Below are 57,357 nucleotides of genomic sequence, written 5' to 3'. Positions count from 1 at the left end.
TGTACGACCTGAGCGTTATGCACGGTAATCTCCACCGCACCGAAACGCAGATCGCGCAAGGCGCTCTGAATCTCACGCAGAATGGTGGCTTCGTCCTGACCGTCGATGCTACGCAGAGATGCACTCATGCTCGTTCTCCTGTGAGTGAAGTGCCGGGCAGAGGTTTGAAGGGGATTTGCGCCTGGCTTGAGGCTCATAGTAGTGAGGCGCGGATATTCTTAAAAATACTGTTTAAGAATGTTTATATAACCAATCTGAAGATGGGTGATTGCGTGGGAGCGGGCTTGCCCCGCGATAGCTTGGGTGAGACTACCGTCGCTATCGCGGGGCCAGCCCGCTCCCACGAGACCTAGGGGTTCTCAGGGGTGCTCTGCGGCTCACGGATCTTGTACCAGGCCACATACAGCGCCGGCAGGAACAACAGCGTCAGCAGCGTTGCACTGATGATGCCGCCGATCATGGCGTAGGCCATCGGCCCCCAGAACACTTCCCGGGCAATCGGGATCATGCCCAGGCTGGCGGCTGCCGCCGTGAGCAAAATCGGCCGCCGACGGTGGTTGGTCGCCTCCATTACCGCATCCCATGGCGAATAACCTTGAGCCTCGAACTCATCGATCTGGGTCACCAGGATCACCGAGTTACGAATGATGATCCCGGCCAGCGCCAAGATCCCGAGAATCGCCACGAAGCCCATGGGCGTCCCTGTCGGCACCAGCGCCAGCACCACGCCGATCAAGCCCAGCGGCGCCACACTGACCACCAGGAACAGCTTCTGCACGCTGTGCAGCTGGATCATCAGGAAAGTCGCCATCAAGAACAGCATCAACGGAATGACCTTGGCGATCGGTCCTTGCGCCTTGCCGCTCTCCTCTACCGTACCGCCGGTGGCCACCTCATAACCGGGGGGCAGCTGGCTGGCGAACTCGTCGATCTTCGGCTTGAGCTGGGCCACCAGGTCGGTGGGCTGGATCTCGCCGCTGACCGACGCCTTGATGGTGATGGTCGGCTTGCGATCACGCCGCCATACCAACGGCTGCTCCAGCTCATAGCGCACGGTGGCGAACGATAGCAGAGGGATGGAAGTGCCGTTAGGGGTGAGGATCTGCAGGTTCTGCAAGGTGTCGGGCGAGCCGCGCTCGCTGTCCTCGGCGCGGGCGATCACATCGACCAGGTAGATGTTGTCGTTGACCTGGGTGACCGGCACGCCGCTGACGATACTGTTCATCACGTTGGCCACGTCCTCGGACGAGAGGCCCAATTGACGCGCCTTGTCCTGGGCGATTTCGACCCGCAGCACCTTACCCGGCTCGTTCCAGTCGTAGATCATCTCGCCAATATGCGGGTTGGCATCGAGCAAGGTGGCCAGTTCGATCGCGTGCTTGCGCACCTGGTCGATGTCCTTGCCACTGACCCGATACTGGATCGGTCGCCCTACCGGTGGGCCCATTTCCAGCGACTGGACGTTGGTGCCGATCCCAACGAAGTCTTCACGCAGGATCTTCTGCAGACGCTCGATCAGGCCCTGGCGCTCTTCCAGGCCTTTGCTGACGATCACCAACTGGGCGTAATACGGGTTCTGCAGTTGCTGGTCGAGCGGCAGGTAGAAGCGGATCGCACCCTGGCCGATGTAGGTGCTCCAGCGCACCAGGTCCGGGTCGTCCTTGATCTTCGCTTCCAGGCGATCGACCACCTTGCGCGTCTCTTCGATCGAGGCGTTTTGCGGCAAGTTCAGGTCAACCAGAATTTCCGGTCGGTCCGATGCCGGAAAGAACTGGTTCTGCACGAAGCGCATGCTGAAGATCGCCAGGGCGAACAGCAGCACCGTGCCGATGATGGTCAGCCAACGGTGACGCATGCACCACAGCAACCCACCCTCGAATGCCCGCCCAACCCGACCCGGCTCGGCGTCATGCGCCTTGAGCTTGTCGCTCTTGAGAATATGCACGCCCAGCACCGGAGCGAAGAACACCGCCACTACCCAGGACACGATCAGCGCCACCGCGATCACCGCAAACAGGGTGTAGGTGTACTCGCCCGCAGAGCTGGCGTTGAGGCCGATGGGCACGAAGCCCGCCACCGTCACCAGGGTGCCGGTGAGCATTGGGAAAGCCGTCGAGGTATAGGCGAAGGTTGCCGCCTGCTCCTTGCTCTCACCCATCTCCAAGCGTGTGACCATCACCTCCACGGTGATCATCGCATCGTCCACCAGCAGGCCCAGGGCGATGATCAGCGCGCCCAACGAGATGCGCTGCATGGTAATGCCGCTGTACTCCATGAACACGAAGACCATGGCCAGCACCAGCGGAATCGAGCAGGCCACCACCAGCCCGGCGCGCACGCCAAGGCTGACGAAACTGACTGCCAGGACGATCACTACCGCTTCGAACAGGGCACTGGTGAAGCCACCGACCGCTTCCTCGACCACCACCGACTGGTCGGACACCGTATGCACACCGACCCCTACCGGCAATTGGGTGACGATGCGGTCCATCTTCTCCTTGAGCGCCTCGCCGAACACCTGGATGTTGCCGCCGGCCTTCATGCCAATGGCCAGGCCGATGGCGGTCTGGCCGTTGTAGCGGAACATCGGCGCAGGCGGATCGGTGTAGCCGCGCTCGATATTGGCGATATCCGCCAGGCGGAAGAAGCGATCGTTGATCCGCAGGTTGACGGTTTCCAGGTCTTTTTCCGAGGCGAACTGGCCAGTGGTGCGCACCGAAATACGCTCCGGGCCAGCCTCGATCACCCCGGCCGGGGTCACCGCGTTCTGCGATTGCAGGGCCTGCATGACCTGGCGCTGGTCAATACCCAGCGAGGCCAGCTTGCGGGTCGAGAAATTCAGGTAGAGCACTTCGTCCTGGGTGCCGACCAGTTCGATCTTGCCGATATTGGGCACTTCGCGGACTTCGGCGCGCGCCTGCTCGACATAGTCGCGTAGCTGTCGCAGGGTCAGGCCGTCGGCGGTAAAGGCGTAGATCGAACCGAACACATCGCCGAATTCATCGTTGAAACCCGGCCCTTGGATGCCTTGGGGGAACTGCCCGCGAATGTCATCGATCTTCTTGCGCACCTGGTACCAGATCTGCGGGATGTCCGCCGCTTTGGTGGTGTCGCGCAGGTAGACATAGACAGTCGACTCGCCTGGGCGGGTATAGCTTTTCACATAGTCGAGCGAATCGAGCTCCTCCAGCTTCTTCTCGATGCGGTCGGTGACCTGGTAGAGCGTCTCGTCCTGGGTCGCGCCGGGCCAGCGGGTCTGGATCACCATGGTCTTGATGGTGAACGACGGGTCCTCCTCACGGCCGAGATTGAAGTAGGAAAAAATCCCCATCAGCAGGCCAACGAACATCAGGTACCAGACGAAGGATTGGTGCTTGAGCGCCCATTCCGAGAGGTTGAAGCTTCCTTTCATCGTTCTTCCTCATCGAAGGTGACCTGCTGGCCTGGCTTGAGGGTATTGACCCCGGCCGTGACCACGCGCTCGCCAGGCTGCACCCCGGAAGCGAGGATGATGCTGTTGGCGGTGCGTGCGATCAGGGTGACGTCACGGGTGCTGACGGTCTTTTGTTGTGGGTCGACCACCCACACCTGGGTTTTGCCATCGCGCTCGAGCAGCGCAGTGCGCGGCAGCTCGCTACGCGGGGTCACCGCCGTGGTCAGGGTGACACTGATCGCCGTGCCCAGATGGAATGCAGCGGGGGTGTCAGCCAGGGTCAGGCGGGCACGGCGCGTGCGGGTGGTGGCGTCGGCCTGCGGCTCCAGCTCGCGCAGGGTGGCAGTGGTGTGGATGCTCGGATCGAGCTGCGAGGCAACGGTGAAGGTGAGGTCTTTGTTCAACTGCTCGGCGAGTTGGATGGGCAGGTCGATGACTGCCTCCTTGACGTCAGGCCGGGCCAGGGTGACCACTTCTTGACCTGCGCTGACGGTTTGCCCGGCCTCGGCTTTCCAGGCGGTGACCACGGCGGCGTGATCGCTGCGCAGCGTGCTGTAATCGAGTTGATCGCGGGCTTGGCTTACCGCCGAGCGCGCTTGTTCCAACGACGCGCCGGTGGTTTTCAGGTCGGTCTGGGCAATGTCCAGCTGAGCCTGGGCGCCGACACCGCGATCGTACAACTGCTGCTGGCGGCGGGCGTTGGCCTGGGCGTTGATCCACTGCGCCTCGACCCTGGCCAGATCGCCCTCGGCGGCGCGCAACTGGTTTTGCTGATCGGTCGGGTCGAGGGTCGCCAGGGTATCGCCAGGGTTGACCCGCGCGCCCACGTCCAGCCAGCGCCGAGCAATGCGCCCGGAAACACGAAAGCCCAGGGTGCTCTCGAAGCGCGCCTGGATGCTGCCAGCAAAGCGCCCCAGCTGCGATTGCACCTGCGGCTCTACCAACATCGACAGCACCGGGCGGATCGGCTCGGGTTTTTCTTCATCGCTGCCACAAGCGCTGAGCAACAGGCCGGCAGACAGTATCAGCAGCAGGCGCTTCATGGCGCGGCCCCTCCGTCCTTGGCACTGACCTTCTCTACCTGCATGCCTGGGTGCAATAACTGGCCGCCACTGACGACCACGGTCTCACCGCCCTTGACCCCGTCGGCGACAACGATCTTGCCGGTGAGGTAACGGCCCACCTGGACTTTGCGCAGCTCGACCTTGTCGCCCTCGCCCACCACCCACACGGCGGGCTCCTTGAGCCCCTTGGTCAGTGCCGACCAGGGCAATTCGATACTCGGCCGGCCCTGGCTGCGCCCGGTGGCGGTGACGGGCGACCCCAGTTGCATCCCAGCCGGCACATTACGCAGGGCCACCTTGACCTGCACCGTGCCGCTCTCGGCAGACACCGTTGGCGTGATCTCACGCACCCGGCCCTCGGCCTGAATCTTGGGATCATCCAACAGGCTGACGATCACCCCCTCATCGCTTGGCGGGGCAATCAACAGTGACTCATAGACGTTGAATACCGCATCGCGGTCGCCATCCACCGCCAGGCTGAAAATCGGCATGGTCGCCTGCACCACTTGGCCGACCTCGGCCTGCCGCGCAGTGATCACGCCATCGGCTTCAGAAACCAGCGCGGTGTAGCCCAGTTGTTCCTTGGCATTGGCCAGCTGCGCCTGGGCCGCCTTGAGCGCGCTCTGGCTGCTGCGCAGGGCGGCTTGGGCGGAGTCGTATTCACTCTGGCTGGTGTAGCCCTTGGGTAGCAGTTTCTGCTGGCGAACGAACGCCGCGCTGGTCTGGGTGACCCGCGCCTGTTCGGCGAATACCTCGGCCTTGGCCGATTCGACGTTGTTCTGCAGGTCTTTCGGATCGAGCCGGGCGAGCACCTGGTTGGCCTTGACGTGATCGCCCACATCGACGCTGCGCGAGATGATCTTGCCACCCACGCGGAATGACAGGTCGGTCTGCACACGCGCTTGTACATCACCGGTCAGGGTGACCTTGGCGGCGAAATCAGTGGGTTGGACTTGCAGTACACCTACCCTGGGCAGTTCCGGACTCGAGACTTCCTTCTCGCACCCCGACAGCATGAACAGCAACCCCAGGCAAACGACCGACAGTAGACGCCTCAACGTCATGCAGGCTCCTTGCTTGCGCGCAAATGGTTCGAGGGATGCGACTGTTAGCGTAGATCAGGGTTCCGAAAAGGACACTGATGGGGGTCAGTTAAGGGAAATTGTCGTCTGTTCTGGCCTCTTCGCGGGCAAGCCCGCTCCCACAGGTATTGCCTTGGCATCTGGAACAGTGGTGTGCCAATTTCATTTTCAGAAACCATCAAGCCCAGCAAACACCCCGCTATCTCGAGCCCCCCACAATACCTGTGGGAGCGGGCTTGCCCGCGAAGAGGCCGGCACAACCACAGCCAACCCTTGCCACATCCAGAAACCATCTAGCCCAACAGACACCCCGCTATCTCGAGACACCCGCAATACCTGTGGGAGCGGGCTTGCCCGCGAAGAGGCCAGCACAACCACAGCCAACCCTTGCCCATCCAGAAACCATCAAGCCCAACAGACACCCCGCTATCTCGAGACACCCGCAATACCTGTGGGAGCGGGCTTGCCCGCGAAGAGGCCGGCACAGCCACAGCCAACCCTTGCCACATCCAGAAACCATCAAGCCCAACAGACACCCCGCTATCTCGAGACACCCGCAATACCTGTGGGAGCGGGCTTGCCCGCGAAGAGGCCGGCACAGCCACAGCCAACCCTTGCCACATCCAGAAACCATCAAGCCCAACAGACACCCCGCTATCTCGAGACACCCGCAATACCTGTGGGAGCGGGCTTGCCCGCGAAGAGGCCGGCACAGCCACAGCCAACCCTTGCCACATCCAGAAACCATCAAGCCCAACAGACACCCCGCTATCTCGAGACACCCGCAATACCTGTGGGAGCGGGCTTGCCCGCGAAGAGGCCGGCACAGCCACAGCCAACCCTTGCCACATCCAGAAACCAACAACCACCCGCGACCTGCATTTGAGCCGCTACTTTCCAGAAGGTATTCACTTTCAAGGAAGATCCAAATGTCCCTCGCCGAGTCCTACCTACTTCGCCGTGGTCGCTTTTCCGAGCCAGGCAGACGCTATCTGTTGACCACAGTCACCTCCCAGCGCAATCCGCTTTTTCGTGACTTTCACAGAGCTCGGCTGGTGGTCCAGCAAATTCGCCAGGCCGATCTTGAGCATGCCTGCCAGTCTCTAGCCTGGGTGGTTATGCCGGACCATGTGCACTGGTTGTTCGAATTGAAGGCAGTGACGCTGGGCACACTGATGCGCAGGTTCAAGTCACGCTCAGCTATGGCCTTGCGCAAGACGGGTATTGCGTGCCAACCGATATGGCAGCCTGGGTATCAGGACCGTGCGCTGCGCAAGGAGGAAAGCGTGCGCGCGGTGGCCGAATACATTGCACATAATCCTGTACGTGCCGAGCTGGTCGACCACATTGGTGATTATCCGCATTGGGACAGTGCTTGGCTGTGAAGTGGCGGTGCGGCTTTCGCGGGCAAGCCCGCTCCCACAGGGTCCAATATCACTGATGAAAATGAATGGTGTCAGGCTTAGACAAGGTCCAGCACAACTGATGAGAAATGAATGGTGTCAGGCTTAGACAAGGTCCAGCACAACTGATGAGAAATGAGTGGTGTCAGGCTTAGACAAGGTCCAGCACAACTGATGAGAAATGAGTGGTGTCAGGCTGGGGTAAGGTCCAGCACAACTGATGAGCATGATCACTTTTGACGTTGCGCCGGAGCAAAGAACGCCGAACCGCCGCTTAGGGCCGCAGTGCGGCCCTAAGCGGGTGGGTCAAGCCGACGCGGCAGCCGGAGACGGGCGCTTGACCTGTGGCTGCGAGAAGTTCGCCGCAGCGCCTTCCTCGATAGCCTGCTGGATCGCCTTGCGACGATGCTCTTCAGCGCGGCGGCTGAAGTACCAGACCATGAAGGTCACCAGCGACACCGACAGCAGAATCAAGCTGGCCACGGCGTTGATCTCAGGCTTCACGCCCAGACGCACCGCCGAGAACACTTCCATCGGCAAGGTGGTCGAACCTGGCCCCGAGACGAAGCTGGCCAACACCAGGTCGTCCAGCGACAGGGCGAACGACATCATGCCGCCCGCCGCCAGCGATGGCGCGATCATCGGGATGGTAATCAGGAAGAACACCTTCCACGGCTTGGCACCCAGGTCCATTGCCGCTTCTTCGATCGACAGGTCCAGCTCGCGCAAGCGCGCCGACACCACCACCGCCACATACGCCGCACAGAACGTAGTGTGGGCAATCCAGATGGTGACGATGCCGCGCTCCTGCGGCCAGCCGATCATCTGCGCCATGGCCACGAACAGCAGCAACAGCGACAGACCGGTGATCACCTCAGGCATGACCAGCGGTGCGGTCACCAAACCACCGAACAGGGTGCGGCCCTTGAAGCGGGTCACGCGGGTCAGCACGAAGGCCGCCAGGGTGCCCAGCGCCACAGCGGCGATCGCCGTGTAGCAGGCGATCTCCAGCGAGCGCATCACCGAGCCCATCAGCTGCGAGTTGTCGAGCAGGCCGACGTACCACTTGATCGACCAGCCGCCCCACACCGTTACCAGCTTGGAGGCGTTGAACGAGTAGATCACCAGGATCAGCATCGGCAGGTAGATGAACAGCAAGCCGAGCACCAGCATCAGCTTGGAGAAACTGAAGCGCTTCATGCCCTGCCCTCCATCTCTTTGGCCTGGCTGCGGTTGAACAGCAGGATGGGCACGATCAGGATCGCCAGCATCACTACCGCCAGCGCGGACGCTACCGGCCAGTCACGGTTGTTGAAGAATTCCTGCCACAGCACTTTACCGATCATCAGGGTTTCCGGGCCGCCGAGCAGCTCAGGAATGACGAACTCGCCCACCACCGGGATGAACACCAGCATGCAGCCGGCAATGATGCCGTTTTTCGACAGCGGCACGGTGATCTTCCAGAAGCTGTTGAAGGTGCTCGAACCCAGGTCAGAGGCGGCTTCCAACAGGCTCTGGTCATGTTTGACCAGGTTGGCGTAGAGCGGCAGGATCATGAACGGCAGGTACGAATAGACCACGCCGATGTACACCGCCAGGTTGGTGTTGAGGATCTGCAGCGGCTGGTCGATCAGGCCGATCCACAACAGGAAGCTGTTGAGCAGCCCGTTGTTGCTGAGAATGCCCATCCAGGCATATACGCGGATCAGGATCGCGGTCCAGGTCGGCATCATGATCAGCAGCAACAGCACGGTCTGGCTTTCTTTGCGCGCGTTGGCAATGGCGTAGGCCATCGGGTAGCCGATCAACAGGCACAACAGGGTGCTGAAGAAGGCCATCTTCAACGAGCCCAGGTAGGCCGAGATGTACAGTTCATCCTCGGTCAACAGGCCATAGTTGGCCAGGTTGAGGACCAGCTGGACCTTGTCTTCGACGTAGCTGTAGATCTCGGTGTACGGCGGGATGGCCACGTCGGCTTCGGCGAAGCTGATCTTCAGGACGATGAAGAACGGCAGCATGAAGAACAGGAACAGCCAGATGAACGGCACGCCGATCACCAGGTGCCGTCCCTCCGGGACCAGGCGCTGGAAGGCTCGCTTGAGCTTGCGGATTTTCATGAGCGCAGTACCACGCCGCTGTCATCTTCCCACCACACGTACACTTCATCGCCCCAGGTTGGGCGGGTGCCCTGGCGCTCGGCGTTGGCCACGAACGACTGCACGACCTTTCCGCTCGGCAGCTCGACGTAGAACACCGAGTGACCACCCAGGTAGGCGATGTCGTGCACCTTGCCGCGCGACCAGTTGTGCTCGCAGGTCGGCTGTTGGGTGGTGACCAGCATCTTCTCCGGACGCAGTGCGTAGAGGATGTGCTTGTCCTCGACCGAGGTGGTCACGCCGTGGCCGACGTAGATCTTGCGCTCAAGCTCAGGGCTGGCGATCACCGCGTGGCCTTCGGCGTCGTCGACCACTTCACCTTCGAACAGGTTGACGTTGCCGATGAACTCGCAGACCAGGCGGCTGGTCGGGGTCTCGTAGATGTCGATCGGCGAGCCGATCTGGGCGATCCACCCCAGGTGCATGATGGCGATGCGCTGGGCCATGGTCATGGCCTCTTCCTGGTCGTGGGTCACCATCACGCAGGTTACACCCACGCGCTCGATGATCTCGACCAGCTCCAGCTGCATCTGCGAGCGCAGCTTCTTGTCCAGCGCGCCCATCGGCTCGTCGAGCAGCAGCAGCTTGGGGCGCTTGGCCAGCGAGCGAGCCAGGGCTACCCGCTGACGCTGGCCACCGGAAAGCTGGTGCGGCTTGCGCTTGGCGTACTGGGTCATGTGGACCAGCTTGAGCATCTCGGCCACACGGGCTTCGATCTCGGCCTTGGGCATCTTGTCCTGCTGCAGGCCGAAGGCGATGTTCTGCGCCACGGTCATGTGCGGGAACAGCGCGTAAGACTGGAACATCATGTTGATCGGCCGCTCGTAGGGCGGCATGTCGGTGATGTCGACGCCATCGAGGAAGATCCGCCCTTCGGTCGGACGCTCGAAGCCTGCCAGCATCCGCAGCAAGGTCGACTTACCGGAGCCGGAGCCACCGAGCAGAGCGAAGATCTCGCCTTTGCGGATTTCCAGGGACACATCGTCCACGGCAATTGTTTCGTCGAATTTCTTCGTGACCCGGTCGATCTTGACCAGCACCTGCTTGGGTTGCTGGCCACCCTCGAGGGCTTTCTTATAGGCACCGGAGGCAACTGCCATGAGTGAAACTCCCAACAAGATTTTTAAGCCCGCCCTTGGCGTGGCGGGTCTGGATGATTATTTGCCCGACTTGACCTTGGTCCAGCTGCGGGTCATCAAACGTTGCACCTTGGGCGGCAACTCACTGTTGACGAACATCTTGTCCAGCACTTCCTGCGGTGGGTAAACCGCGGCGTCAGTCCTCACGGCCTGGTCCATCAGGTCGCCAGCCTTGGGGTTCGGGTTGGCGTAACCGACGTAATCACTGACCTGGGCGATAACCTCAGGTTTCAGCAAATAGTTGATGAAGGCGTGCGCCTCTTTGAGGTTCTTGGCGTCCTTCGGAATCGCCAGGACATCGAACCAGAGGTTGCCGCCTTCCTTGGGAATCGCGTAGGCCAGGTTAACGCCCTTCTTGGCTTCTTCAGCACGGGCCTTGGCCTGGAAGATATCGCCGGAGAAACCGGCAGCGACGCAGATGTCGCCATTGGCCAGATCGGTGATGTACTTCGAGGAATGGAAGTAGGTCACGTAGGGACGCACGGCCAGCAGCTTCTGCTCGGCCTTTTCATAGTCCTTGGCATTGGTGCTGTTCGGGTCCAGGCCCATGTAGTTGAGCACCGCCGGCAGCATTTCGTCCGCCGAGTCGAGGAAGGCCACGCCGCAGGTGGAGAGCTTTTTCATATTCTCCGGCTCGAACAGCACCGCCCACGAATCAATAGTGTCTACGCCCAGCACCGCCTTGACCTTGTCGACGTTGTAGCCGATGCCATTGGTGCCCCACAGATAAGGCACGGCGTACTGGTTGCCCGGATCGTTCTTTTCCAGACGCTTCATCAGCGCAGGATCCAGGTTGGAATAATTGGGCAGCAGATTCTTGTCGAGCTTCTGGAACGCGCCCGCCTTGATCTGCTTGCCGAGGAAATGGTTGGACGGCACCACCACGTCATAACCGGTGCGACCGGCCAGCAGCTTGCCTTCCAGGGTCTCGTTGGAATCGAAGACGTCTTGCACCGGTTTGATCCCGGTTTCTTTCTCGAAATCGGCGAGGGTGGTCGGCCCGATATAGTCCGACCAGTTATAGAAATGCACCGTTGGCGCCGCTTGGACGCTGCATGCCAGCGTCAGGCCCGCTCCAGCCATCAAGGCTTTGCGAAATACAGAAATAGACAAGTGGATGCTCCTCACAATCAGTGCATTCAGTGACGGTGTGCCGTAGTAGTAAGCCGCGCCGTACACGCGAAACCGGCGCGCAACTTACCGTTGCAGCCTCGATGCCGCAAACTTATTTGCCTTACAGCCACCCTGAGCCGGAGAACCCCGGCGCAGAGGGCTTGAGCACAGGCTTACTTGCCCGACTTGATCTTGGTCCAGCTACGGGTGATCAGGCGCTGGGCTGCAGCTTCTGGAGCGGCAATGGCGTACAGCTGCTTTTTCACGTCGGCTGGTGGATAGATGCTGGGGTCGCTGGTGATGTCTTTGTCGACGAACTGGGTCGCGGCCTTGTTGCCGTTCGGGAAGCGCACGGCATTGGTGATCTCGGCCATGACTTCAGGCTGCAACAGGAAGTCCATGAACTTGTAGGCGGCTTCCTTATGCTCGGCATCCTTGGGAATGGCGACCATGTCATAGAAGGTGCCGGCACCTTCTTTAGGAATGATGTAGTCCAGCTTGACCTTGTCACCGGCCTCGTGGGCACGGGCCTTGGACTGCTCCAGGTCACCCGAGTAGCCGACCGCTACGCAGATGTTGCCGTTGGCCAGGTCACCGATGTACTTGGACGAGTGGAAATAGGTGATCGAAGGACGGATGCTCAGGAACAGGTCTTCAGCAGCCTTCAAGTCTTCCTTGTTCATGCTGTTGCTCGGCTTGCCCAGGTAGTGCAGCGCAGCCGGAAGCATTTCGGTCGGCGCATCCAGGAAGCTCACGCCGCAGCTCTTGAGCTTGGCGATGTTCTCTGGCTTGAACACGGCGTCCCACGAGTCGATCTTGTCCACGCCCAGCGCGGCCTTGACCTTCTCTGGGTTGTAGCCAATGCCGATCGAGCCCCACATGTAGGGGAAGGCGTATTTGTTGCCCGGGTCGCTGGCGTCACCGACGGCCTTGAGCAGGTCTTCGTCGAGGTTCTTCCAGTTCGGCAGCTTGGAACGGTCCAGTTCTTCGTAGACGCCAGCCTTGATCTGCTTGGCCAGGAAGTTGTTGGACGGCACGACCACGTCGTAGCCCGACTTGCCCGCCAGCAGCTTGGCTTCGAGGGTCTCGTTGCTGTCGAAGACGTCGTACTTGACCTTGATACCAGACTGTTTCTCGAACTTGGCGATGGTGTCCGGCGCGATGTAGTCCGACCAGTTGTAGACGTTCAACACCTTGTCTTCAGCCTGAACAGCAGTGGCCATGGCACCCATCAGGGCTGCGGCCAGCAACGTCTTGCCCATTTTCTTCATGCGTCATGCTCCAGATTTTTTTAATTAGCCATCCGTTCAGCTGCCAGGTCCCGCAGTACACGCGTTGGGCGACTGAAACAGTCGCTAGTCTGGCAAGTTACAAGGCGCTGTTTCAAGGAAAGCAGGGCCTTGTAACCGCTTAATGTCACAACGCTAGCGTAGCAGGTGGTCATTTCACCGCTTGAAGGGTCAAGTCCAGGCATTTACGTGCCTTTTCCACCAGCTCGTCGATCTCGGCATGGCTGATCACCAGCGGCGGCGCAATGATCATGGTGTCGCCTACCGCGCGCATCACCAGGCCGTTCTCGAAGCAGAAGTTTCGGCAGATCATGCCCACGCCCTTGCCCTCGTAACGGCTGCGAGTCGCCTTGTCCTTGACCAGCTCGATCGCGCCGAGCAGACCCAGGCCGCGCACTTCGCCCACCAGTGGGTGGTCCTGTAGCTCACGCAGACGTTTCTGCAAATACGGTGCCGCTTCTGTCTTGGCTTTCTCGACGATTTTCTCGTCACGTAGAATGCGCAGGTTTTCCAGGCCTACCGCCGCCGCCACCGGGTGGCCGGAATAGGTGAAGCCGTGGTTGAAATCGCCGCCTTCGCTGAGCACCTTGGCCACAGTGTCACGCACGATCACACCGCCCATGGGGATGTAACCGGAGGTCAGGCCCTTGGCGATGGTCATCAGGTCGGGCTTGAGGTCGTAGTAATCGGAGCCGAACCACTCGCCGGTACGGCCGAAGCCGCAGATCACTTCGTCAGCGACGAACAGGATGTCGTACTTGGCGAGGATCTCTTTCACCTTCGGCCAGTAGGTTTGTGGCGGAATGATCACCCCGCCAGCGCCCTGGATCGGCTCGGCAATGAAGGCGGCGACGTTGTCTTCGCCGACCTCGAGAATCTTTTTCTCCAACTGCTCGGCAGCCCACACGCCGAAATCGTCCGGGCTCATCTCGCCGCCTTCACCGAACCAGTACGGCTGCGGGATATGCACGATGCCCGGGATCGGCAAGCCGCCCTGCTCATGCATGCCGCTCATGCCGCCAAGGCTTGCGCCAGCAACGGTGGAGCCGTGGTAGCCGTTGATGCGGCCGATGATGGTCTGCTTGTGCGGCTTGCCCTTGAGTGCCCAGTAATGGCGGACCATGCGTAGCACGGTGTCATTGCCTTCGGAGCCGGAGCCGGTGAAGAACACATGGGTCATGCCCTTGGGGGCCACGTCGGTGATCGCCTTGGCCAGCTCCAGCGCGGGCGGGTGGGCGGTCTGGAAGAACAGGTTGTAGTACGGCAGCTCGCGCATCTGCTTCTCGGCCGCTTGCACCAGTTCTTCTCGGCCATAACCGACCGCCACGCACCACAGCCCAGCCATGCCGTCGAGGATCTTGTGCCCCTCGCTGTCCCACAAATGCACGCCCTGGGCCTTGGTGATGATGCGCGGACCTTTCTCTTTCAGCTGCTTGTAGTCGCTGAAAGGTGCCAGGTGGTGCTCACTGCTCAGGGTTTGCCAATCACGGGTTTGCGGGTTGTTGACGCTCATGTGCTTCTCCGTTTTGCGACAGCCGCGCTCCTGCGGCCCCAGGGTTGATCAGACGGCAAACAGCAGGAACTCACGTTCCCAGGAGCTGATTACCCGTTTGAAATTTTCATGCTCGGCGCGCTTGGTCGCGACGTAGCCGGTAATGAATTTCTTGCCCAGGTATTTCTCCAGGTCCTGGCAGTTCTCCATTCGCTCAAGGGCATCTTCGAGGGTCAGCGGCAGGCGCAGGTTGCGCCGCTCGTAACCCCGGCCCTGGACCGGCGCGCTCGGGTTGATGCCTTCGACCATGCCGATGTAGCCGCACAGCAGGCTGGCGGCAATCGCCAGGTAGGGGTTGGCATCGGCGCCCGGCAGGCGGTTTTCCACCCGGCGATTCTGCGGACCGGCATCGGGCACGCGCAGCCCCACAGTGCGGTTCTCTTCGCCCCACTCGACGTTGACCGGTGCCGAGGTGTCGGGCAGGAAGCGACGGAACGAGTTGACGTTGGGGGCGAACAGCGGCAGCACGTAGGGGATGAACTTCTGCAGGCCGCCAATGTGGTTGAGGAACAGCTCACTCATGCTGCCATCTTCATTGGAGAAGATATTCTTGCCGGTGTGCGCATCGACCACGCTCTGGTGCAGGTGCATGGCGCTGCCGGGCTCGCCGGTCATGGGCTTGGCCATGAAGGTGGCGGCGACGTTGTGCTTGAGCGCGGCCTCGCGCATGGTGCGCTTGAACACCAGGATCTGGTCAGCCAGGTGCAGGGCGTTACCGTGACGGAAGTTGATCTCCATCTGCGCCGTGCCGTCTTCGTGGATCAACGTGTCGAGGTCCAGCTGCTGCAGTTCGCACCAGTCGTAGACGTCTTCGAACAGCGGGTCGAATTCGTTGGCAGCCTCGATCGAGAACGACTGGCGGCCGGTTTCCGGGCGGCCCGAACGGCCGACTGGCGGTTGCAGCGGGAAGTCCGGGTCTTCGCTGCGCTTGGTCAGGTAGAACTCCATCTCTGGTGCGACAATCGGCTGCCAGCCCTTGTCAGCGTAGAGCTTGAGCACTTTCTTCAATACGTTGCGCGGCGACAGCTCGACCGGATTGCCCTTCTTGTCGTAGGTGTCGTGGATCACCTGGGCGGTCGGTTCGATGGCCCATGGCACGAGAAACACCGCGTTCTCGTCGGGACGGCAGATCATGTCGATATCGGCAGGATCCAGCAGCTCGTAATAGATGTCATCGTCGACGTAGTCGCCGGTCACGGTCTGCAGCAATACGCTCTCGGGCAGGCGCATGCCTTTTTCGGCGATGAACTTGTTGGTCGGCGAGATCTTGCCGCGGGTGATGCCGGTCAGGTCACTGATCAGGCATTCCACTTCGGTGATCTTGTGCTCTTTCAACCAATCGGTGAGCTGGTCGAGGTTGTTACTCATAAATACCTCAGGAGGTAAGGTGGCCCGGCTGGAGTATGTCGGGCGCTACTGACGCCTGGCGTCGATCAAGGTGGACGCTGCTCGGCTGCAATGGCCGCAGCAGACCCACGCATTGATTCTGGATGCACTGCCGTGGCAAAGCAAAGCGGCGCGCGCAGGACGTCACTGGATACCCGCGCAAGGCGTGTATCCATGAAGCATTCGAAGGGCAGGAAAAACGAAAGGCGTGCAGTAAACTGCTACTTAAGGTGAATGGACCGTGCCGACCGTCAATTATTGCGGCCAGGGCATCGACGTCTACGGCGCTGTGCGCGAAGACCTTGCGGCGAGCGGAACGGGTACCTGAAAGCGCTGCGCAGGCAGCACGTGCAGGTCGCGGCAAGCGGACCATGTGACCCTCGTATTATTGTGTTTTGGGTTGAGGCCGAGCTTAGCCTTGTTCATTTTTTTACACAACATCTCCGTAAAAAATAAAACACGGCCCGCGTGAGATAACCCTTCCGAGGGAAAATAGCGGATAATGGCACGCCCCGATATGCAGCAAATCGGCCGTCGATGTGCCATTTCAGGGCATCATGGGGTTGGCTTGACTTCAGTAGGTCTTTCCGATTGACTGGGGTTGCAAGCCCCCCTTGATTGATATTTTTAACAACAAAGGTGTTGCATCATGTCGGTACCCCCGCGTGCCGTTCAGCTTAACGAAGCGAACGCGTTCCTTAAGGAACATCCTGAGGTTCTCTACGTTGACCTTCTGATTGCAGATATGAATGGTGTGGTGCGCGGCAAGCGCATTGAGCGCACCAGCCTCCACAAGGTTTACGAGAAAGGCATTAACCTGCCGGCCTCCCTTTTTGCCCTCGACATCAACGGCTCTACCGTTGAAAGCACGGGCCTGGGTCTGGACATCGGCGATGCGGACCGCATCTGCTATCCGATCCCTGACACGCTGTCCAACGAGCCCTGGCAAAAACGCCCGACCGCTCAGCTGCTTATGACCATGCACGAGATCGAAGGCGAGCCGTTCTTCGCCGATCCACGTGAAGTGCTGCGTCAGGTAGTGAGCAAGTTCGATGAATTGGGCCTGACCATCTGCGCCGCCTTCGAGCTGGAGTTCTACCTGATCGACCAGGAGAACGTGAATGGCCGCCCACAACCGCCGCGCTCGCCGATTTCCGGCAAACGCCCACAGTCGACCCAGGTTTACCTGATCGACGACCTCGACGAATACGCCGACTGCCTGCAGGACATCCTCGAAGGGGCCAAAGAGCAGGGGATTCCGGCCGACGCCATCGTCAAGGAAAGCGCCCCGGCGCAGTTCGAAGTCAACCTGCACCACGTCGCCGACCCGCTCAAGGCCTGTGACTACGCGGTGCTGCTCAAGCGCTTGATCAAGAACATCGCCTACGACCATGAAATGGACACCACCTTCATGGCCAAGCCCTACCCGGGCCAGGCAGGCAACGGCCTGCATGTACACATTTCCGTGCTGGACAAAGATGGCAACAACATCTTCACCAGCGAGGATCCCGAGCAGAACGCCGCGCTACGTCACGCTGTCGGCGGTGTGCTCGAGACCCTGCCCGCGTCGATGGCGTTCCTCTGCCCGAACGTCAACTCGTACCGCCGTTTCGGCGCTCAGTTCTACGTGCCCAACGCGCCGAGCTGGGGCCTGGACAACCGCACCGTGGCCCTACGCGTACCCACCGGCTCGCCGGATGCCGTGCGTCTTGAGCACCGTGTAGCCGGTGCCGACGCCAACCCGTACCTGATGATGGCGGCCGTGCTGGCAGGCGTGCACCATGGCCTGACCAACAAGATCGAGCCTGGCGCGCCAATCGAAGGCAACTCGTACGAGCAGCTGGAGCAAAGCCTGCCGAACAACCTGCGCGATGCGCTGCGCGAGTTGGACGACAGCGAGATCCTCAACAAGTACATCGATCCGAAGTACATCGACATCTTTGTCGCGTGCAAGGAGAGCGAGCTGGAGGAGTTCGAGCACTCGATCTCTGACCTCGAGTACAACTGGTATCTGCATACCGTGTAAATGAAAACGCCGTCTTCTCAGACGGCGTTTTTCGTAGTGCGCTTTGTGTCGTGTGTACTGGGGCTGCTGTGCAGCCCCAGTACAGGCAGCGCTGAGATAATGCCTAGCACTGCCCCCGCTTAGATCGACTTCTCGAAAATCTTCGAATTACGCTGGAAGTTGTACAGCGACGCCCGCGCCGCCGGCAGCCGTTCGACGCCGCTTGGCTCAAAGCCGCGCTCGCGGAACCAGTGCGCCGTGCGCGTAGTCAGCACGAAAAGGGTTTTCAACCCCAACGCCCGCGCCCGCGTCTCGATCCGCTCGAGCAAATCATCGCCGCGCCCGCCATGACGGTACTCCGGGTTCACCGCCAGACACGCCAGCTCCCCCGCTTCGGAATCAGCAATTGGATACAGCGCCGCACACGCGATGATCATGCCGTCGCGCTCGACCACGCTGAACTGCTCGATCTCACGCTCAAGCACCTCACGCGAGCGGCGCACCAGAATGCCCTGCTCTTCCAGCGGGCTGATCAGTTCCAGCAGGCCGCCGACATCCTCGATGGTCGCCTCACGGACAATCTCGAACTGCTCCTGGGCTACCAGGGTGCCGCCGCCGTCGCGGGTGAACAGCTCGGTGAGCAGCGCACCGTCATCGGCATAACTGACGATATGACTGCGCGCCACGCCGCCTTTGCAGGCCTCGGCGGCGGCATCGAGCAATTCACCCTGATAGTCAGTACCCAGGCGGAGCAGATGCGGCGCGACCTGCTGTGGCCGCAACTCACGCACCAGCCGGCCATTCTCATCGAGCAAGCCCGGCTCGGCGCCAAACAGCAGCAGCTTGTCCGCGCCCAGCTCGATCGCAGCGCGGGTGGCCACGTCTTCGCAGGCCAAGTTGAAAATCTCGCCGGTCGGCGAATAGCCCAATGGCGACAACAGCACAATGGAGCGCTCATCGAGTAAGCGGCTGATGCCTTTGCGGTCGATCCGCCGGACTTCACCGGTATGGTGATAATCCACCCCTTCCAACACGCCGATTGGGCGGGCGGTGACCAGGTTGCCGGAGGCCACGCGTAGGCGCGAGCCCTGCATCGGCGAAGCGGCCATGTCCATCGACAGACGCGCCTCGATGGCCACCCGCAGGGCGCCGACCGCATCGATCACGCAGTCCAGGGTGGCGGCATCGGTGATACGCATGCCGCGGTGATAGTGCGGGGTCAGGCCGCGGGCCGACAGACGGCTCTCGATCTGCGGACGCGAGCCATGGACCAGCACCAGGCGCACGCCAAGGCTGTGGAGCAGTACCAGGTCGTGGACGATGTTGCCGAAATTCGGGTGTTCGACGCCATCGCCAGGAAGCATGACCACGAAGGTGCAGTCGCGATGGGCATTGATGTACGGGGACGCATGGCGTAGCCAGTTGACGTATTCGGGCATGACAGAGCCTGTGGATAAGTGGACGGAGAACGGTCAAGGCGCACAACGTTCGAAAGTCATCGTCGGAACAGGCTTGCGGTCACGCGTACTCTCCTCTAGGCAGGAACGAATCAGGTCAATGGACGTTTAGCTCAGGCAATAGTGCCTGATCAGATCACGCAATAGACGCACGGTAGGCTCGATACGTGACATTTCCAGGTACTCGCCCGGCTGATGGGCACAGGCAATGTCGCCAGGGCCCAGCACAATGGTCTGGCAACCCAGCTGCTGCAGGTACGGCGCTTCGGTGCCAAAGGCCACCGCTTCGGCGCGATGGCCAGTCAGGCGCTCGGCCACTTGCACCAGTTCGGCGTCGGCCGCTTGCTCGAACGGCGGCACCTCCGGGAACAGCGGTTTGTAGTCGATACGCACATCGAGCTGCTCGGCTAGCGGCACCAGTTTCTCGCGGATGGCCGCGCGCAGTTGCTCTGGGTCCATGCCCGGCAGCGGGCGCAGGTCGAACTCCAGCGCGCACTGGCCACAAATGCGGTTGGGGTTGTCGCCGCCATGGATACAGCCGAAATTCAGGGTCGGTGTCGGCACGCTGAACTGCGGATTACGATAGGTCTGCTGCCATTGCTGGCGCAGGGCGATCATCTCGCCCATCACCGCGTGCATGGCTTCCATGGCACTGCGGCCCAGGCTTGGATCCGACGAATGGCCACTGCGGCCGAGAATCTCGATGCGCTCCATGAGGATGCCCTTGTGCATGCGGATCGGCTTGAGCCCGGTGGGCTCGCCGATCACCGCCGCGCGGCCAAGTGGCTGGCCCGCTTCGGCCAGGGCGCGCGCGCCGGACATGGAGCTTTCTTCGTCACAGGTCGCGAGGATCAGCAGCGGCTGTTTGAAGTCATGCTCCAGCAGCGGCAGCACCGCCTCGATGACCAGGGCAAAGAAACCCTTCATGTCGCAGCTGCCCAGGCCGACCCAGCGATCACCGACCTCGGTCAGCTTCAGCGGGTCGGTTTTCCACAGCTGGGCATCGTACGGCACAGTGTCGCTGTGGCCAGCCAGTACCAAGCCGCCAGGACCCGTGCCCCGGCTGGCCAGCAGGTTGAATTTGCCGGGGGTGACCTGCTGGATATCGCACTTGAAGCCCAGATCGCCCAGCCAGCCGGCCAACAGCTCGATGACCTGACGGTTGGATTGATCCAGCGCAGGCTGGGTACAACTGACCGAAGGCGCAGCGATCAGGGCGGCGAACTGGTCTTTCAGCGACGGCAACGGCATGCGCGTACTCCTCAAAAGCGTGGGTTCATCATAACCCTGCATGCCGCTGGCCGAGCAAGCACTGTCGGGGCCGCTGCGCGCCCAGTTATGTCGTGAACCATCCACCACCTCAAATGAACCCTTGTGGGTGTACTGCTGTAGACTGCACACCACGATGCCCCCTCCTTCGAGCCCGCGATGCACAAAGAAACCGAACTCAAACTCCGCGCCAGCCGCGAGACCCTCGCCGCCCTGCGCGAGCACCCTTTGCTGAAGAAGCGCAACAAGTCCGGCTGGCAGACCCGCGAACTGCTCAACCAGTACTTCGACACCCCCGCGCGTGAACTGTCCGCCGCCCGTGTCGCGCTGCGCCTGCGCCGTGATGGCGATGTCGTCATCCAGACCCTCAAGTGCCGCGGCCAGAGCGTCGCCGGGCTGTCCGAGCGCAATGAGTACGAGTGGCAGCTGGACAAAGCCAAGCTCGACCTGAAGAAACTCGACGCCAGCTGCTGGCCCGAGCAACTGGCCGAGCTCGACAAGAAAACCATCAAGCCACTGTTCACCACCGACTTCACCCGCGAGTTCGCCGAAATCTCCTGGGGCCGTGGCAAGGCCAAGGTCGTCATCGAGGCCGCGCTGGATCAGGGCTTCGTCATCGCCGGCAAGCGCAAGGAAGAAATCTGCGAGCTGGAGCTGGAGCTGCGTGAAGGCGCCCCTGAAGCGCTGCTGGAACTGGCCGCCGAACTGTCCGCCACCCTGGCCCTGATGCCCTGCGACATCAGCAAGGCCGAGCGCGGCTACCGCCTGCTGGAGCCAGACAGCTACGAGCTGGGCCTGCCGGGCACCGAGCTGGATGCCGAAATGGCAGTGGACGACGCCTTTGCCGCGCTCGCCTGGCAACTGTTGGGCAGCAGCCAGCGTTTGGCCGAGCAGTATCGCCACAACGGCCATTGGAGCCTGCTCAAGGACTGGGTACGCTGCCTGGCAGAGCTGCGCGCCCTGGTCGGTAGCCTGGGCCAGGCGGCGCCGCGGCCAACCACCCGCGAGCTGCGCGCCAGCCTCGATGCACTGCTGGAAGACTGGCGCCCGCTGGTAATGGCCGGCAACGATGATGAAGACATTCGTCGCGCCGCCCCTGAGCAGTTCGCCGAAGAACTGGAAGACCCGCGCTGGGGCCAGTTCTCCCTGCAAACCTCGCGCTGGCTCACTGCCCGAGCCTGGACCGTCGAACGTAAAGGCCGTGGTGAACGCCAGGGCAAGGCGCAGCTGTCGAGCTGGCTGCAACACTTGCTCGGCGAAGAAGCCCGCGCCCTGAAGCTGCCACTGTATGTCCAGCGTCCGGAAGACCTGGCCGAGCAGCTACCGCGCATCGAGACCCTGCAAGCCTGGCTGCACCACGCCCGGCAAGTGCTGGACGTGCCTCAGCTGGACCGCCTCTACGGCGAGCTGAACAAGCTGCACCAGCTGGCTGAGCAGCCGCTGTCCGAGGACGACGAGCAGTCTCTGGCGCTGCAGGACGCGCGCATCGAGCAAGCCCGCGCAATCGAGCAGAACCGCGCTTGGAAGCACCTGCTCAAGTCGCCTTCAACGCGTTAACGGCAAGCTGGTCGTGGACTTGATCTCGGATAAGGCCACGATCGAATTGACCTCCTGGATCCCCGGTACATTCGACAGCTTTTCGAAGAAAAATCGTTCGTAAGCTTCAATGTCCGGGGTGACGATGCGCAGCAGGAAGTCCACTGAACCCATCAGCACGTAGCACTCCAACACCTCTGGAAATTCGCGGATCGCTTCGGTGAAGCCAGCGAAGTTCGAACGCCCGTGGGCGTTTAGCTTCACTTCGGCGAAGATTTGCGTGTTCAGGCCGACCTTCTTGCGGTCGAGCAGCGTAACCTGGCCACGAATAACCCCCTCCTCTTTCAATCGCTGAATCCGCCGCCAACACGGCGACTGCGAGAGGCCGACCCGCTCGGCGATCTGCGCGCTGGACAGCGACGCATCCTCTTGGAGCAGCTCAAGAATTCGCCGGTCGTAAGCATCCAGCTCGGCTTGCATTGATAATTCTCCGAATTGCCAAATCACGAATCATTCAATCTGCCAACATGGCAAATTGATCGAATCATAGCGAAAAAATGCCGCTGCAAGCGTGCCAGAATTCTCCCATCCTGGTGGAGAACAGCAATGAACGCACTCGAACGGCCCGACACCCTACCCCGCACCGACGCCTGGGCCGCCAGCGCCGCGCACAGCAATGTGCGCTATCAGCTGCAGGCTGAGGCCGAGCCAGACAGCCTGTGCCGGGTGCTGAACCTGTTTGCCTTGCAGTTTCTTACACCCACCAGCGTGCAGATGAGCCAGCAGGGGGATTGGCTGGATATCCAAATCGGCATTGGTGGCTTGAGCTGGCACCGCGCCGAGGTGATCGCGCAAAAGTTGCGTAACCTGGTGTGTGTGGCGGATGTGGAGCTGGTCAACCAACCGCAGCTTCACGAGCTGGCAGCCTGCTGATCAGCTCCAGGAGCTACTGCCTGCTGAACAGCTAGCCACTGGCGGCCTACCGATCATCGTGGGAGTGGGCTCGCCCCGCGATAGGGCCGGCACTGCCTCGGTAAAATCCGGCAACTGTTCACCGACACTGTGCAACCACCGCCCGACTAGCCTTTCCAGGACTCCTCTCCTCGGCAAGGACGCCGCCAGCATGCACACCGCCAACAACCACGACCTCGACCTGAACCGCCTGCTCGACACCCTGCTGGCCGAGCAACGCCTGCAACCCAACGACGCCCTTCAGGTACTCGAACACCCCGCCCCAGCTGCCGACCATCCCCTGGAAACCATCGCTCGACTGGCCCTGGAAGACCGTCAGCACCCCGGCCAGCGGCTTGATCTGGACACCCTCTGCCAATGGCTTGCCGATAAGGTCGAGCAACCCTTCCTGCGCATCGACCCGTTGCAGCTCGACCTGTCGCGCATCAGCGCAGTGATGTCGCGCGCCTTCGCTAACCGCCACGGCATTCTCGCGGTAGCGGTGGACGATCACAGCGTCACTGTCGCCAGCGCCCAACCCTATCAACGCGAATGGGAGGCCGATCTTGCGCGCAGCCTGGGCAAGTCCATCCAGCGCGTGCTGGCCAGCCCGCTGCAAATTCGCCAACTCGGTCAAACCCTGTTTCGCCTGGCGCACTCGGTACAAGGCGCAGGCTTGCAACAAGACCCTGGGCTAGGCGAGCTGGAGCAACTGCTGGAACTGGGCAGGCGCCAGGCTGAAGCCAGCGCGGACGACGCCCATATCGTGCACATCGTCGATTGGCTGCTGCAGTACGCCATCGAACAGCGCGCCAGCGATATCCACCTTGAGCCGCGCCGCGAGCAGGGCCAGCTGCGCTACCGGATCGATGGTCTGCTGCATACCGTGTACGCCTTTCCCGCCAGCGTGACATTGGCCCTGGTTAGCCGGATCAAGCACCTGGGACGAATGGACGTGGCCGAAAAGCGCCGCCCGCAAGATGGCCGCTTGAAGAGCCGCCTGCCAGCTGGCGGCGAGGTCGAGCTGCGCCTGTCCACACTGCCAACGCCATTCGGTGAAAAGTTGGTGCTGCGCCTGTTCGACCCAGAGCAATTGCACGAGAACTTCGATCACCTGGGCCTGGATGGCGTGTTGCTGAGCCAGTGGGAAGGTCTGCTCAGCCAGCGCCAGGGCATCATCCTGCTGACCGGGCCGACCGGTTCGGGCAAGACCAGTACCCTCTATGCCAGCCTCAAACGCCTGGCCACGCCCCAGGTCAACCTGTGCACCATCGAAGACCCGATCGAGCGGCTGGAGCCTGCCTTCAACCAGCTGCAAGTCCAGCCCAGCCTGGACCTAGGCTTTGCCAACGGCGTACGCGCGCTGCTGCGCCAAGACCCAGACATCATCATGATCGGTGAAATCCGTGACCGCGAAACTGCTCAGGTCGCAGTCCAGGCTGCACTTACCGGTCATCTGGTACTGTCGACCCTGCACACCAACGACGCCTGCGGCGCGATCACCCGTTTGCAGGAGCTGGGCGTGGCCGATTACCTGATCAAGGCGACCTTGATCGGGGTCATGGCTCAACGCCTGGTGCGCACCTTGTGTGTCGACTGCCAAGGTACGGCAGGCCTGCACAGCACGCCGTGCCGGCTATGCCGCGGCACCGGTTATCACGGTCGCACCGGGCTGTTCGAGTTGCTGGTGCCGGGCGCTGGCCTGCGCGCCAGTATCGGCCCGGACACTGACCTGGCCAGCTTGCGTCAGCAGGCCGTGCGCGAAGGGCTGCACGATCTACGGCGCAGCGGTGAAGACAAAATCGCCCGTGGATTGACCAGCCTGAGCGAGGTGCTGAGGGTCTGTAGCTGATGAAAAATCCCTTTGAAAAAGGGAACTTGGATGACTGAAAGCCGCTCCAACAGCGGGCATTTTTCAGCCCTCATCATTCGAGGTTATTCACCATGCGTCTCAAAACAGCCATCGCCGCTGCTGCTCTGCTCTGCCTGCCCGTTAGCGGCGTCATGGCCGACACGTTCTGGCGAAACGTCATTTCTTCCGGCGCTACCACTGCGTCGACCTACCTGACCTTCAAGGATCACAAGCTGGTGGTCGCCGCACAGGATGATGCCGGTAGCTTCGTGGCCAGTGAAGGGGCGATTCGGGGGCCGTTCCTGGAGGCGGCGATTCGCCAGGTGCGGGCGGATAACCCAGGGGTGGAAGCTAGCGACATGGAACTGGCCAATGCGATTTTGGCCAAGAATGCGCTAGCTGAGTAACGCTCGGGATAGGGCGAGGGCTCTGCCCTCGCTCGCGGGCAAGCCCGCTCCCACAGGTACAGCAGAACCAGTGGGGAGGGCTCGCCCGCAAAGAAGTCGTTCTCGCTACACCTTCAGCGATAAGCCTCAACGGGTACACACGCACAGAACAGGTTTCGGTCGCCATATACGTTGTCGACCCTATTCACCGCTGGCCAATACTTGTGCTGGCGCACATGCGCACTCGGCGCAATACCTTGCTCCAGGCTATACGGCCGATTCCAACCACCCAACACATCGGCCAAGGTATGCGGCGCATGCTTGAGCGGGTTGTCCTCCGCCGGCCAGTTTCCTTCCTGCACTTGGGCAATCTCCGCACGAATCGCCAGCATCGCCTCGATAAAGCGATCCAGCTCAGCCTTTGACTCACTTTCGGTCGGCTCGACCATCAACGTCCCTGGCACCGGGAACGACATGGTCGGCGCATGGAAGCCATAGTCCATCAGGCGCTTGGCGACATCCTCTTCGCTGATGCCGGTCTGCGCCTTGAGTGGCCGCAGATCGAGAATGCATTCGTGCGCCACGCGCTGATTGCGCCCACGGTAGAGCACCGGGAAGGCGCCACTGAGCTGGCTGGCCAGGTAGTTGGCGGACAGGATCGCCACCTCGCTGGCATCGGCCAGTTGTCGCCCCATCATGGCGATGTACATCCAGCTGATCGGCAAGATGCTCGCACTGCCCCAGGGCGCGGCACTGACTGCGCTGTTGTTAGGGTCCAGCCCAGGCACCGGGACTACCGGGTGGCTGGCGACAAACGGCGTGAGATGAGCGCGCACGCCTATCGGGCCCATGCCTGGGCCACCACCACCGTGGGGGATGCAGAAGGTCTTGTGCAGGTTCATGTGCGAGACATCGGCGCCAATATCCGCTGGCCGCGCCAGGCCGACCTGGGCGTTGAGATTGGCGCCGTCCATGTACACCTGGCCGCCATGTTGATGGATGACCTCGCAGATCTCGCGAATGCCCTCCTCATACACGCCATGGGTCGAGGGATAGGTGACCATCAGGCAGGAAAGCCGTTCGCCGGCCGCCTGTGCCTTGGCCTTGAGATCGGCAAGGTCGATGTTGCCCTGTTCATCACAGTCAACGATCACCACCTCCATGCCAGCCATCTGCGCCGAAGCCGGATTGGTGCCATGCGCCGAAGACGGGATCAGGCAGAGCGTACGCAGCGGCTGCTTGCGGCTGCGATGATAGCGGGTGATCGCCATCAGCCCGGCATATTCGCCCTGGGCGCCTGAGTTGGGCTGCATGCAGATCGCATCGAAGCCGGTAATGGCGCACAACCAGCTTTCCAGCTCGTCGATCATCGCCTTGTAGCCCACCGCCTGGGCCGCGGGGGCGAACGGGTGCAGGTTGGCAAATTCTGGCCAGGTGATCGGGATCATTTCGCTGGTGGCGTTGAGCTTCATGGTGCAGGAGCCAAGCGGAATCATCGACTGGTTGAGCGCCAGGTCTTTGTTCTCCAACTGCTTGAGGTAGCGCAACATCTCGGTTTCGCTGTGATGCAGGTTGAATACCGGGTGGGCGAGGAACGGCGTGCGCCGCACCAGGGCGCCTGGGATGCCCTCGGGGTGGGCTTGCTGATCCAGCGTGGCGATATCCAGACCATGGTCAACACCGAGGAACACGTCGAACAGGCGCAGCACTGTCGCCTCGTCGCAGGTTTCATCCAGGCTCACGCCCAAGTGCCCCCGGCCGAGAATACGCAGGTTGATCTGCGCCGCTTCAGCGCTCTCGATGACCGCTGCCTGAGTGCCACCGACATCGAGCGTGAGGGTGTCGAAGAAGTGCTGATTGAGCCTTTTGATGCCTTTGGCTTCCAGGCCTGCGGCAAGAATGAAGGTCAGCCGGTGCACGCGTTGGGCGATGCGCAGCAAGCCTTCGGGGCCGTGATAGACCGCGTAGAAGCCGGCGATATTGGCCAACAGCACCTGGGCTGTGCAGATGTTGGAATTGGCCTTCTCGCGGCGAATATGCTGCTCACGGGTTTGCAGGGCCATGCGCAGCGCGGTGTTGCCCCGAGCATCGCGCGAGACGCCGATGATGCGCCCGGGCATGGCCCGTTTGAAGTCGTCGCGGCAGGCAAAATACGCGGCATGCGGACCGCCGTAGCCCATCGGTACGCCGAAGCGCTGGGTCGAACCGAGCACCACGTCTGCGCCCAGTTCGCCGGGCGGCGCGAGCACGACCAGGCTGAGGATGTCGGCGGCAACGCAGGCCAGCGCCTGCTGCTTATGCAATTGCTCGATCAGCGGGCGCAGGTCGCGCACTTCGCCGTGGGTATCGGGGTACTGCAAGAGCGCACCAAACACCTGATGCTTGGCCAAGTTATCCACAGAATCGACGATCAGCTCGAAGCCAAAGCCTTCGGCGCGGGTCTTGAGCACCGACAGGGTCTGCGGGTGACAGTGCTGGTCGGCAAAGAACGCATTGCTTTTGCTCTTCGCCACGCGTTTGGCCAAGGCCATGGCTTCGGCCGCGGCGGTGGCTTCATCGAGCAGCGAGGCGTTGGCCAGGGCGAGGCCGGTGAGGTCGATGACCATCTGCTGGAAATTCAGCAAGGCCTCCAGGCGCCCCTGGGCGATCTCTGGCTGATACGGCGTATAGGCGGTGTACCAACCTGGATTTTCCAGCACGTTGCGCAGGATCACGGTCGGCGTGAGGGTGCCGTGATAGCCCATGCCGATCAGGCTGGTCCACAGTTGGTTCTGGGCGGCGTGTGCAGCGAGCTTGGCCAGGGCGGCCTGCTCATCGAGGGCTGCGGGCAAATCGAGGGGGCGGTTCAGGCGGATGCCAGGAGGAACGGTCTGCTCGATCAGTTCGCTGCGGCTGGCGACGCCCAAGGCGTCGAGCATGGCTTTCTGCTCCGAGGCATCAGGCCCCAGGTGACGACGCAGAAACGGGTTGAGCTCTTGCAGTTGACTCAGGGATGGCGACTGGGACATGGCGACCTCTTCCTCGACCAGAAACCCATGCAGGAGCGGCGGTTGGCCGCTGCGGCTTGTCGTGCGACCAGGCCTGCCCTGCCATCAGCGCTGGATGGCAAGGGCCTTGCCCTTGATCGCGGGACAAGCCCGCTCCTACAGAGAGACTTACAAGTCTAGGAAGGGATCGTCGATGTTGCGGGAAAACTTACTCGCCGATGGCGGCAGCGTAGCCAGCAGCGTCCAGCAGTTTGTCCAGCTCGGCAGGGTTGGCCGGCTTGAGCTTGAAGATCCAGGCAGCGTACGGATCGTTGTTCAGCTCTTCAGGGCTGTCACCCAGGGCCTCGTTGACGGCGATCACTTCGCCACCGACCGGCGCGTAGATATCGGAAGCGGCCTTGACCGACTCGACCACGCCAGCTGCATCGCCAGCGGCGAAGACCTTGCCAACTTCCGCCAGTTCGACGAACACCACGTCACCCAGGGCTTCCTGGGCGTGGTCGCTGATGCCCACGGTCACACTGCCATCGGCTTCCAGGCGAGCCCACTCGTGGCTTTCGGCAAAACGCAGGTCGGCGGGGATATTGCTCATGTCTTGTAATCCTCGATAGGGGTCAGCGGTCGGCCCGCCAGAAAAATGTTCAGATCAGAATCTTGCCGTGGCGCACGAAGGTCGGTTTGACCACCCGCACCGGGTACCACTTACCACGAATCTCGACCTCGGCCCGGTCGCCGGTAGCCATCGGTACACGCGCCAGGGCAATGGATTTGCTCAGCGTAGGAGAGAAACTACCACTGGTGATCTCTCCTTCGCCAATCCCGGCGACACGCACCACTTGATGCGCACGCAATACACCACGCTCTTCGAGCACCAGACCGACCAGCTTTTCCTGCACGCCGTGCTCGATTTCCTTGAGCAGGCCGGCACGCCCGATGAAGTCGCGCTCAGCGGGCTCCCAGGCGATGCACCAGCCGAGGTTGGAGGTTTGCGGGGTATGCTGCTCGTCGATGTCCTGGCCGTAAAGGTTCATCCCGGCTTCCAGGCGCAGGGTATCGCGGGCACCGAGGCCGCTGGGGGCGATGCCGGCTCCGACCAGGTCGTTGAAGAACGCCGGGGCTTGCTCACCGGGCAGGATGATCTCCAGGCCATCTTCACCGGTATAGCCGGTGCGGGCGACGAACCAATCGCCTTCGATCACCCCTTCGAACGGCTTCAGCTCGCGAATTACCGCTGCACGTGGGGCACTGACCAGTTCGGCAACCTTGTCGCGGGCGCGGGGGCCCTGGATGGCCAGGATCGCCAACTCAGCACGTTCTTCGAAACCGACTTCGTACCCTGCGCTATGCGCGTGCAGCCAGGCCAGCACTTTGTCGCGGGTGGCCGCGTTGACCACCAGGCGATAGCCATCTTCAGTGCGATAGACGATCAGATCGTCGACCACCCCGCCGTCATGGTTGAGCAGGGTGCTGTAGAGCGCCTTGCCGATACCCTCAAGACGGGCCACATCATTGGCCAGCAGGTGCTGCAACCAGGCCGTGGCGGCGTTGCCGTAGACATCGATCACGGTCATGTGCGAGACGTCGAACACCCCGCAGTCACTGCGCACCTGATGGTGCTCCTCGACTTGCGAGCCATAGTGCAGGGGCATGTCCCAACCGCCGAAATCGACCATTTTGGCGCCTAGCGCCAGATGCAGGTCGTACAGAGGCGTGCGCTGTCCCATGGGTTTCTCCTTCCGGGCGTGGCGAAGCAGCGGCGGTCGGCAACGTTTAATCGTCACCTTTTTTTGTAGGACCCGCCGCAGCGAATGCCGCGCATTGTAGCCGCAAGGGCGCGGACTGGCATCCTCAGTGAGTGTGACCCGGGCGCCGAGCTGAACGGCGAATCAGCCCGATGACCGGCAGCAAGCCGACCATCACCAAGGTCAAGGCCGGCAGCGAAGCGCGTGCCCATTCACCTTCACTGGTCATCTCGAACACCCGTACCGCAAGGGTGTCCCAGCCGAACGGACGCATCAGCAACGTCGCCGGCATCTCTTTGAGGACATCGACGAACACCAGCAAAGCGGCGCTCAGGGCACCAGGCACCAATAGCGGCAGATATACCTTGAAAAACAATCTTGGCCCGCCCACCCCAAGACTGCGCGATGCCTCCGGCAGGGACGGACGGATGCGCTCCAGCGTGCTTTCCAGTGGGCCATGGGCCACGGCGATGAAGCGCACCAGATAGGCCATCAACAAGGCGGCCAGGCTGCCCAGCAGCAAGGGTTTGCCGGCGCCGCCAAGCCACTTGGACAGGGGCACCACCAACTGATTGTCCAGGTAACTGAACGCCAGCATGATCGAAACCGCCAGTACCGAGCCCGGCAAGGCGTAGCCAAGGTTGGCCAAGCCGACCCCGGCCCGGATAACCCCGGTCGGTGCCTGGCGGCGGGCGAAGGCCAACAGCAGCGCGACGCTAACGGTGATCAACGCCGCCATGGCGCCCAGGTAAAGGGTGTGCAGCACCAGGCCGACATAGCGCTCATCCAGATCATGCCGACCGCGTTGCCAGAACCACGCCAGCAGTTGCAGCAGCGGAATGACGAAGGCGCAGGCAAACACCAGCAGGCACCAACCACTGGCCGCCAGCGCCTTGAACCCACGCAAGTGATACAGCGCCTGCCCGCGTGGGCGCTCGTTGCCGGTGCGGCTCGCCCCACGAGCCCGGCGCTCGCCGTACAGCACCAGCATCACCACCAACAACAGCAGGCTGGCCAGTTGCGCTGCGCTGGAGAGGCTGAAGAAACCGTACCAGGTCTTGTAGATCGCAGTGGTGAAGGTATCGAAGTTGAACACCGCCACCGCGCCGAAATCTGCCAGCGTTTCCATCAGCGCCAGGGCAATGCCCGCCCCGATAGCCGGCCTGGCCATCGGCAGGGCCACCCGCCAGAAGGCTTGCAGCGGCGACATGCCTAACACCCGCGCGGCTTCCATCAGGCCCTTGCCCTGAGCAATGAAGGCGGTACGCGCCAGCAGGTAGACATAGGGGTAGAACACCAACACCAGGACGATGATCACGCCGCCGGTAGAGCGCACCCGTGGCAGGCGCATCGGCCCGAACACCTCGCGCAGCGCGCTCTGCACAGGCCCGGCGAAATCCAGCAGGCCAACGAAGACGAACGCCAGCACGTAGGCCGGGATTGCGAATGGCAGCATCAACGCCCAGTCTAGCCAGCGCCTGCCGGGAAACTCGCAGAGGCTGGTCAGCCAAGCCAGGCTCACACCAAGCACGGTTACCCCGAGGCCCACGCCCAGCACCAAAGTCAGGGTATTGCCCAGCAGACGGCTCATCTGCGTGTCGAGCAGGTGCGACCAGATCTGCAGGTCGATCGACTGCCACGAGAGCAGCAGGACGCTCAGGGGCAGCAGGACCAGGGCGGCGACCAGGGAAACCGGGAGGTACCAGCGACGTTGCGGGGCGTGGGACAAAGCTCAATCCTGAGTGAAAATGGCGAATGCATCGCGGGGCAAGCCCGCTCCCACGCCAGCCGCGTATGCACGGTGTGCGTGGGAGCGGGCTTGCCCCGCGATACGGCCTGCAAGGGCCGCAGAAGGATAAAGCCTGGCGCTTAGTTCCAGCCAGCCCGATCCATCAAGCGAATAGCTTCTGCCTGACGCTTGCCCGCCACTTCAACCGGAATGCTGTCAGCCTTGAAGCTGCCCCACGCCGCAACTTCCGCAGAAGGCTTGACCTTAGGGTTGGCCGGGAACTCCTGGTTGATGTCGGCAAACAGCTTCTGCGCTTCTTCACCGGTCATCCATTCCACCAGTTTCGTGGCCGCCTCAGGGTGTGGCGCATGCTTGGTCAGGCCGATGCCCGAGAGGTTGACGTGTACCCCACGGTCGCCCTGGTTAGGCCAGAACAACTTGATCGGCAGGCTCGGCTGCTGCTTGTGCAGGCGGCCGTAGTAGTAAGTGTTGACCACGCCCACATCGCACTGGCCAGCCTCGATGGCCTGGAGCACGGCGGTATCATCGGAGAACACGTCAGTGGACAGGTTGTTGACCCAGCCCTTGATGATCTGCTCGGTCTTGGCCTCGCCGTGGTTCTCGATCAGGGTGGCGGTCAGCGACTGGTTGTAGACCTTTTTCGCAGTGCGCAGGCACAAGCGGCCTTCCCAGTGCTTGTCGGCAAGGGCCTCGTAGGTGCTCAGCTCTTCGGGTTTGACCCGCTCGGTGGAGTAGGCGATGGTTCGTGCGCGCAGGCTCAGGCCCGTCCAGTCATGGGAGCTGGAGCGATACTGGGCGGGGATGTTGGCGTCGATGACGTCCGACTTGATCGGCTGCAGGATGCCCATCTGCTCGGCTTGCCAGAGGTTACCGGCGTCGACGGTGAGCAGCAGGTCGGCCACGCCGTTGTCGCCCTCAGCCTTGATGCGCTGCATCAGCGGGGCTTCTTTGTCGGTGATGAACTTGATCTTGACGCCGGTCTTGGCGGTATAGGCGTCGAACACCGGCTTGATCAGCTCATCGATGCGCGAGGAATACACCACCACTTCTTCCGCCGCCTGGGCGGTGCCGCCGAACAGGGTCAGGGCCAGGGCGGCCAGTAGGGGCTTGCGTGGCAACATCGGGGTAACTCCTCGCGGGATCTAGAGGTGCAAATGGTAGTGTTTCCCATTATGCGACTCACCCTTACAGGCGTTACCAGATGTTGCCAAAGCGGCCGCAAGGACCTCAAGCCCGAGCCAATTCCGGCAAATCCCCAGAAAGCCCCAACGCCTGCCGCACGAACAGCGCCTTGGCCTCCGGCATCTGCTCAACGATCTTCAAGCCGCTATTACGCAACCAACGCAGCGGCAACGGATTAGCCTGGAACAACCGCTCAAAGCCCTCCATCGCCGCCATCAGCGCCAAGTTGTGCGGCATGCGCCGACGCTCATAGCGACTGAGCACCTTCACATCCGCCAAACGCTCACCCCGCTCGCAAGCACGCCCAAGCTCTTCAGCCAGCACTGCCGCATCGAGGAAGCCCAGGTTGACCCCCTGCCCGGCCAGCGGGTGGATCACATGCGCAGCATCGCCGATCAGCGCCAGCCCTTCATCCACATAGCGCTTGGCATGGCGCTGCCGCAGCGGCACACACACCCGTGGGTCGGCCTCCAGCACTTCGCCCAGACGGCCCTCAAAAGCCCTGCCTAGCGCCTGGCAGAACGCTTCATCGTCCATCGCCATGGCCTGCTCGGCCTGCTCGGGGGTGGTCGACCAGACAATCGAGCACCAATGCTGGCCGTCGTCGCGGGCCAGCGGTAGAAACGCCAACGGCCCCTCATCGGTGAACCGCTGCCAGGCGGTCGCCTGGTGTGGCTCGCTGCAGCGCACGCTGGTGACGATCGCCTGATGCAGGTAATCCCATTCGCGCGTTTGGCAACCGGTCAGGCGCCGCACCGCCGAGTTGGCGCCGTCCGCCGCCACCACCAACGGTGCGCGCAGACGCCGGCCATCGGCCAGGGTCAGCAGCCACTCGTCACCGGAGCGGCGCATCTGTTCCAGGCGGGCGTTGGCCAGCAGGCCGATATCGCTGTCGTGCAGCCGATCCAGCAGGCCATCTTGCACTACCCGGTTCTCGACGATATGGCCCAGTACCTGGGCGTGCACACTGGCTGCCGAGAAGTGGATCTGGCCAGTGCCGCTGCCATCCCAGACATGCATGTCCGAATACGGCGAAGCCCGGCGCGCGGCGATACCCTCCCAAGCGCCCAGGCGCTCGAGAATACGCTGGCTGGCCGCCGACAGGGCACTGACGCGTGGTTCGAACGCCGCCTGTGGATCAAAGGGTTTGACCGACAGCGGGCCGCCGTCGAGCAGGAGAATTTCCAGGCCGCTGTGGCGCAACGCCAGGGCCAGTGCGCTGCCGACCATACCGGCACCGACAATCAACAGATCTGCGCGCATTTCCATGCTTTACGCCTGCCTCGCTTGCGGCTTGAGCCGTACATAAAGGGTTTTATCGACCCGCGCCACCAGCTCACCGGCACCATCGCGGATATCGACCTGCAGACGGGGCAGGTACTTCTTGCCGCTGGCGGTCTGCTGGCGGATGTCGTCGAGCATCGCGTCGTCGACATGGAACTCGGCGTACACCGGGCCTTTGCCAGGGGAGATGAAATCGATGCTGGCGGCTTTATCCCAGACGATATATTCGCGGCCCAGGCGCTCGATCAACAGCAGCATGTAGAACGGGTCGACCATCGAGTACAGGCTGCCGCCGAACTGGGTGCCGACATAGTTGCGGTTCCAACGGGTGAGCTTCATGCACACCTTGACGCTGCTCATGTCCGGGCTGATGTGCTGCACACGGATACCGGCGCCCAGGTAAGGCGGGTAGAAGTTGAGCAGCCAGCGCAGCATCCGGGCCTTGCGCGCGAGCTTGCGTGGATCGCTCATGCGCGACCCCGCAGGTCAGGCCGAGTGCCCAGGCCCATGGCCTGGCGGGCGAACCAGCGTTTGGCCGGAGGCAGCAAGTCGAGGCCCAACAGGCCGAGGTTGCGCCCGGCCGCCAGCAATGGCTGACCGCTGCCAAATACGCGGGTGACCTGGTCGGAAAAGCCGATGGTCAGCGCCTGGTCCAGGCGCTGACGCTGGTGATAGACCTGCAAGGTCGCCAGATCGCCCGGCTGCGCAGGGCCGGCCAACAGGCCTTCGGCAAGGGTCTGCACATCGCGCAGGGACAGGTTGAAGCCCTGCCCGGCAATCGGGTGCAGGCTGTGCGCGGCATTGCCCAGCACGACCAGATGGGGGCGCACCTGCTCCTCGGCCTCGACCAGCGCCAGCGGGTAGAGGTGTCGCACGCCAACCTGGCGCAGCGCACCCAGGCGATAGCCGAACACGTCCTGCAACTCACGCAGGAAGCTGCGCTCGTCGATTTCGGCAAGGCGCTTGGCATCCATTCCCTGGCGGGTCCAGACCAGCGCGCAGCGGTTCTCAGGTAACGGCAGCAACGCCATCGGGCCTTGCTCTGTGAAGCGCTCGAAGGCCTGGCCAGCATGGGCCTCGCCGGGGCTGATATTGGCGATCAGCGCGCTCTGGTCGTAGGGTCGGCGCCGCACATGGATGCCCAGTTGCTCACGCAAGCCGGAACGACCACCATCGGCCAGCACCGCCAGGTCGCACTCAAGGCTGGTGTCGTCATCGAGCTGCAAGCGATAGCCGCCCTCGATCGGCTGCATGGCCTTGACCTCGGCCGGGCAGCGCCAGCTGACCACGTCGCGGTCCAGGCTTTGCCACAGGCACTGGCCAAGCCAGGCATTTTCCACCACGTAACCCAGCGCTGGCACGCCTTCTTCGCTGGCATCCAGACGGGTCGCGCCGAAGCGGCCCCGGTCGGACACGTGGATCTGGCGGATCGGCTCGGCGCGCGGGCTGAGGGTTTGCCACACGCCAAGTTGCTCGTAGATTTGCCGAGTGCCGAACGACAGCGCTGAGGAGCGCGCATCGTAGCTCGGCTGGAAGCTGTCGCCCGGAGCGAACGGCTCGATCAACAGGATCTTCCAGCCCCGCGCCTTGGCGCCGGCCTGCAAGGCCAGGGCCAGGCTGGCACCGACCAGGCCGCCGCCAATGATCGCCAGGTTGACCCGGGTCATGCCACGTCCCTGCGTGCGTCAGCCATCAGCGCCTCGATCTCGGCGACAGTACGTGGCACGCCCGAGGTAAGAATTTCACAGCCTTGCTTGGTCACGACCACGTCGTCCTCGATCCTGATCCCGATGCCACGCCATTTCTTCGGCACATCCTGGTTGTCGGCGGCAATGTAGATGCCCGGCTCGACGGTCAGCGCCATGCCCGGTTCGAGCACTCGCCACTGACCACCAACCTTGTATTCGCCAACGTCATGCACATCCATACCCAGCCAGTGCCCGGCGCGGTGCATGTAGAAGGCGCGATGCGCCTCGGCGTCGATCAGCGCCTGCACTTCGCCTTTGAGCAGCCCCAGCTCGACCAACCCTTCGGTGATCACCCGCACGGTCGCTTCATGGGCGTGGTTCCAGTGCTTGCCAGGGGCGATCTCGGCAAACGCTGCCGCCTGAGCCTTGAGCACCAGTTCGTAGATCGCCTTCTGCTCTGGCGTAAACCGCCCGCTGACCGGGAAGGTGCGGGTAATGTCGCTGGCGTAGCAGTCGATCTCGCAACCGGCGTCGATCAACACCAGATCGCCGTCCTTGAGCAAGGCGTCGTTCTGCTGGTAGTGCAGGATGCAGCCGTTGCGCCCGGCGGCGACGATCGAGCCGTAGGCCGGCATCTTCGCCCCGCCCTTGCGGAACTCGTAGTCCAGCTCGGCTTCCAGGCTGTATTCGTAGAGCCCGGCGCGACAGGACTGCATGGCCCGCACATGGGCGCGGGCGGAAATGTCCGCAGCAGCGCGCATCACCTTCACCTCTGCCGCCGATTTATACAGGCGCATGTCGTGCAGCAGGTGATCCAGGGCAACGAATTCGTTCGGCGGCTGGGCACCGAGACGCGCCTTGGAGCGTATGACGTTGATCCAGTCCATCAGCCGGCGATCGAACTCGGGGTTGCTGCCCATGGCGGTGTAGACCCGATCGCGCCCTTCGATCAGACCCGGCAGGATCTCGTCGATATCGGTGATCGGGAAGGCATCGTCGGCGCCAAAGTCGCGCACCGCGCCTTCCTGGCCGGCGCGCAGGCCATCCCACAGCTCGCGCTCAGGGTTGCGCTCACGGCAAAACAGCACGTACTCGCCATGCTCGCGGCCAGGAATCAGCGCGATCACCGCCTCTGGCTCCGGGAAGCCGCTGAGGTACTGGAAGTCGCTGTCCTGGCGGTACACGTGCTCGACGTCGCGGTTGCGAATGGCAACCGCAGCGGCTGGCAGGATGGCGATGCTGTTGGGGACCATCTGCGCCATCAGCGCCTTGCGCCGACGGGCATACTCCGCCTTGGGTATGTGGCTCATGGGCAAACGACCCCGTTCAGATCAATGCAGCGATGGCTTTGGCGCAGGTGCTGCTGGGGTGTTCAATTCCGTGAACAGCAGCAACGGGGCGACGCGCAGGTACTCCATGACCTCCATGTAGTCGCTTTCGCCGTCCTCGGACTCTTCCAGCGCTTCCTGGACTTGGGAAATGGCTACCAGGTCCTGCAGCACTTCCTTGGCGTCGGTGGACAGGTCCTTGCCGCCGGCATTCAGGCCGAAACCACTGATGAAGCCCTGGCACCACTGGCCCAGCGCGGCGGCACGGTCGGCCAGCGCCGCGTCGTCGGTCGGCAGCAGCAGGACGATGGCGACGTCTTCGCCGGTGAGCTCGGCCTTGACCATCTCTTGCAGGCCGATCAAAGCGTTGCGAACTGTGTCACCAGGCTCGGTCTCGAGCAGCTGGGCTGCGTCAGCCAGCCAGGCATCGGCATCGAACCCGGCGCCGGCGCAGCTGCGGCCGATCAGCAGGCCATGCAGCTCGGCAGGGGTGACAGGGTGGCCATTGCTCGAAAGCAACATGGCGAAGGCGATGTAGGGCGATTGTGTATTGGGCATGGGCTGCTAGGCGCCAGACGGCGCAATGTCTAGAATGAAGACCTTGTATCCTAGCACCGGCAGGCGCGCCAAGACCATCGGCACTGGCCGCCGAGGGCCTGGCACAGGCATGATCGCCAGGCAGTCAACGATGGAGCGAAACGAGTGCAACCCATGCAAGACAACGACCTGCAAGCGCTGATGAGCCGATTTGAGTTGCTGATCGAGCGCGTCGAGCAACTTAAACGGCAAAATGCACTCCTAGTAGCTCAGGAAAAATCCTGGCGCGAAGAGCGCGCCCACCTCATCGACAAGAACGAGATCGCAAGGCGCAAGGTCGAATCGATGATCTTGCGGCTCAAGGCCCTGGAGCAAGACTCATGAGTTCAAGCAATAGCGTCACCGTCCAGATCCTCGACAAGGAATACTCGATCATCTGTCCGCCCGAGGAGCGCAACAACCTGGTCAGCGCGGCACGCTACCTGGACGGCAAGATGCGTGAGATCCGCAGCAGCGGCAAGGTGATTGGCGCTGATCGCATCGCGGTCATGGCAGCGCTGAACATCACCCACGAAATGCTGCACCGTCAGGACACCCCGGATGTGGTCAGCGGCGGCACTACCCGTGAGCAGGTGCGTGACCTGCTGGAGCGGGTCGACAATGCATTGGCCGACGACACGGGTACCAAAAACGGCTGAGGTTGGTATACTGGCGCCACTCCCTGGGGGATGCGCCAGTCGGTTATGTCCCTGAGCCGATACGCACAACCACGGGGGTTGCACGCTGGGGCCGGTGTGCATGTCCGCCCGACGGAAAGCCTTAACGCCCCCTGCAATCTCCACCTTGAACTTTCGGGTTCAAGGGCTACACCGATAGCGGTCTTATCGGGGAGCCTGAATGCTTCATTGCCCGCCTCCTCCGGCGGGCAATTGGTTTGGCCGCCACGGCGGCCGACACCTCTGGGAACGCTCGTGCCATGACCGACACCGCGCCGCTCACCCGCCCTCAACTACGCCGCCTGCTGCGCCATGCCCGCCGCGCCCTTACCCCGGCCCAGCAACGCCAGGCGACCCTCGGCCTGTACCGCCAACTGGCGCAGCACCCACTGTTTCGCCGGGCGAAGCACATTGCCCTGTACCTTCCCAACGATGGCGAGATCGACCCACGCCTGCTGCTGCGCGAAGCCCAACGCCGGGGCAAGCGCACCTATTTGCCAGTGCTGCATGCCTGGCCAGCGACGCGCATGGTGTTTCAGCGTTTCGAGCATGGGGAAAAACTACGGCCCAATCGCTTCCGTATTCCGGAACCTGTAGTCGAGCGCAAGCGGCAACGGCCAATCTGGGCGCTGGACTTGATCCTGCTGCCGTTGGTGGGCTTCGATGAAGTGGGGGGGCGACTGGGTATGGGCGGTGGCTTCTATGACCGCAGCCTGGCCTACCAGGCACGTCGCAAGACCTGGAAAAAACCGCTACTGCTGGGGCTGGCCCATGAGTGTCAGAAAGTAGAGCGACTGGCCCAGGCCAGTTGGGATGTGCCGCTGCAAGGAACGGTCTCGGACCGTGGCTGGTACCTGGCACGCAACTAAAGGCGCGCCAGGCCAAGGCTTAGCGTTGTTGCGGGGCAGACTCTACGGGCGTCTGGTAGGCGATGTCCATCTTGCGCTCCCAGAAACTCTGCGCATAACCGGTGGTGACAACCCCCAGGCCGAAAATGAAGGCCAAGACCCAAAGCAGGTCCGGTTTGCGTTTGTTCATCGATTGCCCCCCTAGGCAAACTGTTCTGGCTCGCTAGCTTTTTCGGTGCTGGCGGAGCATGTCGCTTAAAATCGGCGCATTTTCCGACAACGTGCGTCGACACGCAAACGTTGACGCCAACCGGCTGTCGGTTTCATGCAACAGGTTATTTCAAACTTTGTCAGGAGCAGCGTCCATGGCCTATTGGCTGATGAAATCCGAGCCCGACGAGCTCTCCATCGAAGCCTTGGCCCGCCTGGGCGAGGCGCGCTGGGACGGCGTGCGCAACTATCAGGCGCGCAATTTCTTGAGGGAAATGAGCGTAGGCGACGCGTTCTTCTTCTACCACTCCAGCTGCCCGCAACCAGGCATCGCCGGTATCGCCAAGATCACTGCGGCGGCCTACCCGGACCCGACTGCGCTCGACCCTGAAAGCCCCTATCACGACGCCAAGGCGACTGCCGAGAAAAACCCATGGAGCGCGGTAGATGTAGCGCATGTGCAGACGTTCAAGCAGGTGCTGGGGTTAGGCCTGCTCAAGCAACAGACTGCACTTGAGGAGCTGCCGCTGGTGCACAAAGGCACGCGACTGTCGGTGATGCCGGTTACCCCAGAGCAGTGGGCGGCGATCATGGTCCTGGCTGGGTGAAGTGACGCGCTGGCTGACCCAGCTTTTTCGCAGGCTCGCCGGCGAGAAGGCTGGGTCGATATCAAATCACTGCACAATCAAGTTATTGAACAGCAGATCCTCGACGATCGGCTTGCCTTCTTCGGCTTCCATCACCTGCTGCACCTGCTTCAGGGCTTCCTGACGCAGCTTCTCCTTGGCCTCGACGTTGCTCATGTTATCCACAGCCTGCTGGGTGAACAGCGCCACCAGCTGGTTACGGATCAGCGGCTCGTGGTGCTTGACCGCAGTGGCGGCGGCGTCACCGGTTACTCGCAGGGCCACGTCAGCCTTGTACACGCGCAACTTGGGACTACCATCGAGCGCGTAGTTGCCGACAAAGGGCGGGCTCAGGCTGATGTAGGAAACCTTCGGCTCCCCTTCCTTGGCTGCCTCGGCCATGGCCGTCGCTGGCAGCAGCAGCGCCAGTACCATCAAGATCCACGCTTTCACGAATTCGCTCCTCAATACAGTTGGCGCCAGCTTACCCAGCACTTCGTTCAAACCCAAGCCCGGGCTTATGCCAGCCCATCAGGCCGGGCCATGCTCGTTGACCCGGCAACTGGCCCTCTTACACTTATCGGCCACCACACGCAAAGGAATAGCCCCGATGAAAGCTGTGTTGTGCAAAACCCTTGGCCCGGCGCGCGATCTGGTGCTGGAAGAGGCGGCCAGCCCTACGCCCAAGATCAACGAGATCCTGCTCGACGTGCACGCCGCCGGGGTCAACTTCCCCGATACCCTGATCATCGAAGGCAAATACCAGTTCCAGCCGCCACTGCCATTCTCGCCAGGTGGCGAGGCCGCGGGGGTAGTCGCCGCCGTGGGCGCGAAAGCGGGTGCCTTCAAGGTCGGCGACCGGGTCATGGCTCTGACCGGCTGGGGCGCCTTTGCCGAGCAGGTGGCGGTGCCGTTCTATAACGTGCTGCCAGTGCCGCCGAGCATGGACTTCACCACTGCTGCGGCGTTTGGCATGACCTACGGCACCTCGATGCACGCCCTGCGCCAACGCGCCAACCTGCAGCCAGGGGAGACCTTGCTGGTACTTGGTGCTTCGGGGGGTGTAGGGCTTGCCGCAGTGGAGATTGGCAAGGCCATGGGCGCCAAGGTGATCGCCGCCGCCAGTAGCGAAGAGAAACTGCAGGTGGCCAAGGCTGCCGGCGCCGATGAGGTGATCGACTACAGCAAGGCTAGCCTGAAGGATGAAATCAAGCGCCTGACGGGCGGCAAGGGCGTGGATGTTATCTACGATCCGGTTGGCGGTGAGTTGTTTGACCAGGCAGTACGCGGCCTGGCCTGGAATGGCAGGTTGCTGGTGGTGGGTTTTGCCAGTGGGACGATTCCGCAATTGCCGGTGAACCTGGCGCTGCTCAAGGGTGCCTCGGTGGTCGGGGTGTTCTGGGGATCGTTCGCCCAGCGTCAGCCTGAGGATAATGCAGCCAACTTCCGTCAGTTGTTTGCCTGGCATGCCGAAGGCAAGGTAAAGCCACTGGTGTCGCAGACTTATCCACTGGCGGAGGCCGGGGCGGCAATCGAGCGACTGGCTCAGCGCCAGGCTGTGGGTAAGTTGGTGGTACTGGCCAGGTAGGATTTAGACCCTAAATGTCGCTTCTGGCCTCTTCGCGGGCAAGCCCGCTCCCACAGGGATAGCGGTGTCTTTGATGTCGATGCGGTATCTGTGGGAGCGCCCGTGACCGCACTCAGAGGTACAGCGCAGCCATCAATGACAGCTCGGTCCCTGTGGGAGCGGGCTTGCCCGCGAAGAGGCCGGGGCAGCCGACAAAAACTTCAGACCTCACGCAAGTTATGGCAACGCCTGAACCGCGCCTCAAGATTGCGATCGGGCATCTGGTGACTGCGCAGTGCATTGAGGGTCTGCTCGACGTAATCTCGGGTACTGCCATAGCGCCCCTTGGCGCTGGCCAGAATCTGGCTGAGCAAGCCATCCGGCAGATCACCGGCATAGCACGGCAGATGCCGCTCCAGAACGAACCCTAGCGCCTGAACCTTGCTGCCATCATTCAAGCGGCAAGTCAGCCAATGCGGCCGATACGCAGGGTATGGCATCTCGCGCTGCCACAAGGCCATGAGCGACTCATCCAGGTTGCTCTCCTCCAGGCGATAGGCAAAGCCACTGCATGAGCCGCCGCGATCGAGCCCGAACACCAGCCCTGGGCACTCCGGCGTGCCGCGGTGCTCATGCGACCACAGGTACAGCCCGCGATGATAGCCATGCACCCGCGCCCGCTGGCGTTCGACCGAATGACATTCCGGGCGCCAGATCAGTGAGCCATAGGCAAACAGCCACACCGGCCCACCGTGATGGCGCGCCATGGTCGACTGCATCGAATTGAACAGTTGCTCGCGAGTCAGTTGCTGACCGAAGTCGAGCGACGGCGGATAGGGTACCTGCCAAGATAGACTTTCAATTGCCGACATAAGCTGCCGCCATTATTCCCCGAGAACTAACGAAGAACGCCACTGTAACTCAGTGACGCTCCGCTGGACTTACCGTACGGCAGAAAGTATCCATCGCACAAGCCCCATGCACCCCTGAGCCGCCGAACTACGGGCCCTGCAAGCGATTGCACGGTATTGTTTCGAGTATAGTGAAAGTTATTGGCTGCGGCGGTAACAATTTACCGCCTTATAATCATCGCCGGACACTTTGGTTATTAGCGTCGACTAACTATTCAGCCGCGCGGGGCATAGGCGAATACATCGGCACGCATGCGGTGCGCATCCATGCCGGCCTCAACCAACGCATCGAGCGTGGCATAGACCATATTTGGCGAACCACTGGCATACACGTGCACATCGTTGAGGTCGGCGATGTCTTCGCAAACTGCCTCATGCAGCATGCCGCAACGCCCTTCCCAGCCACACAGGTCACTGACGACCTTGTGCAGGAACAGGTTGGGCAGGCGCTGCCACTCATCCCAGTGCTCGATCTGGTAGAAGTCTTCCGGACGACGCACGCCCCAATACAAGTGCACCGGGTGCTTGAAGCCATTGGCCCGGCAATGCTCGACCAGGCTGTGCATCTGGCCCATGCCGGTGCCGGCGGCGATCAGCACCAGTGGCCCATCGGGCAGCTCGGCCAAATGTGCATCGCCAAACGGCAGCTGGATACGCGCAATACCATCGCGCTGCAATTGCTCGATCAGCGCCACGGCACTGGCTTCGCGCGCCAGCACGTGCAGCTCCAGATCGCGCCCGCCGTGCGGCGCGGAGGCCAGCGAGAAGGCTGCCTTGTCGGCGCCGTCGCGCTCGATCATCAGGTACTGGCCGGCGTGATAACGCGGCGGCTTGCCGGCCGGAGCGCGCAGGCGCACGCGCCAGACGTCGCCACCCACCTCGACGCACTCGCTCACCGTGCAGGCCAAGGTTCGTACCGGCAGTTCGCCCAAGGCAAGTACACCGTCCCAGAGCAAGATACAGTCCTCCAGCGGCTCGGCGATGCAGGTGAACAGTTCGCCGTGATCACGCACTTCACCGTCCTGGCGCACCCGCCCTTCCACCAGCAACGCAGCGCAGACGTGGCAATTGCCGTTGCGGCAGCTGCTCGGACAGTCGTAACCCAGGCGCCGGGCGCCATCGAGAATCCTTTCACCGGGTTCAAGCGCCAGTACCGCCCCGGACGGCTGCAACGTTACCTGCATCAATCTATTCCCAACTGATCCCACAGCTCATCGATACGGCGGGTGACGGCATCGTCCTTGACGATGACTCGGCCCCATTCGCGTGTAGTCTCGCCCGGCCACTTGTGCGTTGCATCCAGGCCCATCTTCGACCCCAGCCCCGATACCGGCGACGCGAAGTCCAGGTAGTCGATTGGCGTGTTGTCGATCATCACCGTATCACGCTTGGGGTCCATGCGCGTGGTGATGGCCCAGATTACGTCGTTCCAGTCGCGGGCGTTGACGTCGTCGTCGGTAACGATAACGAACTTGGTGTACATGAACTGTCGCAGGAACGACCAGACACCCAACATTACCCGCTTGGCATGGCCTGGGTACTGCTTCTTGATGGTCACTACCGCCATGCGGTACGAGCAACCTTCGGGCGGCAAGTAGAAGTCGATGATCTCCGGGAACTGCTTCTGCAGGATCGGCACGAACACTTCGTTCAGCGCAACGCCAAGGATCGCCGGCTCATCCGGTGGACGGCCGGTGTAGGTGCTGTGATAGATCGGATTACGCCGGTGGGTGATGCGCTCGATGGTGAACACCGGGAAGCTGTCCACCTCGTTGTAGTAACCGGTGTGGTCGCCGTATGGGCCTTCGGGGGCCATCTCGCCTGGGTGGATCACCCCTTCCAGGATGATTTCCGCAGTGGCCGGCACCTGCAGGTCACTGCCACGGCACTTGACCAGCTCGGTACGGTTGCCGCGCAGCAGGCCGGCGAAGGCGTATTCGGAAAGGGTGTCAGGCACCGGGGTCACAGCGCCAAGAATGGTCGCCGGGTCCGCGCCCAGGGCTACCGCCACCGGGAATGGCTGGCCAGGATGCTTTTCGCACCACTCGCGATAATCCAAAGCGCCGCCACGGTGGCTCAGCCAACGCATGATGACCTTGTTACGGCCGATCACCTGCTGGCGATAGATGCCCAGGTTCTGGCGTTCTTTGTTCGGCCCGCGGGTGACGGTCAGGCCCCAGGTGATCAGCGGCGCCACATCGCCCGGCCAGCAGTGCTGGATCGGCAACTGGCTGAGGTCGACGTCTTCGCCCTCGACCACGATTTCCTGGCACACCGCGTCTTTGATGACCTTGGGCGCCATCGACACGACTTTCTTGAAGATCGGCAGTTTCGACCAGGCGTCCTTGAGCCCCTTGGGCGGCTCGGGCTCCTTGAGGAAGGCCAGCAGCTTGCCGATTTCACGCAGCTCGTCGACCGATTCGGCGCCCATGCCCATGGCCACCCGCTCCGGGGTGCCAAACAGGTTGCCGAGCACTGGAATGTCGAAGCCGGTAGGCTTTTCGAACAGCAACGCCGGGCCCTTGGCACGCAAGGTGCGATCGCAGACTTCGGTCATTTCCAGGACGGGTGAAATCGGAACCTGGATGCGCTTGAGTTCGCCGCGCTGTTCCAAGCCACGGATAAAGTCGCGCAAATCGCGATACTGCATGCGTGAGCCTCGTGTTGGCCGTATCGGTCGGGGTGCAGAGTGTAGCGCTGATCAAGCCGTTTTAGGATGCAAAAATGACTTGGGGCCGCTGCGCGACCCTTCGCGGGCTTATCCGCGAAGGACTGCGCAGCAGCCCCAAATCATCAGCCTGTGAAACGAATCGCTTACTTGCGCTTCATCGACAGGAAGAACTCATCGTTGGTCTTGGTCTGCTTGAGCTTGTCAGTCAAGAACTCGATGGCGGCGATCTCATCCATCGGGTGCAACAGCTTGCGCAGAATCCACATGCGCTGCAGCTCGTCGTCAGCGGTCAGCAGCTCTTCGCGACGGGTACCCGACTTGTTGATGTTGATGGCCGGGAACACACGCTTCTCGGCGATGCGGCGATCCAGCGGCAGCTCCATGTTGCCGGTACCTTTGAACTCTTCGTAGATCACTTCGTCCATCTTCGAGCCGGTTTCAACCAGCGCGGTGGCGATAATGGTCAGCGAACCGCCTTCCTCGATGTTACGCGCAGCACCGAAGAAGCGTTTTGGCTTCTCCAGGGCGTGAGCATCGACACCACCGGTGAGGACCTTGCCGGAGCTTGGGATCACGGTGTTGTAGGCACGCGCCAGACGGGTGATCGAGTCGAGCAGGATGACCACGTCTTTCTTGTGCTCGACCAGGCGCTTGGCCTTCTCGATGACCATCTCGGCAACCTGCACGTGGCGGGTCGGCGGCTCGTCGAAGGTGGAAGCGACCACTTCGCCGCGCACGGTGCGCTGCATTTCGGTCACTTCTTCCGGGCGCTCGTCGATCAACAGCACGATCAGGTGGCACTCGGGGTTGTTACGGGTGATGTTGGCCGCGATGTTCTGCAGCATGATGGTCTTGCCCGCTTTTGGCGGGGCGACGATCAGGCCGCGCTGGCCTTTGCCGATCGGGGCGCAGAGATCGATGACGCGGCCGGTCAAGTCTTCGGTGGAACCGTTACCGGCTTCCATCTTCAGGCGCTTGTTGGGGAACAGCGGCGTCAAGTTCTCGAACAGGATCTTGTTCTTGGCGTTTTCCGGACGGTCGAAGTTGATCGTGTCGACCTTGAGCAGCGCGAAGTAACGCTCCCCTTCCTTCGGCGGGCGGATCTTGCCGACGATGGTGTCGCCGGTACGCAGGTTGAAACGGCGGATCTGGCTAGGCGAGACGTAGATGTCGTCTGGGCCGGCCAAGTAGGACGCATCAGCCGAACGCAGGAAACCGAAGCCATCCTGGAGAATCTCCAGCACGCCGTCACCCGAGATCTCTTCGCCGCTTTTCGCGTGTTTCTTCAACAGGGCGAAAATCACGTCCTGCTTGCGCGAACGGGCCATGTTTTCGATGCCCATCTGTTCGGCCATTTCCAGCAGATCGGTAATCGGCTTTTGCTTGAGTTCAGTCAGGTTCATAAGGGGAGTGACGTAATCATGTAAGAAGGGAGGATTAAGCTTCTGGCTTAATGAAGCCGCGCCGCAAGATTGGCGACAGGATCGCGTACTGATTCGAATTAGGGATGCGTCGGCGACGGCGTGCAGAGGGCACTGAAGAAGCAGTGCGAGGCCGAATGTAACACTTGCTTTTTTCGGCGTCTAGTGCTCGAAAAAAGAAAAGCCCCGCATTTGCGGGGCTTTTTCACATCAGATGTTTGCGTCGAGGAACGCAGCCAGCTGAGATTTGGACAGCGCGCCGACCTTGGTCGCCTCGACGTTGCCGTTCTTGAACAGCATCAGCGTCGGGATGCCACGCACGCCGTGCTTGGCCGGGGTTTCCTGGTTGTCGTCGATGTTCAGCTTGGCGACAGTCAGTTTGCCTTGGTAGGTCGAAGCAATGTCGTCCAGGACTGGAGCGATCATCTTGCACGGGCCGCACCATTCAGCCCAGTAGTCGACCAGCACCGGGCCTTCTGCCTTCAGGACTTCAGCCTCGAAGGTGGCGTCGGTGACATGTTTGATCAGGTCGCTGCTCATGGATATCTCCAGGTTCGTAAGCAAAAAACGTGGCCCATCATAGCCGCACCGGCCGCCTACAGGAAGTCACGCTCGATTGAGTGTAACTATAGTTGTGCAAGACGCCACGAATCGAAACTGTCATATCAGTGTCATAAGATTCGTTGCCCCTTTGCTTTGCATCAAGCCTTGCCTTGCCGCGCGTTGGCGTCAGCCCGCGATCGTGGCACGATTGCCGGGTTATCGACCGAGAATCTCGAAATCATGCCGCAGAACTCCGCGAAGAACCTGTCCTTGATCGCCGCCATCGACCTTGGCTCCAACAGTTTCCATATGGTCGTGGCCAAGGCCCACCATACGGAAATCCGTATTCTTGAGCGCCTTGGAGAAAAAGTTCAGCTGGCTGCGGGCATCGACGAAGAGCGTCGCCTGAGCGAAGAAGCCATGCAGCGTGGCCTCGAATGCCTCAAACGCTTCGCCCAGCTGATCAACGGCATGCCCGATGGCGCAGTGCGCATCGTCGGCACCAACGCCCTGCGCGAAGCGCGCAACCGCAACGAATTCATCCAGCGCGCCGAGGCCATTCTCGGCCACCCGGTAGAGGTCATCTCTGGCCGTGAAGAAGCGCGCCTGATCTACCTGGGCGTGTCGCACACCCTGGCCGACACCCCCGGCAAGCGCCTGGTCGCCGACATCGGCGGCGGCAGCACCGAGTTCATCATCGGCCAACGCTTCGAACCGCTGCTGCGCGAGAGCCTGCAGATGGGCTGCGTGAGCTTCACCCAGCGCTATTTCCGCGACGGCAAGATCACCCCGGCGCGCTACGCCCAGGCCTACACTGCCGCGCGCCTGGAGCTGATGAGCATCGAAAACGCCCTGCACCGCCTGACCTGGGATGAAGCCATCGGCTCCTCGGGCACCATCCGCGCCATCGGTGCGGCGATCAAGGCCGGTGGCTTGGGCAATGGCGAGGTCAATGCCGAAGGGCTGGCCTGGGTCAAACGCAAGCTGTTCAAGCTGGGCGAAACCGACAAGATCGATTTCGAAGGGGTCAAGCCGGACCGACGCACCATCTTCCCCGCAGGCCTGGCGATTCTAGAGGCGATCTTCGATGCCCTTGAGCTGCAGCGCATGGATCACTGCGACGGCGCCCTGCGTGAAGGCGTGCTGTTCGACCTGCTCGGCCGCCACCATCATGAAGACGTGCGCGAGCGCACCCTCAATTCGCTGATGGAGCGCTATCACGTCGATCAGGGCCAAGCGGCGAGGGTCGAGCGCAAGGCGCTGCACGCGTTCGATCAGGTCGCCAAGGACTGGAAACTGGAAGAGGGCAACTGGCGCGACCTGCTCGGCTGGGCGGCGAAAGTGCACGAAGTGGGGCTGGATATTGCCCACTATCACTACCACAAGCACGGCGCCTACCTGATCGAGCACTCCGACCTGTCCGGTTTCTCCCGCGAAGACCAGCAGATGCTGGCCCTGTTGGTGCGCGGCCACCGCCGCAACATCCCCAAGGACAAGTTCGCCGAGTTCGGCGACGAAGGCATCCAGCTGATCCGCCTGTGCGTACTGCTGCGCTTTGCCATCCTGTTCCACCACATCCGCGGCACCCAACAGATGCCCAAGGTGGTGCTCAAGGCCGGTGCGAACAGCCTTGAAGTGGTCTTCCCAGAGGGTTGGTTGGAGCAGAACCAGCTGACCCAGGCCGACTTCGCCAACGAGGCGGAGTGGCTGGCCCGGGTCGGCTTCGTCCTCAGCGTACGTTGAGGACCGGGTTGCTCAGGCGCTCCAACAGGGTCGCCTGGGCACTGCGCGGGTTCTGGTTGCCGGTCGGCGTGCTGCGCACGTAACGGCCGTCGGACTGCAAGGTCCAGGCCTGGGTGTTGTCGGTCAGGTAGCTTTCCAGCTCCTTCTTCACCCGCAGCAGCAACTTCTTGCCTTCAACCGGGAAACAAGTCTCGACCCGCTTATCCAGGTTGCGCTCCATCCAGTCGGCACTGGACAGGAAGATCTGCTCTTCGCCGCCATTGAGGAAGTAGAACACCCGCGTGTGCTCCAGGAAGCGGCCGATGATCGAGCGCACCTGGATATTGTGCGAAACCCCCGGAATACCTGGGCGCAAGCAGCACATGCCACGCACTACCAGATCGATGCGCACGCCCGATTGGCTGGCCTTGTACAGCGCGCGGATGATCTTCGCGTCGGTCAACGAGTTGAACTTGGCGATGATGTGCGCAGGCTTGCCCTCGAGCGCGAACTGGGTCTCGCGGGCAATCATGTCGAGCATGCCCTTCTTCAGGGTGAACGGCGCGTGCAGCAGCTTTTTCATGCGCAGGGTCTTGCCCATGCCGATCAGCTGGCTGAACAACTTGCCGACGTCTTCGCACAGCGCGTCATCCGAGGTCAGCAGGCTGTAGTCGGTGTACAGACGGGCGTTACCGGCGTGGTAGTTGCCGGTACCCAAGTGGGCGTAGCGAACGATCTCTCCCTGCTCACGACGCAGGATCAGCATCATCTTGGCGTGGGTCTTGAAGCCGACCACACCATAGATCACCACCGCACCCGCGGCTTGCAGACGGCTGGCCATCTGCAGGTTGGACTCTTCGTCGAAGCGCGCCCGCAACTCGATCACCGCCGTGACCTCCTTGCCGTTACGCGCCGCGTCCACCAGGGCGTCGACGATTTCCGAGTTGGCGCCGCTGCGGTACAAGGTCTGGCGCACGGCAAGTACGTGCGGGTCCTTGGCGGCCTGGCGCAGCAGGTCGACCACTGGCGTGAACGACTCGAACGGGTGCATCAGCAGGATGTCCTGCTTGCTCACCACGCTGAAGATGTTCTCGGCGTTCTGCAGCAACTTGGGGATCGCCGGGGTGAACGGCATGTATTGCAGCTCTGGATGGCTATCCAGGCCGGTAATGCTGAACAACCGGGTGAGGTTGACCGGGCCGTTGACCTGGTACAGCTCGCTCTCGCTCAGGCTGAACTGCTTGAGCAAGTAGTCCGACAAATGCTTGGGGCAGGTATCGGCCACTTCCAGGCGCACGGCATCGCCGTAGCGGCGCGAGAACAGCTCGCCACGCAGCGCCCGGGCCAGGTCGTCGACCTCTTCGGAGTCCAGCGCCAGGTCGGCGTTACGGGTCAGGCGGAACTGATAGCAGCCCTTGACCTTCATGCCCTGGAACAGGTCATCGGCGTGGGCGTGGATCATCGACGACAGGAATACGAAGTTGTCGCCGCTGCCGCCGACCTCTTCCGGCACGCGAATGACGCGCGGCAGCAAGCGCGGAGCCGGGATGATCGCCAAGCCCGAGTCGCGACCGAAGGCATCGACCCCTTCGAGCTCGACGATGAAGTTCAGGCTCTTGTTCACCAACAGCGGGAACGGGTGGGTCGGGTCGAGGCCGATCGGGGTGATGATCGGCGCGATCTCGTCGCGGAAGAAGCGCCGCACCCAGGTCTTGAGTTTCGGCGTCCAGTGGCGGCGACGGATGAAGCGGATCTGGTGTTTTTCCAGCTCCGGTAGCAGTACGTCGTTGAGGATCGCGTACTGGCGATCCACCTCGAAGTGCACCAGCTCACTGATTCGCGCCAGCGCCTGGTGCGGCTGCAAGCCGTCGGCGCCGGCCTGTTCACGGGCAAAATTGATCTGTTTTTTCAGGCCCGCAACGCGGATCTCGAAGAACTCGTCGAGGTTGCTGGAGAAGATCAGCAGGAACTTCAGGCGCTCCAGCAGCGGGTAGGACTCATCCAGCGCCTGCTCCAGCACGCGGATGTTGAACTGCAGCTGCGAGAGCTCGCGATGAATGTACAGGCTGCTGTCGTCCAGGCTCGGCACGTGAATCGCCGGCGCCGGCGTGGGGGCCGGGGCTGGCGCTTCGACCGGCTGCTCAGCGACCTGCTCGGCCACAGGCTCGGCAGCAACGGGCAAGTCCGGTGGCGTCTGGGTCAGCTCCTGCGGCAGCGCCTGGGCATCCTTGATCTCGACAGGGGTAAGCACTTCGTTATTCATCTGACGTTCCTGGAGGGCGTTACTGCCCTCTCAACAATTGAGCGGCGCGAACGGCGAAATAGGTGAGGATGCCATCGGCGCCAGCGCGTTTGAAAGCGGTGAGCGATTCGAGGATCACCGCTTCGCTGAGCCAGCCATTCTGGATGGCCGCCATGTGCATGGCGTACTCGCCGCTGACCTGATAGGCAAAAGTCGGCACTTTGAATTCGGCTTTGACCCGGTGGACGATGTCCAGGTACGGCATGCCCGGCTTGACCATGACCATGTCGGCGCCTTCGGCGAGGTCGGTGGCCACTTCGTGCAGGGCCTCGTCGCTGTTGGCCGGGTCCATCTGGTAGGAGGCCTTGTTGGCCTTGCCCAGGTTCAGCGCCGAGCCGACCGCATCGCGGAACGGGCCATAATAGGCGCTGGCGTACTTGGCCGAGTAGGCCATGATGCGCACGTTGACGTGACCAGCCACTTCCAGGGCTTCACGGATCGCCCCCAGGCGGCCGTCCATCATGTCCGACGGGGCAACCACTTGGGCGCCGGCTTCGGCATGCGACAAGGCCTGGCGTACCAGTGCGTCGACAGTGATGTCGTTCTGCACGTAGCCCTCTTCATCGAGGATACCGTCCTGGCCGTGGGTGGTGAACGGGTCGAGGGCGACGTCGGTGATCACCCCCAGTTCCGGGAACTGCGCACGCAGGGCGCGGGTAGCGCGCTGGGCAATGCCCTCCGGGTTCCAGGCTTCGGCGCCGTCGAGGGACTTTTTCTCGACCGGCGTCACCGGGAACAGTGCCAGTGCCGGAATCCCCAACTCTACCCAGCCTTGCGCGGCTTCCAGCAGCAGGTCGATGGACAGGCGCTCGACGCCTGGCATGGACGGCACTTGTTCACGGCGATTTTCCCCATCCAGCACAAACACCGGCAGGATCAGGTCATCGACGGTCAGGGTATTTTCGCGAACCAGGCGACGGGAAAAATCATCCCGGCGGTTGCGACGCAGACGGGTGGCAGGAAACATACGGTTGGCGGGGGTAAAGCTCACGGCAGACTCCTGAGCCCACGCAGGCGGGCAGCGCGACAGTTATAAGCGGCCATTATGACGCCTGTGTTACACCCAAGGGCAACCCTGCGACTTGTGGCCGCAGGCATTCTCCTCGTCGGAATTGTTCACGTCGAGACACATTTGGACACTTTCATGAATGCGCGCGAAGGGGTAGGCTGCGCGTTCATTTCGCCAGCACCCCAGAAAATGCTTCAACAATTCCTGCAGGATTTCGGCTACTTCGCCCTTTTTCTCGGCACATTTTTTGAAGGTGAGACCATCCTGGTGCTCGCGGGATTCCTTGCGTTCCGTGGATACATGGACATCAACCTGGTGGTGTTGGTGGCGTTCTGCGGCAGCTATGCCGGAGACCAGCTGTGGTACTTCATGGGCCGCCGCCATGGCCGCGCGATCCTGGCACGCAAGCCGCGCTGGCAAGCGATGGGCGACCGGGCGCTGGACCATATTCGCCGCCATCCGGATATCTGGGTGCTGAGCTTTCGTTTCGTCTACGGCCTGCGCACGGTGATGCCGGTGGCAATCGGCCTGTCGGGCTATCCGCCCAGGCGCTACCTGCTGCTCAACGGCATTGGCGCAGCGGTGTGGGCCTTGGCCCTGGGCGCGGCCGCCTACCACTTCGGCGCCATCCTCGAAGGCCTGTTGGGCAATGTGAAAAAGTACGAGCTATGGGTGCTCGGCGGCCTGCTGGTGCTGGGCCTGCTGCTCTGGCTGCGTCGGCGTTTCCGTACCCTGCGCGCGGAGCGCAAGGCGGCGGCAGCAGACCAGGCCGCCGAGGCTGAGCAGGCTGTAGCCCAGCAGCAAAAACCACGCGAGGGGCGTGACGGTCACTAAACCGAGTGCGCCGGCCAGGTACAGCGCCGGCCCATTGGCAAGCAGCCGCGCCAGCTCCAGGCGCGCGCCCCAAGGCCGATTCTCCAGGGCCACGCCCAGCACGAACAAACCGAACGCCATCACTGTCCAGCCCAGTGCCAGGGCGGTGCTGCTGACCTGCTCGGCAACCTCCATCAGGTAACTGCCCAATGCCACGTAGACCACGAACTGCGCGGCGACATAAACCTGCTGCGCCTGGCCCAAGGGAATCTCGAATTTGCGAAAGCTGGCCAGGTCCTGCTTGGCCTGTGGATAAGCCTGCGCGACATCGGCCGGGCGCCAGCCGGTGGGCATGAACCAGATGCGCAGCTTGTCCCACACACTGCGCGTGCGCCGGGCATCGTTCCACAACTGGGCATAGAACTGCAGGTTGGCCCACAGTGGATTCCAACTGGCCAGCGGCGTGGTCACGCCAAAGATCACCGGTTCACGCCGGTCTTCTTCCTGGAAGGTGCCGAACAAGCGGTCCCAGAGAATGAACACGCCGCCATAGTTGCAATCCAAGTACTGTGGATTCTGCGCATGGTGAACGCGATGGTTGGACGGCGTGATCAACACCCATTCGAGCCAACCCAGCTTGGGAATGTGCCGGGTGTGCACCCAGAACTGGTACAGCAGGTTCAGCGACGCCACGGTGATGAATACCAGCGGCGGCACGCCGAGCAACGCCAGGGGCAGGTAGAAGATCCACGAGAAGATAAAGCCGCTGCTGGTCTGGCGCAGGGCGGTGGTCAGGTTGTACTCCTCGCTCTGGTGATGCACCGAGTGCGCAGCCCACAGCACATTGCGCTCGTGGCCCAGGCGGTGCAGCCAGTAATAGCAGAAGTCGTACAGCACAAACGCCAGCAGCCAGACCCACCAGGCGTGCCCAGGCAAACGCAGCAACGCCAGGTGCTCCCAGGCCAGTGCGTAAGTCACCAGGCCAACTCCCTTGGTCAACAGCCCGGTGCTGGTCGACAGCACTCCGGTGCTGAGGCTGTTGATCGAGTCGGCCAGACGATAGTTACGCTGACCGCGCACAAAGTCGGCGATCAGCTCCACCGCGATCAGCACGAAGAAAAACGGCACGGCCAGCAGAATCAGGTCCATGGGCAGCGATCTCAGGCGTTATCTGAACAGATTAGCCCCGCCCCACAGCAACCCCTATGGCCACATCTGCCAAACTAGAGGACATTTAGCGCCTCGACACTGGAGTAATGAGCATGACAAAAAAAGTTGCGGTGATTCTTTCCGGTTGCGGCGTCTATGACGGCGCTGAGATCCACGAAAGCGTGATCACCCTGCTGCGCCTCGACCAGCGCGGTGCCCAGGTACAGTGCTTTGCGCCGAACATCGCGCAGATGCACGTGATCGATCACCTGACTGGCGAGCAGATGCCCGAGACGCGCAACGTACTGGTCGAGTCGGCGCGCATCGCTCGCGGTGAGGTCAAGGATATCCGCGAAGCCGATGTCAAAGACTTCGATGCGCTGATCGTGCCGGGTGGCTTTGGCGCCGCGAAGAACCTCTCCAACTTTGCCGTAGAAGGTGACAAGTGCACCGTGCAGCCGGATGTCCTGGCCCTGGCTGAAGCCTTTGCCGAGGCCGGCAAGCCGGTCGGGCTGATCTGCATCTCGCCGGCCTTGGCGGCGAAGATCTACGGGCCAGGCGTGGTCTGCACCATTGGTAACGATGCCGGCACCAGCGCGGCGGTGGTGAAGATGGGCGGCACCCATGAAGAGTGCGACGTGCATGACATCGTCGAAGATACCCAGCGCAAGCTGGTAACTACGCCGGCCTATATGCTGGCCAAATCGATCAGTGAAGCGGCGGGTGGCATCTACAAGCTGGTGGACCGGGTGCTGGAGCTGACTCACGAAGGTGATAACTAAGCAGCTGAATGCGCGTGGGAGCGAGGAGGCTAACGCGGGGCAAGCCCGCTCCCACGCAAGCCCGCATGCAAGCACATAGCCGCGCAACGCGCCGCACGATGCTGTTGACTAGGCTTTGGACAAACGGGTCAGGATGCGGTCGAGGGAATTGGCGAATTCCTGCTTCTCGCGCTCGCCATACGGCGCCTGGCCACCGCTGACCTGGCCCTGCTCGCGCAGCTCGGTAAACAGGTTGCGCACAGCCAACCGGTCACCCATGTTGCGCTCATCGAACTCGCGGCCACGCGGGTCGAGTGCGGCCACGCCTTTCTTGATCAGGCGGTCGGCCAGGGGAATATCACTGCAAATCACCAGCTCACCCGGCACGGCGTTTTCGACCAGGTAATCGTCGGCTGCATCCGGGCCGCTGGGGACCACGATCAGCCGGACACAGGCGAACGCCGGCTTGATCTGCGCCTGGCCGGCGACCATCACCACCTCCAGCTTGCGCTTGAGGGCGAATTTGACGATCAGCTCCTTGGCCTGCTTGGGGCAGGCGTCGGCATCGATCCATATACGCATTGCGGGTGTTCCATTGCTTCAGACAAGGCATTCATAGTGCCAGATCCGCGGGACAAGCGCGCTCCTACAGGCCCACTGAGCCGCTGTAGGAGCGGCCTTACCCGCGATGAGGCCGGCGCAGACTCAGCAGCCTTCAGCTGGCTGCAGCACGGCGCTTTTCCGCCAAGCGCGAGCGCCCATACAGAATCACGATCGCCGTCAACGCCACCACCTGCGCCGCCAGCGAATACGCATCGGCATGAATCCCCAGCCAATCGAACTCGAAGAACGCTACCGGCCGCGTGCCCAGCACCCCAGCCTCTTGCAGCGCCTTGACGCCATGCCCGGCAAACACCACCGACAACGCACACAGCAGCGCCGCATTGATGCTGAAGAACAGCGCCAGCGGCAGCTTGGCCGACCCACGCAGGATCACCCAGGCCAATCCCACCAGCAGCACTAGCGCCGTGGCGCCACCAGCCAACACCGCGTTATGCCCAGCGGGCCCCGACTGCAGCCACAGGGTCTCGTAGAACAAGATCACTTCGAACAGCTCGCGGTACACCGAGAAGAACGCCAGCATGGCAAAGCCAAAGCGCCCGCCACCGCTGAGCAGGCTGCTCTTGATGTAGTCCTGCCAGGCCGCGGCGTGGCGGCGGTCGTGCATCCACACGCCCAGCCACAACACCATGACGCTGGCGAACAGCGCTGTGCAGCCTTCGAGCAGCTCGCGCTGGGCTCCACCGACATCGATCACATAGGCCGCCAAGGCCCAGGTGGCAAAGCCTGCGACCAGCGCCAGGCCCCAGCCGACGTTGACGCTGCGCACTGCCGATTGCTGGCCGGTATTGCGCAAGAAGGCCAGGATTGCCGCCAGTACCAGAATCGCCTCAAGGCCTTCACGCAGCAGGATCAGCAGACCGGAGATATAGCTCAGCGACCAGCTCAGGCCATCGCTGCCGAGCAGCTTGGCGGCCTCGTCCAACTGGGTTTTGGCCTCGGCCAAGCGTTGCTCGGCCTGCTCGACGGGCAAGCCATCCTGCAGCGACTGCCGATAGGCCATCAGGGCCTTCTCGGTGTCCTTGCGTACTTGGCTATCGATGTTGTCCAGAGAGCTTTCGACCAGCTCGAAGCCTTCCAGGTAAGCGGCCACCGACAGGTCGTAGGCCTGGTCGTGATCGCCTTCGCGATAGGCCGCCAGGCTCTTGTCCAAGGTGCTGGCGGTGTACTCGAGCAATTGTGCCGGGCCGCGTTTGACCTGCGGCGGCTGGGCGCGCTGGGCGCGAAACGCCGGCAGCGCCGCGACGCCTTCACTGGCGGCGACTTCGGCTGGGGTCTGGCGCGCCAGGTCGGCGAGGTTCCAGGTCTGGTCGCCCTTGGCCGCCTGCGGGTCGGCGGTGAAGCTGGCGACATAGGCAGCCACATCCCAACGCTGGCGCTCATCGAGCTGATCGGCAAACGACGGCATCTCGGTGCCTTCGATGCCAAGGCCCAGGGTGTTGTAGAGATCGAACAAGCTCAGCTGATCCAAGCGCTCGGCACTGCGCAGGTTGGCCGGCGGCGGCTCCAGGCCCACGCCGGCCGGGCCATCGCCCGCTCCGCTATCGCCATGGCAGATCGAGCAGTTCTGCGCATACAACGCAGCACCACGAGTAGGGTCTGGGGTGATTACCGGGGCCTGGCTGACCTCATAGGCCACTGCCAGGCGAGCACCTAGCTGACGCGCCTGGCGAGCCACGCTGGCACCGTCCTGGCGCTGGTCGATGGCCTGGCGCAGCGTCTGCACGCCTTGCTCCAGGGGCGCACGCTCGGCATGCGCTGGCAGGCCTTTGACCAGGTCCGCCAGCAGTGCGCTGAACTCCTGTTGCTCGCGGTATTCACCGTCGTCTAGCACCTTGCCGTCATGCACGGTCGGTGGGTAGTCGGCGCCGATGTAGTCGAGCAGGTGCAAGGCCT

49 protein-coding genes, 1 other RNA gene and 1 pseudogene (2 of these 51 running past the window's edge) are annotated in these 57,357 nt (G+C 62.2%); 15 read left to right on the top strand and 36 right to left on the bottom strand.

The genetic code is table 11. The annotated features are described in order from the left end of the window. From oscA to HU737_RS23860, 4 genes are all read right to left on the bottom strand, one after another. On the bottom strand, nt 1–128 hold the 5' portion of the coding sequence (gene oscA, locus HU737_RS23875; RefSeq protein ID WP_016489716.1) for a sulfur starvation response protein OscA. 55 nt of this gene lie to the left of the window's left edge; 128 of the gene's 183 nt are visible here — the first part of the coding sequence; its start codon is at nt 126–128; its stop codon lies beyond the left edge, outside the window. 221 nt (nt 129–349) lie between these two features. Next, entirely contained in the window at nt 350–3,412 is a 3,063-nt protein-coding gene (locus HU737_RS23870; RefSeq protein ID WP_186555867.1) for an efflux RND transporter permease subunit, read from the bottom strand. After that, entirely contained in the window at nt 3,409–4,476 is a 1,068-nt protein-coding gene (locus HU737_RS23865) for an efflux RND transporter periplasmic adaptor subunit (RefSeq protein ID WP_186555866.1), read from the bottom strand. The genes HU737_RS23870 and HU737_RS23865 overlap by 4 nt, the downstream gene beginning before the upstream one ends. Next, nucleotides 4,473–5,561, bottom strand: coding sequence for an efflux RND transporter periplasmic adaptor subunit (locus tag HU737_RS23860; protein WP_186555865.1), 1,089 nt, complete (start codon nt 5,559–5,561; stop codon nt 4,473–4,475). Before HU737_RS23860 ends, HU737_RS23865 begins: the two co-directional genes overlap by 4 nt. 947 nt (nt 5,562–6,508) lie before the next feature. On the opposite strand from HU737_RS23860, the gene HU737_RS23855 reads away from it, so the two are divergent. Next, nucleotides 6,509–6,964 (top strand): REP-associated tyrosine transposase, encoded by a 456-nt coding sequence (locus HU737_RS23855; RefSeq protein ID WP_186555864.1) that lies wholly within the window; start codon nt 6,509–6,511, stop codon nt 6,962–6,964. A gap of 324 nt (nt 6,965–7,288) precedes the next feature. Here HU737_RS23855 and HU737_RS23850 read toward each other — a convergent pair whose 3' ends face one another. The 7 genes from HU737_RS23850 to HU737_RS23820 all read right to left on the bottom strand — a co-directional run bounded on the left by HU737_RS23850 (nt 7,289) and on the right by HU737_RS23820 (nt 15,599). After that, nucleotides 7,289–8,182, bottom strand: coding sequence for an ABC transporter permease subunit (locus tag HU737_RS23850; RefSeq protein ID WP_186555863.1), 894 nt, complete (start codon nt 8,180–8,182; stop codon nt 7,289–7,291). Continuing rightward, on the bottom strand, nt 8,179–9,099 hold the full coding sequence (locus tag HU737_RS23845) for an ABC transporter permease subunit (RefSeq protein ID WP_186555862.1): 921 nt from the start codon (nt 9,097–9,099) through the stop codon (nt 8,179–8,181). Before HU737_RS23845 ends, HU737_RS23850 begins: the two co-directional genes overlap by 4 nt. Then, entirely contained in the window at nt 9,096–10,238 is a 1,143-nt protein-coding gene (gene potA, locus HU737_RS23840; RefSeq protein WP_186555861.1) for a polyamine ABC transporter ATP-binding protein, read from the bottom strand. The genes HU737_RS23845 and potA overlap by 4 nt, the downstream gene beginning before the upstream one ends. A 57-nt stretch (nt 10,239–10,295) precedes the next feature. Beyond that, a complete protein-coding gene (locus tag HU737_RS23835; protein WP_186555860.1) occupies nt 10,296–11,390 on the bottom strand; it encodes a polyamine ABC transporter substrate-binding protein in 1,095 nt (364 codons plus the stop codon). 173 nt (nt 11,391–11,563) lie between these two features. Then, nucleotides 11,564–12,661 (bottom strand): polyamine ABC transporter substrate-binding protein, encoded by a 1,098-nt coding sequence (locus HU737_RS23830; protein WP_186555859.1) that lies wholly within the window; start codon nt 12,659–12,661, stop codon nt 11,564–11,566. A 169-nt stretch (nt 12,662–12,830) separates the two neighbouring features. Continuing rightward, nucleotides 12,831–14,192: an aspartate aminotransferase family protein gene (locus HU737_RS23825; protein WP_186555858.1), complete on the bottom strand. Its 1,362-nt coding sequence runs from the start codon at nt 14,190–14,192 to the stop codon at nt 12,831–12,833. Between the two features lie 48 nt (nt 14,193–14,240). Continuing rightward, a complete protein-coding gene (locus HU737_RS23820; protein WP_186555857.1) occupies nt 14,241–15,599 on the bottom strand; it encodes a glutamine synthetase family protein in 1,359 nt (452 codons plus the stop codon). A 667-nt stretch (nt 15,600–16,266) separates the two neighbouring features. Between HU737_RS23820 and HU737_RS23815 the strand changes: the two genes are divergently transcribed. After that, a complete protein-coding gene (locus tag HU737_RS23815) occupies nt 16,267–17,643 on the top strand; it encodes a glutamine synthetase family protein (RefSeq protein WP_186555856.1) in 1,377 nt (458 codons plus the stop codon). Between the two features lie 119 nt (nt 17,644–17,762). On the opposite strand, the gene argA is transcribed toward HU737_RS23815, so the two are convergent. Together argA and argE are read right to left on the bottom strand one after the other, a co-directional pair. Continuing rightward, entirely contained in the window at nt 17,763–19,061 is a 1,299-nt protein-coding gene (argA, locus tag HU737_RS23810) for an amino-acid N-acetyltransferase (protein WP_186555855.1), read from the bottom strand. Nucleotides 19,062–19,187: 126 nt separating this feature from the next. Next, the gene (gene argE, locus HU737_RS23805) at nt 19,188–20,330 is read right to left on the bottom strand and encodes an acetylornithine deacetylase (RefSeq protein WP_186555854.1); all 1,143 of its coding nucleotides are present in this window, start codon (nt 20,328–20,330) and stop codon (nt 19,188–19,190) included. Nucleotides 20,331–20,507: 177 nt separating this feature from the next. On the opposite strand from argE, the gene HU737_RS23800 reads away from it, so the two are divergent. After that, nucleotides 20,508–21,905 carry a CYTH domain-containing protein gene (locus tag HU737_RS23800; RefSeq protein ID WP_186555853.1) on the top strand — a complete coding sequence of 466 codons (1,398 nt, stop codon included), beginning with the start codon at nt 20,508–20,510 and terminating at the stop codon, nt 21,903–21,905. Here the strand turns inward: HU737_RS23800 and HU737_RS23795 are convergent. After that, the gene (locus tag HU737_RS23795) at nt 21,894–22,364 is read right to left on the bottom strand and encodes an Lrp/AsnC family transcriptional regulator (RefSeq protein WP_186555852.1); all 471 of its coding nucleotides are present in this window, start codon (nt 22,362–22,364) and stop codon (nt 21,894–21,896) included. The two genes, HU737_RS23800 and HU737_RS23795, sit on opposite strands and share 12 nt — an antisense overlap. 126 nt (nt 22,365–22,490) lie before the next feature. On the opposite strand from HU737_RS23795, the gene HU737_RS23790 reads away from it, so the two are divergent. The 3 genes from HU737_RS23790 to HU737_RS23780 all read left to right on the top strand — a co-directional run bounded on the left by HU737_RS23790 (nt 22,491) and on the right by HU737_RS23780 (nt 25,094). Then, nucleotides 22,491–22,817, top strand: coding sequence for an ACT-like domain-containing protein (locus tag HU737_RS23790; RefSeq protein ID WP_186555851.1), 327 nt, complete (start codon nt 22,491–22,493; stop codon nt 22,815–22,817). A gap of 190 nt (nt 22,818–23,007) precedes the next feature. Beyond that, the gene (locus tag HU737_RS23785; RefSeq protein ID WP_186555850.1) at nt 23,008–24,687 is read left to right on the top strand and encodes a GspE/PulE family protein; all 1,680 of its coding nucleotides are present in this window, start codon (nt 23,008–23,010) and stop codon (nt 24,685–24,687) included. Nucleotides 24,688–24,779: 92 nt separating this feature from the next. Next, nucleotides 24,780–25,094 carry a DUF2388 domain-containing protein gene (locus tag HU737_RS23780; RefSeq protein ID WP_186555849.1) on the top strand — a complete coding sequence of 105 codons (315 nt, stop codon included), beginning with the start codon at nt 24,780–24,782 and terminating at the stop codon, nt 25,092–25,094. Between the two features lie 113 nt (nt 25,095–25,207). Here the strand turns inward: HU737_RS23780 and gcvP are convergent, their stop codons facing one another. From gcvP to HU737_RS23730, 10 genes are all read right to left on the bottom strand, one after another. After that, a complete protein-coding gene (gcvP, locus tag HU737_RS23775; RefSeq protein ID WP_186555848.1) occupies nt 25,208–28,081 on the bottom strand; it encodes an aminomethyl-transferring glycine dehydrogenase in 2,874 nt (957 codons plus the stop codon). A 187-nt stretch (nt 28,082–28,268) separates the two neighbouring features. Then, on the bottom strand, nt 28,269–28,652 hold the full coding sequence (gcvH, locus tag HU737_RS23770) for a glycine cleavage system protein GcvH (protein WP_186555847.1): 384 nt from the start codon (nt 28,650–28,652) through the stop codon (nt 28,269–28,271). A gap of 49 nt (nt 28,653–28,701) precedes the next feature. Further along, a complete protein-coding gene (gene gcvT, locus HU737_RS23765; RefSeq protein ID WP_186555846.1) occupies nt 28,702–29,784 on the bottom strand; it encodes a glycine cleavage system aminomethyltransferase GcvT in 1,083 nt (360 codons plus the stop codon). 124 nt (nt 29,785–29,908) lie between these two features. Beyond that, nucleotides 29,909–31,531: an ABC transporter permease gene (locus tag HU737_RS23760; RefSeq protein WP_186555845.1), complete on the bottom strand. Its 1,623-nt coding sequence runs from the start codon at nt 31,529–31,531 to the stop codon at nt 29,909–29,911. A gap of 140 nt (nt 31,532–31,671) precedes the next feature. Further along, a complete protein-coding gene (locus tag HU737_RS23755) occupies nt 31,672–32,673 on the bottom strand; it encodes an extracellular solute-binding protein (RefSeq protein ID WP_186555844.1) in 1,002 nt (333 codons plus the stop codon). 106 nt (nt 32,674–32,779) lie between these two features. Beyond that, entirely contained in the window at nt 32,780–33,997 is a 1,218-nt protein-coding gene (locus HU737_RS23750; protein ID WP_186555921.1) for a 2-octaprenyl-3-methyl-6-methoxy-1,4-benzoquinol hydroxylase, read from the bottom strand. 9 nt (nt 33,998–34,006) lie between these two features. Next, entirely contained in the window at nt 34,007–34,489 is a 483-nt protein-coding gene (locus HU737_RS23745) for a DUF4442 domain-containing protein (protein ID WP_186555843.1), read from the bottom strand. Next, nucleotides 34,486–35,685, bottom strand: a complete 1,200-nt coding sequence (gene ubiH / locus HU737_RS23740) for a 2-octaprenyl-6-methoxyphenyl hydroxylase (protein ID WP_186555842.1) — start codon at nt 35,683–35,685, stop codon at nt 34,486–34,488. Before ubiH ends, HU737_RS23745 begins: the two co-directional genes overlap by 4 nt. Then, nucleotides 35,682–37,016, bottom strand: coding sequence for a Xaa-Pro aminopeptidase (gene pepP / locus HU737_RS23735; RefSeq protein WP_186555841.1), 1,335 nt, complete (start codon nt 37,014–37,016; stop codon nt 35,682–35,684). Before pepP ends, ubiH begins: the two co-directional genes overlap by 4 nt. A gap of 21 nt (nt 37,017–37,037) precedes the next feature. Beyond that, nucleotides 37,038–37,592, bottom strand: coding sequence for a YecA/YgfB family protein (locus HU737_RS23730; RefSeq protein WP_186555840.1), 555 nt, complete (start codon nt 37,590–37,592; stop codon nt 37,038–37,040). A 153-nt stretch (nt 37,593–37,745) separates the two neighbouring features. On the opposite strand from HU737_RS23730, the gene HU737_RS23725 reads away from it, so the two are divergent. The 4 genes from HU737_RS23725 (at nt 37,746) to HU737_RS23710 (ending at nt 39,156) form a co-directional block, all read left to right on the top strand. Beyond that, nucleotides 37,746–37,955 (top strand): TIGR02449 family protein, encoded by a 210-nt coding sequence (locus tag HU737_RS23725; protein WP_186555839.1) that lies wholly within the window; start codon nt 37,746–37,748, stop codon nt 37,953–37,955. Then, complete coding sequence (locus tag HU737_RS23720; protein ID WP_186555838.1) at nt 37,952–38,269, top strand: cell division protein ZapA; 318 nt, start codon at nt 37,952–37,954, stop codon at nt 38,267–38,269. Before HU737_RS23725 ends, HU737_RS23720 begins: the two co-directional genes overlap by 4 nt. 17 nt (nt 38,270–38,286) lie before the next feature. Next, a non-coding RNA gene (ssrS, locus tag HU737_RS23715) (6S RNA) lies at nt 38,287–38,466 on the top strand. A gap of 81 nt (nt 38,467–38,547) precedes the next feature. Further along, nucleotides 38,548–39,156 (top strand): 5-formyltetrahydrofolate cyclo-ligase, encoded by a 609-nt coding sequence (locus HU737_RS23710; protein ID WP_186555837.1) that lies wholly within the window; start codon nt 38,548–38,550, stop codon nt 39,154–39,156. Nucleotides 39,157–39,175: 19 nt separating this feature from the next. On the opposite strand, the gene HU737_RS23705 is transcribed toward HU737_RS23710, so the two are convergent. Next, on the bottom strand, nt 39,176–39,325 hold the full coding sequence (locus HU737_RS23705; RefSeq protein WP_186555836.1) for a hypothetical protein: 150 nt from the start codon (nt 39,323–39,325) through the stop codon (nt 39,176–39,178). Nucleotides 39,326–39,500: 175 nt separating this feature from the next. Between HU737_RS23705 and HU737_RS23700 the strand changes: the two genes are divergently transcribed. Further along, nucleotides 39,501–39,953, top strand: coding sequence for an EVE domain-containing protein (locus tag HU737_RS23700; RefSeq protein ID WP_186555835.1), 453 nt, complete (start codon nt 39,501–39,503; stop codon nt 39,951–39,953). Nucleotides 39,954–40,019: 66 nt separating this feature from the next. On the opposite strand, the gene HU737_RS23695 is transcribed toward HU737_RS23700, so the two are convergent. Further along, complete coding sequence (locus tag HU737_RS23695) at nt 40,020–40,424, bottom strand: flagellar basal body-associated protein FliL (RefSeq protein ID WP_186555834.1); 405 nt, start codon at nt 40,422–40,424, stop codon at nt 40,020–40,022. Between the two features lie 157 nt (nt 40,425–40,581). On the opposite strand from HU737_RS23695, the gene HU737_RS23690 reads away from it, so the two are divergent. Continuing rightward, the gene (locus HU737_RS23690; protein WP_186555833.1) at nt 40,582–41,559 is read left to right on the top strand and encodes an NADPH:quinone oxidoreductase family protein; all 978 of its coding nucleotides are present in this window, start codon (nt 40,582–40,584) and stop codon (nt 41,557–41,559) included. A gap of 200 nt (nt 41,560–41,759) precedes the next feature. Here the strand turns inward: HU737_RS23690 and HU737_RS23685 are convergent, their stop codons facing one another. The 5 genes from HU737_RS23685 to trxA all read right to left on the bottom strand — a co-directional run bounded on the left by HU737_RS23685 (nt 41,760) and on the right by trxA (nt 47,081). Continuing rightward, nucleotides 41,760–42,410, bottom strand: a complete 651-nt coding sequence (locus HU737_RS23685) for a gamma-glutamylcyclotransferase (protein ID WP_186555832.1) — start codon at nt 42,408–42,410, stop codon at nt 41,760–41,762. 254 nt (nt 42,411–42,664) lie between these two features. Next, on the bottom strand, nt 42,665–43,633 hold the full coding sequence (locus tag HU737_RS23680) for a CDP-6-deoxy-delta-3,4-glucoseen reductase (protein ID WP_186555831.1): 969 nt from the start codon (nt 43,631–43,633) through the stop codon (nt 42,665–42,667). Beyond that, the gene (ubiD, locus tag HU737_RS23675) at nt 43,633–45,099 is read right to left on the bottom strand and encodes a 4-hydroxy-3-polyprenylbenzoate decarboxylase (RefSeq protein ID WP_186555830.1); all 1,467 of its coding nucleotides are present in this window, start codon (nt 45,097–45,099) and stop codon (nt 43,633–43,635) included. The genes HU737_RS23680 and ubiD overlap by 1 nt, the downstream gene beginning before the upstream one ends. A 164-nt stretch (nt 45,100–45,263) precedes the next feature. Then, a complete protein-coding gene (gene rho, locus HU737_RS23670; protein ID WP_119146917.1) occupies nt 45,264–46,523 on the bottom strand; it encodes a transcription termination factor Rho in 1,260 nt (419 codons plus the stop codon). A gap of 228 nt (nt 46,524–46,751) precedes the next feature. Beyond that, entirely contained in the window at nt 46,752–47,081 is a 330-nt protein-coding gene (gene trxA, locus HU737_RS23665; RefSeq protein WP_186555829.1) for a thioredoxin TrxA, read from the bottom strand. 243 nt (nt 47,082–47,324) lie between these two features. Between trxA and ppx the strand changes: the two genes are divergently transcribed. Beyond that, nucleotides 47,325–48,827 (top strand): exopolyphosphatase, encoded by a 1,503-nt coding sequence (gene ppx, locus HU737_RS23660; protein ID WP_186555828.1) that lies wholly within the window; start codon nt 47,325–47,327, stop codon nt 48,825–48,827. Here the strand turns inward: ppx and ppk1 are convergent. Together ppk1 and hemB are read right to left on the bottom strand one after the other, a co-directional pair. After that, a complete protein-coding gene (ppk1, locus tag HU737_RS23655) occupies nt 48,814–51,069 on the bottom strand; it encodes a polyphosphate kinase 1 (protein ID WP_186555827.1) in 2,256 nt (751 codons plus the stop codon). The genes ppx and ppk1 overlap by 14 nt on opposite strands. Before the next feature lie 19 nt (nt 51,070–51,088). Continuing rightward, the gene (gene hemB / locus HU737_RS23650) at nt 51,089–52,099 is read right to left on the bottom strand and encodes a porphobilinogen synthase (RefSeq protein ID WP_186555826.1); all 1,011 of its coding nucleotides are present in this window, start codon (nt 52,097–52,099) and stop codon (nt 51,089–51,091) included. Between the two features lie 207 nt (nt 52,100–52,306). On the opposite strand from hemB, the gene HU737_RS23645 reads away from it, so the two are divergent. Beyond that, a complete protein-coding gene (locus HU737_RS23645) occupies nt 52,307–52,951 on the top strand; it encodes a DedA family protein (protein ID WP_186555825.1) in 645 nt (214 codons plus the stop codon). A 501-nt stretch (nt 52,952–53,452) separates the two neighbouring features. On the opposite strand, the pseudogene HU737_RS26315 reads toward HU737_RS23645, so the two are convergent. Beyond that, a pseudogene (locus tag HU737_RS26315) lies at nt 53,453–54,079 on the bottom strand (sterol desaturase family protein); the annotation flags it as partial. A gap of 113 nt (nt 54,080–54,192) precedes the next feature. Between HU737_RS26315 and elbB the strand changes: the two are divergent. Further along, complete coding sequence (gene elbB / locus HU737_RS23635; RefSeq protein WP_186555824.1) at nt 54,193–54,861, top strand: isoprenoid biosynthesis glyoxalase ElbB; 669 nt, start codon at nt 54,193–54,195, stop codon at nt 54,859–54,861. Between the two features lie 108 nt (nt 54,862–54,969). Here elbB and HU737_RS23630 read toward each other — a convergent pair whose 3' ends face one another. Both HU737_RS23630 and HU737_RS23625 read right to left on the bottom strand, forming a co-directional pair. Continuing rightward, complete coding sequence (locus HU737_RS23630; protein WP_186555823.1) at nt 54,970–55,422, bottom strand: YaiI/YqxD family protein; 453 nt, start codon at nt 55,420–55,422, stop codon at nt 54,970–54,972. A gap of 133 nt (nt 55,423–55,555) precedes the next feature. Continuing rightward, nucleotides 55,556–57,357: the 3' portion of a cytochrome c/FTR1 family iron permease gene (locus HU737_RS23625; RefSeq protein WP_186555822.1), read on the bottom strand. The gene runs 97 nt beyond the window's last position; 1,802 of the gene's 1,899 nt are visible here — the last part of the coding sequence; the start codon falls outside the window, past its right edge — the gene reads right to left on this strand; its stop codon occupies nt 55,556–55,558.

It is taken from the genome of Pseudomonas urmiensis (assembly GCF_014268815.2).
GTDB lineage: Bacteria > Pseudomonadota > Gammaproteobacteria > Pseudomonadales > Pseudomonadaceae > Aquipseudomonas > Aquipseudomonas urmiensis.
The sequence above is the reverse complement of the archived record's forward strand: the minus strand, read 5'-3'. Positions and strand labels throughout refer to the sequence as shown.

Bases quoted from the DNA above. Each gene is read 5' to 3' on its own strand.
- HU737_RS23870 (WP_186555867.1), bottom strand. From the start codon at position 3,412: ATGAAAGGAAGCTTCAACCTCTCGGAATGGGCGCTCAAGCACCAATCC.
- HU737_RS23865 (WP_186555866.1), bottom strand. From the start codon at position 4,476: ATGAAGCGCCTGCTGCTGATACTGTCTGCCGGCCTGTTGCTCAGCGCT.
- HU737_RS23860 (WP_186555865.1), bottom strand. From the start codon at position 5,561: ATGACGTTGAGGCGTCTACTGTCGGTCGTTTGCCTGGGGTTGCTGTTC.
- HU737_RS23855 (WP_186555864.1), top strand. From the start codon at position 6,509: ATGTCCCTCGCCGAGTCCTACCTACTTCGCCGTGGTCGCTTTTCCGAG.
- HU737_RS23850 (WP_186555863.1), bottom strand. From the start codon at position 8,182: ATGAAGCGCTTCAGTTTCTCCAAGCTGATGCTGGTGCTCGGCTTGCTG.
- HU737_RS23845 (WP_186555862.1), bottom strand. From the start codon at position 9,099: ATGAAAATCCGCAAGCTCAAGCGAGCCTTCCAGCGCCTGGTCCCGGAG.
- potA (WP_186555861.1), bottom strand. From the start codon at position 10,238: ATGGCAGTTGCCTCCGGTGCCTATAAGAAAGCCCTCGAGGGTGGCCAG.
- HU737_RS23830 (WP_186555859.1), bottom strand. From the start codon at position 12,661: ATGAAGAAAATGGGCAAGACGTTGCTGGCCGCAGCCCTGATGGGTGCC.
- HU737_RS23825 (WP_186555858.1), bottom strand. From the start codon at position 14,192: ATGAGCGTCAACAACCCGCAAACCCGTGATTGGCAAACCCTGAGCAGT.
- HU737_RS23820 (WP_186555857.1), bottom strand. From the start codon at position 15,599: ATGAGTAACAACCTCGACCAGCTCACCGATTGGTTGAAAGAGCACAAG.
- HU737_RS23815 (WP_186555856.1), top strand. From the start codon at position 16,267: ATGTCGGTACCCCCGCGTGCCGTTCAGCTTAACGAAGCGAACGCGTTC.
- argA (WP_186555855.1), bottom strand. From the start codon at position 19,061: ATGCCCGAATACGTCAACTGGCTACGCCATGCGTCCCCGTACATCAAT.
- argE (WP_186555854.1), bottom strand. From the start codon at position 20,330: ATGCCGTTGCCGTCGCTGAAAGACCAGTTCGCCGCCCTGATCGCTGCG.
- HU737_RS23800 (WP_186555853.1), top strand. From the start codon at position 20,508: ATGCACAAAGAAACCGAACTCAAACTCCGCGCCAGCCGCGAGACCCTC.
- HU737_RS23795 (WP_186555852.1), bottom strand. From the start codon at position 22,364: ATGCAAGCCGAGCTGGATGCTTACGACCGGCGAATTCTTGAGCTGCTC.
- HU737_RS23790 (WP_186555851.1), top strand. From the start codon at position 22,491: ATGAACGCACTCGAACGGCCCGACACCCTACCCCGCACCGACGCCTGG.
- HU737_RS23785 (WP_186555850.1), top strand. From the start codon at position 23,008: ATGCACACCGCCAACAACCACGACCTCGACCTGAACCGCCTGCTCGAC.
- HU737_RS23780 (WP_186555849.1), top strand. From the start codon at position 24,780: ATGCGTCTCAAAACAGCCATCGCCGCTGCTGCTCTGCTCTGCCTGCCC.
- gcvP (WP_186555848.1), bottom strand. From the start codon at position 28,081: ATGTCCCAGTCGCCATCCCTGAGTCAACTGCAAGAGCTCAACCCGTTT.
- gcvH (WP_186555847.1), bottom strand. From the start codon at position 28,652: ATGAGCAATATCCCCGCCGACCTGCGTTTTGCCGAAAGCCACGAGTGG.
- gcvT (WP_186555846.1), bottom strand. From the start codon at position 29,784: ATGGGACAGCGCACGCCTCTGTACGACCTGCATCTGGCGCTAGGCGCC.
- HU737_RS23755 (WP_186555844.1), bottom strand. From the start codon at position 32,673: ATGTTGCCACGCAAGCCCCTACTGGCCGCCCTGGCCCTGACCCTGTTC.
- HU737_RS23750 (WP_186555921.1), bottom strand. From the start codon at position 33,997: ATGCGCGCAGATCTGTTGATTGTCGGTGCCGGTATGGTCGGCAGCGCA.
- HU737_RS23745 (WP_186555843.1), bottom strand. From the start codon at position 34,489: ATGAGCGATCCACGCAAGCTCGCGCGCAAGGCCCGGATGCTGCGCTGG.
- ubiH (WP_186555842.1), bottom strand. From the start codon at position 35,685: ATGACCCGGGTCAACCTGGCGATCATTGGCGGCGGCCTGGTCGGTGCC.
- pepP (WP_186555841.1), bottom strand. From the start codon at position 37,016: ATGAGCCACATACCCAAGGCGGAGTATGCCCGTCGGCGCAAGGCGCTG.
- HU737_RS23730 (WP_186555840.1), bottom strand. From the start codon at position 37,592: ATGCCCAATACACAATCGCCCTACATCGCCTTCGCCATGTTGCTTTCG.
- HU737_RS23725 (WP_186555839.1), top strand. From the start codon at position 37,746: ATGCAAGACAACGACCTGCAAGCGCTGATGAGCCGATTTGAGTTGCTG.
- HU737_RS23720 (WP_186555838.1), top strand. From the start codon at position 37,952: ATGAGTTCAAGCAATAGCGTCACCGTCCAGATCCTCGACAAGGAATAC.
- HU737_RS23710 (WP_186555837.1), top strand. From the start codon at position 38,548: ATGACCGACACCGCGCCGCTCACCCGCCCTCAACTACGCCGCCTGCTG.
- HU737_RS23705 (WP_186555836.1), bottom strand. From the start codon at position 39,325: ATGAACAAACGCAAACCGGACCTGCTTTGGGTCTTGGCCTTCATTTTC.
- HU737_RS23700 (WP_186555835.1), top strand. From the start codon at position 39,501: ATGGCCTATTGGCTGATGAAATCCGAGCCCGACGAGCTCTCCATCGAA.
- HU737_RS23690 (WP_186555833.1), top strand. From the start codon at position 40,582: ATGAAAGCTGTGTTGTGCAAAACCCTTGGCCCGGCGCGCGATCTGGTG.
- HU737_RS23685 (WP_186555832.1), bottom strand. From the start codon at position 42,410: ATGTCGGCAATTGAAAGTCTATCTTGGCAGGTACCCTATCCGCCGTCG.
- HU737_RS23680 (WP_186555831.1), bottom strand. From the start codon at position 43,633: ATGCAGGTAACGTTGCAGCCGTCCGGGGCGGTACTGGCGCTTGAACCC.
- ubiD (WP_186555830.1), bottom strand. From the start codon at position 45,099: ATGCAGTATCGCGATTTGCGCGACTTTATCCGTGGCTTGGAACAGCGC.
- rho (WP_119146917.1), bottom strand. From the start codon at position 46,523: ATGAACCTGACTGAACTCAAGCAAAAGCCGATTACCGATCTGCTGGAA.
- trxA (WP_186555829.1), bottom strand. From the start codon at position 47,081: ATGAGCAGCGACCTGATCAAACATGTCACCGACGCCACCTTCGAGGCT.
- ppx (WP_186555828.1), top strand. From the start codon at position 47,325: ATGCCGCAGAACTCCGCGAAGAACCTGTCCTTGATCGCCGCCATCGAC.
- ppk1 (WP_186555827.1), bottom strand. From the start codon at position 51,069: ATGAATAACGAAGTGCTTACCCCTGTCGAGATCAAGGATGCCCAGGCG.
- HU737_RS23645 (WP_186555825.1), top strand. From the start codon at position 52,307: ATGCTTCAACAATTCCTGCAGGATTTCGGCTACTTCGCCCTTTTTCTC.
- elbB (WP_186555824.1), top strand. From the start codon at position 54,193: ATGACAAAAAAAGTTGCGGTGATTCTTTCCGGTTGCGGCGTCTATGAC.
- HU737_RS23630 (WP_186555823.1), bottom strand. From the start codon at position 55,422: ATGCGTATATGGATCGATGCCGACGCCTGCCCCAAGCAGGCCAAGGAG.